Here is a 57,671-nt window from a genome sequence, read left to right as displayed (position 1 = left end):
GTCAACCCCACTGGTCCCTCCGGGACCGCCCCGCCACGGTCGGGTGAAAATCGTCAACGGCGGTCCCCGGGGCGGGCTTCGTCAAGTGACTCCCTGTGACGGTGATCGTTGGCTCGGGCGGAGCCGGACCGCCCGGCCCCGCCACCGGTCCGCCCGCGGCCCGGGGTGTCAGGTGTGCCGGCCGCCCTGTCCGGGGCCGGGGGCCGAGGAGGCCGTCATGTCCGAAGAGTCCGTGCCGCAGCAGGGCGGGGCCGGGGGCGCCCAGGGCGCTTCCGGCCCGCCGAAGGGCCTGCTCCAGCAGATGGAGGAGCTGATGGCGGCGCTGAACGCGGATCTGTCAGCGCTGGACGCCGATCTCCAGCCGGGGCGCCGGGGTGTCGGGGCGGGGTCGGCGGACGGCGACTGAGGCGCCGGGGGCCAGCGCCGGGGCCGGGGGCCAGCGCCGGGGCCGGGGCCGGGGCCGGGGGCTGACGTCGGGGCGCCGGAGCCGGCGTCGGCGTCGCAGTCCGGAGCCGGCGGCAGTCCGGGGCCGACGCCGGGGGCCGGGGCCGACGCCGGGGGCCGGGGCCGACGCCAAGGGCCGGGGTCGGTGTCGGGGGTCAGCCTGCTTCTCGTCTCTCCTCGCGCAGCGGCTGATCCCGGTCCCGGTCGGCGAGTCTGCGGAGCATCTCCAGGACCCGGTCGCGGGACTCGTCGGCGGCGTCGATGGCCTCCATGCACTGCCAGTAGGTACCCTCGTCGTCCGCCGCGCTGGCCAGGCCGACGAGGGCGATGCCGACCTCGCCGAGCAGTCCCCCCAGGTACAGCAGGGTCTGCCGGGCGTCGCCCAGGTCGCCGAGCTGGGCCGCGCGCAGGTCCTTGGTGTCCAGCGCGGGCGTGTCCAGTACTCCGCAGCCGCGGCCCGCGAGTTCGGTCAGCCCGAGAGCCTCGCCGCGCAGTTCGGGCGGGCCGAAGACCGCGAGCCGGCTGCCTATCGCCTGGGCCAGGGCCTGTGCCTGCCAGACCTCCGTCATGATCTCCGGCGCGCGGTCGCTGCCCGCCAGGGCGCGTCTGCTCGTCACGATGAGCCGCACCGCTTCCATGCGCTGCCCCCGTCTTGTCCGACGCGCCCTCGGCACGTCCGCCCGAACTCCGTTGTTCACTACCCAGAGTGAGCTTGTGTGAGGCGAAAAGCCAGAGGAAGGCGGAAATCTGTGGACAACAAATCGGTTTCGGGCGGCTGAACGAACACGGAACGTGAAAGTGGATCGACCCGCTCCCCCGGTGTGCGTGGTTACGGCGCCGGGAACCGCCGTTCGTTGCGGTCGATCTTCGCGTCCAGCGCCGCCAGCGCGTCGATGTCCAGGACCTCGCACAGTTGGAGCAGGTAGGCCAGCACGTCGGCGACCTCGTCGGTGACGCGGTGCGCGGTGTCCGGGTCGGACATCACCCGCTTCGACTCCTCCGGCGTCAGCCACTGGAAGATCTCGACCAGTTCGGAGGCCTCCACGCTGAGCGCGGAGGCGAGGTTCTTGGGCGTGTGGAACGGCTGCCAGTCGCGCGCCGCCGCGAACTCGGCGAGTCTGCGCTGGAGATGAGCCACGTCAAGGGGTTCGGTCACGGGTTCAGGTGTACCACCGTGACGCCGGGCGCCCCCTCGGCCCAGGACGCGTCGCCGACCGTGCCGACGATCCGGATGTGGCCGCGTTCGCACATCCGCGCCCCGAGGCCGAGCAGTTCCGCGCGCTGACGCGGGTCCAGGGCGCGTTCCAGGCCGTCGGTCAGGACGGTGAGGGTGCGCATCGCGGGCGGTACCTCGCCGGGCTCGTCGAGCGCCAGCACACCGGGGCCGGTGAGCAGGACCAGGGCGAGCGCGAGGTAGCGCAGTTCGCCGTCGCCGAGGCGGCCGAACTCCGTGCGGGTGCCGTCGCCGCGGTCCAGGACGCCCCGGACGGTGCCGTCGCCGAGCGGGGCGGCGAGGACGTCGGTGACGGTCCCCCGGCATCCGGCGCCCACCGCGGCGACGAGCAACTGGTGGCGGCGGGCGCATTCGACCCGGGTGCGCCGGACGACGTCGGCCAGGTTGTCGCAGCCGCCGAGGAGACGGCCGGAGCCGGTGGGGACGGGGTACCGCATCCGGTCGGGGCGGGGATCGCAGGCGAAGACCGAGCGCAGGGCGACGACCGTCTGCTCCGCGGCGGCGAGGACACGCCGCTGCCCGGGTGTCTTCCCGGCCACCCGCAGCGGCAGCAGGGCCGTTCCGAGGCGGTCGTCCGGGAGCGGGGCGCGGGTCACGGGCGCCGCTCCGGCGGTGTGCCAGGCGGCCTGCACGGTCCGTCGGCCGGGGTCCCTGAGGGCGGTCTCCAGGAGGGTCACCCCGCCGGCGGTGAGCCGTTCCCCGACGATCCGCAGGTCCGGTTCGGCCTGTACGGCGACGTCGAGCCGGACCGGGCCCTCGGGGCCGTCGGCGGTGCAGCCGATGCGGAAGCCGCGGCGGCGCTGGGCGTCGGGCCGGGCGCCCTCGGGGACGCAGCCGACCGGATCCGGGAACACCTCCGCGAGTTCGGCGCCCCCGCCGAGCCGGGCCAGTGCCTCGTACGCCCGCAGCGCGCTGGTCTTGCCGCTGCCGCTGTCCCCGGCGAGCAGGGTGAACGGCCCGAAGGGCAGCGCGACCCGGCGGTGCCCGGCGAAGGCGGACAGCCGCAGCTCGGTGACGTGGGGACGGTCGGACGAACCGGCGGCGGGCGCGGCCGGTGCGGGGACCGAGGATAAGGGCGAGGAAGGCGCGGCCATATCCGGACGGTAGGACTCCGGCGACGGACGAACCGTTCCGTCGCCGTGACCTTCCTACGAACGGGGTACGGGCGCGGGCTCAGGTGCCGGGGACGCCCGCGCCCTCCATGATTCCGCTGACCTCGGTGCCGTGCGGGGTCAGCAGGAACACGTTGCGGTCGACGCGGTGCATCCCGCTGGACAGCCCGAAGACCACACCGGTGCTGAAGTCGAGGACGCGTTTGGCGACCTCGGTCTCCGCGCCCGTCAGGTCGAGCAGCACCGGAATCCCGGCCATCAGCGTCTCGGCGACCTCACGGGCGTCGCCGAAGACGTTGACCCGCAGGACGACGAAGCGCCGGCGCGGTTCCGTCGCCGCCTCGGGCATCGAGCGGTGGTCCACGGCGGACGGCCAGGCGTCCCGGCCGCGCAACGGTACGACCTGGGCGAGCCCCTCCCACTGTTCATCGGTGACGTCGTAGCGGTTCACCGGGTTCCCCCCGAACTGACTGGTACTGAATGCCTGCACCAGCCAATTCTTACTCCAAGTCACCCGTTCGGCCCAACAGCGACACGGACCGCGACCCCGGAACCGCTCCGGTCAGGCGTGGCAGGCCGGCAGGACACCGCCGTTGTACGTGATCATCTCGCCGAACGCCTCGGCCACGTCCAGCGTGCGGCCGGAGGCGATGGCCTCGCGTTCGTCGAGTTCGGCGTAGGCGCGGTGCAGATTGCCCACCACGCGTTCGAACTCCCGCAGATGGGTGAAGGAACCCCGGCCCGCCTCCCTGGCGGCCGCCAGCGGGGTGAGCCGCTGCGCCCTGCCCTCGGCGGCCACCCGCTGGATCCAGCGCAGGTACTCCACGTTCTCGTCCAGCACCTCCGGGCCGCGCACCGGACCGTGGCCGCAGACCACGGTGCGCGGGCGGAGGGCGCGCAGCCGGGCGAGGACCGCCAGCGAGCCGGAGACCGAGCCCATCAGGACGAAGGGCGAGGTGCCCGCCATCGCGATGTCCCCGGTGAACAGGACCCGTTCGGCGGGCAGCCACACCACCACGTCGTGCTCGGTGTGTGCCGGGCCCGGGTGGAACAGCCGGATCTCCCGGTCGCCCTGATGGAGTGTCAGCTCGTCGAGGAAGGTGAGGTCCGGCAGCCGGACCGACAGCTCTCCCCAGGCCACCTCCGGCCAGATCCCGGTCAGGGCGAGGCCGTTGTCGGCCATCTCGGCCCGGGCCCCGGCGTGCGCCACCAGGACGGCCTCGCCGAACGCGGCGTTGCCGTGGGTGTGGTCGCCGTGGAAGTGCGTGTTGACGACCACCCGGGCCGGTCCGCGGCCCAGCCCCCGCACGGCGTCCCGCAGCGCCGCCGCCCGCGCGGCCGTGGGCGCCGTGTCGACGAGGACCGGGCCGCCCTCGCCGCCGGTGATCACTCCGGCGTTGTTGAGGCACCAGCCCCCGTCGGGCTGGAGCCAGGCGTACACGCCGTCGGCGACCTCGGCCAGCTCCGGCCGCAGTGCCGTGCCGGGCGGGGCCGTCATGACTGCGCCGCCCAGTACGGGTACCCCGGTGCGGCCCAGCTCGTCCCTCCCCCGCCGGACCGGGTCCAGGCCACGGCCGGCGGCTGGAAGGGCAGGGGTTCCACCTCTCCCTCCTCGCCCCGGCCGGCGGACATCGCCAGCAACACGGTGAGCAGGGCGGAGAGTTCCTCCGGTGTCGGTTCGCCTCGTAGCACTCGTATCACCCGGTCCTCAGGCTCGGCCACGCTCACTGGGGCTGGTTCCCGTGCTTGCGGGAGGGTCGGTCGGCGTGCTTGCGGCGCAGGGTGCGCAGGGCGTCGATCAGCCGGGCCCGGGTGCGGGCGGGGTCGATCACATCGTCCACCAGGCCGCGTTCGGCGGCGTAGTAGGGATGCATCAGCTCCGAGCGGTACTCCTTCACCAGCTGCTCGCGGGTGGCCTCCGGGTCGTCCGAGGCGGCGATCTCGCGCCGGAAGACCACGTTGGCGGCGCCCTCGGCGCCCATCACCGCGATCTCGTTGGACGGCCAGGCGAAGGACACGTCGCAGCCGATGGACCGGGAGTCCATGACGATGTAGGCGCCGCCGTACGCCTTGCGCATGATCAGCTGGACCCGGGGCACGGTCGCGTCGCAGTACGCGTACAGCAGCTTGGCGCCGTGCCGGATGATGCCGCCGTGCTCCTGGCCCACGCCCGGCAGGAACCCGGGGACGTCCACCAGGGTGAGCAGCGGGATGTTGAAGGAGTCGCAGAACCGCACGAACCGCGCCGCCTTCTCGGAGGCCGCGATGTCGAGGGCGCCGGCCTGCACCATGGGCTGGTTGGCGACGACGCCGGTGACGTCGCCGCCCATCCGGACCAGCGCGCACACCACGTTGCGCGCCCAGTGCTCGTGCACCTCGAACAGGAAGCCGTCGTCGACGATCTCCTCGATGACGTCGCGGACGTCGTAGGAGGCGCGCGGGTCGGCCGGGACCATGTCGAGCAGCGCCTCGGTGGAGCGGTCGGCGGGGTCGGACTCGGCGACGGCCGGGGCGGGTTCACGGTTGTTGGCGGGCAGCAGGGAGAGCAGGAAGCGGACGTTCTCCAGGCACTCCTCCTCGTCGTCGAAGACCGCGTGGGCGACGCCGGAGGAGGTGGAGTGCGGGTCGGCGCCGCCGAGCCCGTCCATGGTGATCTCCTCGCCGGTCACCGCCTGGACGACGTCGGGGCCGGTGATGAACATCTGCGAGGTGCCGCGCACCATGAACACGAAGTCGGTGAGCGCCGGGGAGTAGGCGGCGCCGCCCGCGCAGGGGCCCATGATGACGCTGATCTGCGGGATGACCCCGGAGTTGCGCACATTGCGGGAGAAGATGCCGCCGTAGCCGGCGAGCGCGGTGACGCCCTCCTGGATACGGGCGCCGGCGCCGTCGCACAGGCCGATCACCGGTGCTCCGGCGGCGGTCGCGAGGTCCATCAGCTTGTGGATCTTCTGCGCGTGCGCCTCGCCGAGGGCACCGCCGAAGATGCGGAAGTCGTGGGCGTAGACGAAGGCGGTGCGGCCGTTGACCTTGCCCCAGCCGGTGATCACGCCGTCGGTGTGCGGGCGGCGGGCCTCCAGGCCGAAGCCGGTGGCGCGGTGCCGGCGCAGTCCCTCGGTCTCGGTGAAGGTGCCCCGGTCGAAGAGCAGGTCGATCCGTTCGCGTGCGGTCAGCTTCCCCTTGGCGTGCTGTGCCTGGGTCGCCCGCTCGGAGGGACCGCGGCGCACCGACTCGCGCAGTTCGTGGAGTTCGGCCGTCCGTTCCCGGAGTGGAGGTGTAAGGCGGTCCATTGACGCTCCTCACAGGTCGTCAAGAGGCTTGTTCAGCCCGTTCTCGGAACGCGTGGGCGACAGAGTGCGTCGCTGGGCTGGAGCGCGGGTGGAGCCGGGCTGAAGGCCCGCGCTCCCCCGCCGCGGAGCCCGCCGCGCGGGGTGCGGCCCGGATCGTGGCAGGCCCCGCTCACTCAGCCGTCGAACCGCACTCGACCCGCACAGCAGCCATGAGGGACACGCCCCCATAGGGGCGCGGGCACCGACGCGACCGACCCCATAGGGGCGCGAGGAACTGCGCGACCAGCCACAACAGACCCGCACCCGACCAACAACGCGCACTCCCCAAAGGGGCGCGGGGAACTGCGCGACCGCCCACGACGGCGCCGCGGACGACACACACCCCCGCCCCCACCGCCCCCACCCCCGAAAAACTCACCGCACCCGCGTCTCCGCGAACTCCTTCGCCCGCCGCAGCGTCGCCCGACTGTTCGCCCCCAACGCGTCCCGCACCGTCTCCCGCGCCCTGGGATCCGCGAGGATCACACTGTGCCGCGACGTGGCGAGCGTCGTACCGTCCGGCAGTGCCCGAAGCCGCCACTCCCCGGTGTGCGCGACCAGCACGGTGGCCGTACGGACCTGCTTGTACGCGATGCTCCCGGCCTCGGGCCGGCACACCCGCACCGACTCGCTCCGGTGCAGCGCCCCGTCGGGACCGCGGGTCTCCATGACCATCCGCTGAACGCCGGGCCCGGCCTCCGTGAGGTCCAGTGACGCCACGTGCGGCAGCCGCTCGGGCCAGCGGTCGGCGGCGTACAGGAAGCCGAACACGGCCTCGGGCGGCGCCTCGATGCGCAGCCTGTCCTCGAAGGTGTAGGGCGCCCTGGGATTCTCCGCGGCGATCCGCACCCCGGCCAGCTCCACCGGACTGTTCTGGTGCAGGGCGTGCAGCACGAAGTGCTCGTCCTCGAACGCCTCGAACTCGTGGTGGAGTTCGAGCAGCGTCTCATCGCCGCCGATGTCCTTCGCCAGCCAGCGTCCGCTCATCGACGCGAGCGGCGCGGCCGGTTCGTCCTGGCGGAAGTCGACGGTCAGCGCGTGCGGGTCGAGGACCCGCTCGGAGGTCCAGCTGCGGATCTCGGAGCCCGCGAACGCCCAGATGCGGATCCGTTCCCGCCCCTCGGCGCGGCTGCCCTCGACGTACTCGGTGTGGATGTTCGGCTCGAACATCAGCGGCCAGACGGTCACATCGGCGATCAGCGCGTGAACGGCTCGCGCGGGTGCGGCGATCCGCGTGGTGTGAACGGTGTTCGGCATGCCGGTCCCCTCCCTGTCCGGGTCGGTCGGTGGCTTCCCGGGCCGCCACGGACTTGGACGGCCCGGGGCGTGCGGGTGTGCCCGTCGCCCCGTCGTGCCGGGCGGAGCGTCAAGCCACCACCACGGCGGCCGAGTTGAATCCGCCGTGTCCGCGGGCCAGCACCAGCACGGCACGCAGGTCGACCGAGCGGGGCGCGCCGGTGACCAGGTCGAGGTGCCAGCCGTCCTTGGGCCGGTCCACGTGCGCGGCGGGCGGCAGCACTCCGTCGCGCAGCGCCAGCAGGGCCGCCACCAGGTCGAGCGTGGAGCCGCCGGCGCCGATCCGTCCGGTCATCGTCTTGGGGACGGCGACCGGCACTCCGTACGGTCCGAAGAGGTCGCCGATCACCTGGGCCTCGGCCTCGTCCAGGGCGGGCACCCCGGAGGCGTCGGCGAAGACCGCGTCGATGTCGCCGACGGCGAGGCCCGCGTCGTCCAGGGCGAGGCGGGCGGCCCGGCCGAGGTTGCCGGGTCCGGTCGGCGGGTCGAAGGCGGCCGCGTACCCGGCGACCTCGCCGAGGACCTCCGCGCCCCGTGCCTCGGCGGCCGCGCGTTCCTCCAGGACGACGTAGGCGGCGCCCTCGCCGGGGACGTAGCCGGAGGCGTCGGCGTGGAAGGGCAGGTAGGCGCGGGCCGGGTGGCCGACGGGGCTGACCCGGCCGGTGGCGAGGTGCCCGGCCCAGCCCAGCGGGCACAGTGCCGCGTCGGAGCCGCCGGCCAGCAGCACCCGGGTGTCGTCGCCGAGGAGGCGCCGGGCCTGCCCGACCGCGTCCAGGCCGCCGCACTGCTCGGTGACGAGGGTGCCGCTGGCGCCGCGCAGTCCGTGCCGGATGGAGACCTGGCCGGTGCAGGCCGCGTAGAACCAGGCGAAGGACTGGTACGCGCTGACGCTGTCGCTGCCGGTGCGCCACAGGGCGCCCATCTCGTGCTGCCCGAACTCGTAGCCGCCGGCCGAGCTGGCGGTGAACACTCCGGTGCCGAACTCCTCCAGGGCGGCCGGGTCGACGGCCGCGTCGTCCAGGGCCTCGGCGGCGGCGGCCAGCGCCAGCCGGGTGAAGCGGGCGGTCTGCGGCAGCAGCCGGCTGGGCACGTGGTGTTCGGGAACGAAGGAGGTGACCTCTCCGGCGACCGGGGTGCGGTCGACGGGGGCGTCCCGGGCCGGGCGCAGGGCGCTGACCCCGCGCAGGGTGGCCTGCCACCAGGCGCGGGTGCCGACGCCGTTGGGTGCGACGACGCCGAGTCCGGTGACGGCCGCGCGGATCCGGGCGGGCGGTGCGGCGGCGGCCTCGGCGCTCATGCGGGCTTCCTCAGGACGAGGGCGCTCTGGAGGCCACCGAAGCCACTGCCCACGCTGAGGACCGTGTCGAGGGGCTGAGCCCGCGCGGTCAAGGGCACGTAGTCGAGATCGCATTCCGGGTCCGGGGTGTGGAGGTTCGCGGTGGGCGGGACGGCTCCGTGCTCCAGGGCCAGGGCGCAGGCGGCCGCCTCCAGGGAGCCGATGGCGCCCAGCGAGTGGCCGATCATCGACTTGATGGAGCTGACCGGCACGTCGTGGGCGTGGGTGCCGAGGGCCTTCTTCAGCGCGGCGGTCTCGTGGACGTCGTTCTGCCGGGTCCCGGAGCCGTGCGCGTTGACGTAGTCGACGGCGTCGACGGGCAGCCGGGCCTCGTCGAGGGCGGCGGCGACCGCGGCGGCCAGCTCGGTGCCGTCGGAGCGCAGCCCCGTCATGTGGTAGGCGTTGCCGCGGGTGGCGAACCCGGCGATCTCGGCGTAGACGTGCGCGCCGCGGCGGCGGGCGTGCTCCTTCTCCTCCAGGACCAGGACGGCGCCGCCCTCGCCGAGCACGAATCCGTCCCGATGGAGGTCGAAGGGGCGGCACGCCTCGGACGGGTCGTCGCCCTCGTAGGGGGTGGTGGCCTTGATGGCGTCGAAGGAGGCGGCGGTGATGGCGCACACGGGTGCCTCGGCGGCCCCGGCCAGCATGATGTCGGCGGACCCCTCCGCGATGATGCCGGCGGCGTGGCCGATGGCGTCGAGTCCCGAGGTGCAGCCGGTGGAGACCAGGGCGACGGGTCCCTGGGCGGCGACGGTCCAGGCGACTTCGCGGGCGAGCGCGCTGGGCACCATGTAGTCGTACAACTGCGGTACGGCGTAGGTGGTGTCGGTGCGCCATTCGCGGCCCTCGTCGCTGAGCAGCGGGTAGGCGGCGTCCAGGCTGGTGGCCGCGCCGACCGCGCTGCCGATGCTGACGCCGGTGCGCAGCGGGTCGAGCCCGCCGAGGGCGAGACCGCTGTCGGCGACCGCCTCCCAGGCGCTCACCACGGCGAACTGGGCCGAGCGGTCCATCCGGTGGATCTCCCGGAGGCCGAGCCCGGCGGCCGCGGGGTCGAAGTCGACCTCGGCGGCGACCCGGGAGCGGTAGCCGGAGGCGTCGAAGAAGGTGATGTGGCGGGTCGCGGCCCGGCCGCCGGTCAGCAGCGCCCAGTAGTCCTTGGTGCCGATGCCTCCGGGGGCGACCACACCCAGCCCTGTGATCACTGCGCGTCGGGTCATGCGGCCGATGGTCGGTGCGCACGCTCAAGCGGCAGTGGAGCTGTGCCGGGGCGGGCGCGGGGGTCGGTCCGGCGATGGCCGAGGTGCGCCGGTCGGCACCGCCTTCCCCGGTGCACCGCTTCTTGACCACCCCTCTAGGCGGCGTACCCAGACTGCAACCGCCGTGGGCACCCCCCGAGAGAGAGGCAGAGGCTCGGTGACTGCAGTTCCTCACCCCAGCATCCATCCACCGGCGGCCTCGGACGCCTCCTCGCGGACCGAGCGGCTGTCCCGTGTGGTCATCCGGTTCGCGGGTGACTCCGGAGACGGTATGCAGCTGACGGGTGACCGGTTCACGTCGGAGACGGCGTCGTTCGGCAACGACCTTTCGACGCTGCCGAACTTCCCCGCCGAGATCCGCGCCCCCGCCGGCACCCTGGGCGGCGTCTCCTCGTTCCAGCTGCACTTCGCGGACCACGACATCCTCACGCCCGGCGACGCCGTGGACGTGCTGGTGGCGATGAACCCCGCGGCGCTGCGGACCAACCTGGCGGATCTGCGCGCGGGCGGTGAACTCCTCGTCAACAGCGACGAGTTCGACTCCCGCGCGCTGGCCAAGGCCGGTTACGAGCGCTCGCCGCTGGAGGACGACTCCCTGCAGGGGTACCGGCTGCACCCGGTGCCGCTGACCAGCCTCACCGTCGAGGCGCTGAAGGAGTTCGGGCTGACCCGCAAGGAGGCCCAGCGCGCGAAGAACATGTTCGCGCTCGGTCTGCTGTCCTGGATGTACCACCGGCCCACCGAGGGCACGGAGCGGTTCCTGCGGTCGAAGTTCGCGAAGAAGCCGCAGATCGCCGAGGCGAACATCGCCGCGTTCAAGGCGGGCTGGAACTTCGGTGAGACGACGGAGGACTTCGCGGTCTCCTACGAGATCGCCCCGGCCGCCGACGCCTTCCCGTCCGGCACCTACCGCAACATCTCCGGCAACCTGGCGCTGTCCTACGGGCTGCTGGCCGCCTCACGGCAGGCGGATCTGCCGCTGTTCCTGGGCTCGTACCCCATCACCCCGGCCTCCGACATCCTGCACGAGCTGAGCCGGCACAAGAACTTCGGGGTGCGCACCTTCCAGGCCGAGGACGAGATCGCGGCGGCGGGTGCGGCGCTGGGCGCGGCGTTCGGCGGCTCGCTCGCGGTGACCTCCAACTCCGGTCCCGGTATGGCGCTCAAGGGCGAGACGATCGGGCTGGCCGTGGCGCTGGAACTGCCGATGGTCATCGTGGACATCCAGCGCGGCGGGCCTTCGACGGGTCTGCCGACCAAGACCGAGCAGGCCGACCTGCTCCAGACGATGTACGGCCGCAACGGCGAGGCCCCGGTGCCGATCGTGGCGCCGCGGACCCCGGCGGACTGCTTCGACGCGGCCCTGGAGGCGGTCCGGATCGCGCTGACCTACCGCACCCCGGTGTATCTGCTCTCCGACGGCTACCTGGCCAACGGGGCCGAGCCGTGGCGGATCCCGGAGCAGCACGAACTGCCCGATCTGCGGGTGGACTTCGCGGACGGGCCCAACCACGTGCTGGAGGACGGCACCGAGGTCTTCTGGCCGTACAAGCGCGACCCGCTGACCCTGGCGCGGCCCTGGGCGATCCCGGGGACGCCGGGGCTTGAGCACCGCGTCGGCGGCATCGAGAAGCAGGACGGCACGGGGAACATCTCCTACGACCCCGCCAACCACGACTTCATGGTGCGCACCCGGCAGCGGAAGATCGACGGGATCTGGGTGCCGGACGTCGAGGTGGACGACCCGCACGGGGCGAACACGCTGGTGCTGGGGTGGGGTTCGACCTTCGGCCCGGTCACCGCGGCCGTGCGCCGGCTGCGGGCCGACGGGGAGCCGATCGCGCAGGCGCACCTGCGCCACCTCAGCCCCTTCCCGCGCAACCTCGGCGAGGTCCTCGCCCGTTACGAGCGGGTCGTGGTGCCGGAGATGAACCTCGGCCAGCTCGCCTCGCTGCTGCGGGCCCGCTATCTCGTCGACGTCCGCAGCCACACGCAGGTGAGCGGCATGCCCTTCAAGGCCGAGCAACTCGCCGCGGTTCTCAAGGAGGAGATCCATGCCGCTTGAACTGACGGCGCGTGACTTCAAGTCCGACCAGGAGGTCCGCTGGTGCCCGGGGTGCGGTGACTACGCGATCCTCTCGGCCGTGCAGGGCTTCATGCCCGAGGTCGGGGTGGCCCGCGAGAACATCGTCTTCATCTCCGGGATCGGCTGTTCCTCGCGCTTCCCGTACTACATGAACACCTACGGCATGCACTCCATCCACGGCCGCGCTCCCGCCATCGCCACCGGGCTGGCCGTGACCCGGCCCGATCTGTCGGTGTGGGTGGTGACCGGGGACGGCGACGCGCTGTCCATCGGCGGCAACCACCTCATCCACGCCCTGCGCCGGAACGTCAACCTCAAGATCCTGCTGTTCAACAACCGGATCTACGGCCTGACCAAGGGCCAGTACTCCCCCACCAGCGAGGTCGGGAAGGTCACCAAGTCGACGCCGATGGGCTCGCTGGACGCGCCGTTCAACCCGGTGTCGCTGGCCGTCGGCGCGGAGGCGTCCTTCGTCGCCCGCACCGTGGACTCCGACCGCAAGCACCTCACCGAGGTGCTGCGGGCGGCGCACCGCCATCCGGGCACCGCGCTGGTGGAGATCTACCAGAACTGCAACATCTTCAACGACGGCGCCTTCGAGGTCCTCAAGGACAAGGAGCGGGCGCAGGAGTCGGTGATCCGGCTGGAGCACGGCCGGCCGATCCGGTTCGGGACGGACGGCGCCAAGGGCGTCGTGCGCGACCCGGCCACCGGGGATCTGGCGGTGGTCGAGGTGACGCCGGACAACGAGGACCGGATCCTCGTCCACGACGCCCACGCCGCCTCCCCCACCACGGCCTTCGCCCTGTCCCGGCTGGCCGACCCGGACACGCTGCACCACACCCCGATCGGTGTCTTCCGGGACGTCGAACGGGCGGTCTACGACACGACGATGGCCGACCAACTGGACGCGGCCGTCGAGCAGAACGGCAAGGGCGACCTCGCGGCCGTCCTCGCCGGAAGCGACACCTGGAGCCGCTGACCCGGCTCCCGTCCCGCCCTCTGCCCTTGCGTAAGGAGAACCAGTGAGCACACTCGCTGCCGCCGACTCCGAGTGGTTGACCACCACAGTGATCGGCGGCGTGGCCCTGACCCTCCTGGTGGGCGTCGCGTTCGCCGCGGCCGCGCGCCGGATCCATCAGCCGGCCGTGGTGGGTGAGATCGCCGCGGGCATCTGCCTCGGCCCGAGTCTGCTCGGTCTGCTGCCGGGTGACCTGCCGGAGAAGTTCTTCCCGGCCGAGGCGCGGGCCCATCTGGGGACGGCGGCCCAGATCGGTCTGATCCTGTTCATGTTCGTCATCGGCTGGGAGTTCGACGCGACCAGCTTCAGCGGGCGCCGCAGGTCGACCGGCATCATCTGGCTGAGTTCGATCGCCTGCCCGCTGGCCCTGGGCATGGGACTGGCCGCGCTGCTGTACGGCACCTACGGCACGGTGAACGGCCAGTCGGTGGGGATGTTCGAGTTCACCCTGTATCTCGGGGTGGCCATGTCGATCACCGCCTTCCCGGTGCTGGCCCGGATCGTCGCCGACCAGGGGCTTCAGTTCAGCCGGGCGGGGGCGCTGTCGCTGGCGCTCGCCGCGGCCGACGACGTCCTGGCCTGGTGCATGCTCGCCCTGGTCGTGGCGCTGGTGACGGCCACCGGCACGGGCGCCTTCGTGACGATGCTGCTGTGGTCGCTGGTGTACGTCGCGGGGATGCTGTGGATCGTCAGGCCCCTGCTGCGCAGGCTCACCGGCAGGATGGCCGACTCGGCGCTCCAGTACGTGATGGTGCTCGCCGCGTGCGGGGCCTTCGGTTCGGCCTGGCTGACCTCCGAGATCGGCATCCACGCCATCTTCGGCGCGTTCTTCTTCGGCCTGGTGATGCCGCGCGACCGCCGGCTGATGCAGTCGGCCTTCGGGCCGATGGAGAAGACCAGCAAGCTGCTGCTGCCGCTGTTCTTCGTCGTGACCGGCCTGTCGGTCGACCTCACCACGATCACCGGGCAGGGTCTGCTGGCGATGGTGGCGGTGATCGCGGTGGCCTGCCTCGGCAAGCTCGGCGGGGTGGCGATCCCGGCGAAGCTGACCGGGATGAACTGGCGTGACGCCACCACGCTCGGGCTGTTGATGAACACCCGCGGTCTGACCGAGCTGGTGATCCTCAACGTCGGCCTCCAACTGGGCCTGCTGACGGTGGAGTTGTTCAGCGCGATGGTGATCATGGCGCTGGTCACGACGGCGATGGCGGCGCCGCTGCTGTCGATGCTGCTGGCCAAGCAGAACGAGCGCGCCCGCGAGGAACTTCTGAAGTCCCGGCCCGTGGTCCGTATCACCACGTCGTCGTCCCCAAAGTGACGGAAGGACAGGAACCCACCATGGACTTCGCCTGGACCGAGGAACAGCGTCAGGCGTACGACCGCACGCTGGCCGCCGTGCGTGAGGCGTTCCCCGCGGGGGACGGCACGGCCGGGTACTACGACCGGAGCGACTTCAAGCAGCTCGGGAAGCTCGGCCTGCTGGGCCTGTCCGTGCCGCTCGACTACGGCGGCGGCGGGCTCGGCGCCGTCGACACCGCCCTTCAGGTGGAGGCCCTCGGCCGCGGCTGCGACCGCACCGGACTGGTCTTCGGCGCCTCCGCGCACCTGTTCGCCTGTGCCATGCCGATCGTCGACTTCGGCAGCGAGACGCTGAAGTCCCGGGTGCTGCCCGGGATGTGCTCCGGTGAGCTGATCGCGGGCAACGCGATGACGGAGGACGAGGCCGGCTCCGACGTGTCCCGTCTGGCCACGGTCGCCGAGCGCACCGACGGCGGCTGGATCCTCAACGGCGAGAAGAGCTTCGTCACCAACGGGCCGGCCTCGGACGTGTTCACGACGTACGCGACCACCGACCCCAAGGCGGGCTATCTGGGCGTCACCGGGTTCGTGGTCGAGCGGGGCGCGCCCGGTCTGACGATCGGTGAGCCCTTCGAGAAGATGGGCATGGCCCATGTCCCGGCCGGGCGGCTGACGTTCGAGAACTGCTTCGTGCCGGACGACCAGGTCCTCGGCGCCGAGGGGCAGGGCGGTTTCATCTTCCAGCACTCGATGGGCTGGGAGCGGTGCTGCCTGTTCGCCGGGTTCCTCGGGCTCGCCGACCACCTGCTGGACCGGGCCGTCGAACACGCCCGCACCCGCAGGCAGTCGGGGCAGCGGATCTCCCGCTTCCAGGCGGTGTCGCACCGGATCGCGGACATGAAGCTGCGCACCGAGAGCGCCCGGCTGCTGCTGTACCGCGCCGCCTGGGAGATGGACCGGGGCGGCCCGGCCACGCTGTGGATCGCCCTGTCGAAGCTCGCCGTCTCCGAGGGCGTGCTGGCCACCGCGCTGGACACCGTCCGGCTCTTCGGCGGCCGCGGCTACCAGCGCGCCGAGGGCATCGAGGCCGCCCTGCGGGACGCGGTCCCCTCCGTCATCTTCTCCGGCACATCGGACATCCAGCGCGACATCATCTCCAGGGAGCTGGGACTATGAGCAGCAACGTCAGCCTGCACCGTCTGCTGTACGACTCCGCGCGGATCAGTCCGTACGCGGTGGCCGTGCACGGCGCGGACGGCCCCGTCGACTACCGCACGCTGGACCGGCGCGCGAACCGGTACGCCGCGGCCCTGCTGGAGAGCGGGGTCGGGGTCGGCGACCGGGTCGTCGTCTGGAGTCACAAGAGCGTCGACGCCATCGCCGTGATGCAGGCGGCGCTGCGCATCGGCGCCCTGTACGTGCCGGTGACCGGCTCCAACCCGCCGGCCCGGGTGGCCCGGATCGCGGCCGGCTGCGAACCGAAGCTGGTCGTGGCCGACGCGGGCGGGGTGGAGCGGGCCCGGGCGGTGGAGTTCGACGCGGCGCCGCTGGCCGGTTTCGAGGAGCTGTTCGAGCGGGCCGAGGACGGTGCCCGTCCGACGCTGTACCGCAACGAGCCCGACGACCCGGCGTACATCCTCTACACCTCGGGGTCCACGGGTGAGCCCAAGGGCGTGATGATCAGCCACCGCAACGCGCTGGCCTTCGTGGACTGGGCGGTCGCGGAGCTGGAGCTGAAGGTCTCCGACCGGCTGTCGAACCACGCGCCGTTCAACTTCGACCTGTCCGTCTTCGACCTGTACGCGGCCTTCGCCTCGGGCGCCTCGGTGCACCTGGTGCCCGAGGAACTGGCCTACGCCCCGCTCCAGCTGGCCGAGTTCATGCGCCAGCGGCTGATCACGGTCTGGTACTCGGTGCCGTCGGCGATCAGCCTGATGATGCGGGAGGGCGGGCTGCTGGAGGGTCCCCCGCCGCCGTCGCTGCGGGTCTGTCTCTTCGCCGGCGAGCCCTTCGCCATCCACCACGTCCAGGAGCTGCGCAAGAGCTGGCCCGGTGTGCGGCTGCTGAACTGGTACGGCCCGACCGAGACCAACGTCTGCACCTCCTACGAGGTCACCGAGGCCGACCTGGAGCGGGAGACCCCGCTGCCGATCGGCACGGCCTGCTCCGGGGACACCGTCACCCTCGACGGACCGGAGGGCGGTGAGGGCGAGGTCGTGGTCACCGGCCCGACGGTGATGCTGGGCTACTGGGGGCGCGGCCCCCACGAGGGCCCGTACCGCACCGGCGACATCGCCCGCCTGGACGCGGACGGAAACCTGGAGTACGTCGGTCGCCGCGACCACATGGTGAAGGTCCGCGGGAACCGGATCGAGCTGGGCGAGATCGAGGCGGCCATCGGCACGCTCGAATCCGTCGCCGAGGTCACGGTGCTGGTCATCGGCACCGGCCTCACGTCCCAACTGCACGCGGTCGTCGTCCCCTCGCCGGGTCAGCGGCCGTCCCTGCTCGCCATCAAACGCCGTTGTGCGGAAAGGTTGCCCACCTATATGAACATCGACCGTTTGCACATCGCCGAGGATCTTCCCCGGACACCCAACGGCAAGCTGCACCGGGCCGCGCTCGTCACGGCCGTCGAGGCGGGTGAGCTGTGATGCAGACCGCCATGCCCACGATGGCCTCGTCCGTCGACATCCAGCTGTTCCGTACCGTCATGGGTTCGCTGGCCAGCGGGGTCTCCATCGTGACCACGCTGGACAAGGAGGACGAGCCCCGCGGTCTGACCTGCTCCGCGGTGTGCAGTGTCTCCGTGGACCCGCCGCTGCTGCTGGCGAGCGTCAGCAACCGCAGCGGGACGCTCCGCGCGGTGCTGGACCGGGCCCAGTTCTCGGTCAACATCCTGGGCTCGCAGGGCCAGATGGCCTCGCAGCTGTTCGCCTCGGGCGCGACCGACAAGTTCGAGCGGGTCCGCTGGACGCCGGGCCCGGCGACGGGCACGCCCCTGCTGGCCGTCACCGTCGGCCACGCGGAGTGCGAGCTGCACGACGCGGTGGAGGCCGGCGACCACACCCTGCTGATCGGGCGGGTGGTCGGCGGCGGCACGGCGGAGGACCGCTTCCCGCTCACCTACTGGCGCGGCTCCTACGCCCGTCTCCTGCCCAACGGTTCCTGACACCCCGCCCTCCCGGCACCCCTCCCGGCCCGTCACCGATCCCGGTGGCGGGCCGCGGGCGTTCCTCCTCCCCCGCGCCTGCCGTGACAGGGCCCCGTACACACCGGTACGCCGCCCCCCTTGTGGGGAGGCGGCGTACCGGGTGGTGCCGGAGCCGGTCAGCGCGATGACGCCGAGGTGACCGACGTGACGTTGTCGCGGGTGAGCAGGCGGCGGAAGTCGGCGGGCGCCGAGGTCTTGACCCACCAGAGCATCTTCAGGCGCTTGGGGAGCGTGAAGTGGTAGACCTTCGCCGCCGGGTCGCCGAACGCGTACAGCGGCGGGATGAACTTCTCGCGGCGCAGCTCGGCGAAGATGCCGTCGGCCGCCGGCACCGCGGACAGCTCGCCCGCGCCGACCCGCTCGATGGTGCGCAGCGAGCGGTCGATGACGCCCCGCAGTCCCTCGGGGACGTCGAACCAGATGCCGCCCAGTTCGAAGCGCTCCACCGGCGTCCAGTCCCGCCCGGCGGAGGACTCGCAGTCCAGCCGGGCCCGCTTCAGCGAGAGGTCGGCGAGGATCTGCCAGAGCAGCCAGACCCGGGAGAAGGCGTTCCAGAGCTCGAACTCCCCGGCCGCGACGCGCGCGCAGCGCAGCCAGCGGTCGTTGAAGGCGTTCAGGTCGTCCTGGAAGGCGGCCACCCGGGCGAACGGCGCCGTCGCGAAGTCGTCGCGGCGCACCGCGGTGACGAGGACGCCGGCCAGCGCGTGCACGACCTCGGTGGCCATCGTGACGTCACGGGAGAGGAACAGGTCGTTGCGGGCCGCGGTGCGTTCCAGCGCGAACCAGCGGTCCCCGTACGTGCGGGAGGCGGTGCGCTGCCACAGCGGCTCGTTGACCCAGGGCCGGACGGCCGTCGCCGAGGCGAACTGCTGCTCCAGGTCGGGGAACTGCTCGACGACCGCGCGGAACGATTTCTCCGGGTCGTCCGGGAGGTGGTCCCAGCGGTCCGGGTCGAGGCTGAGGGTGACTCCGGTGGCGGGGTTGGAGCCCCCGGCGTGGTTGTCGAAGCGGACGAGCTGGATCCAGCCGCCGTCGAAGAGGTGGTGGACGGTGCCCTCGGACCAGGCGGTGGCGCGCGGGTAGTCCGCGGTGGGCCGCACCTCCTCGAAGGGCTTCACGCCGGTCATGTGGGTGGCGATGACCCGGGAGCGCAGGCCGAGCCGCGGCTCGGGGTCGTCGCCGCCGTTGCGCGCCACCAGGAAGGAGCCGGGGCCGCTGACGTCGACCAGGTAGCGGGCCTTCCAGACGTGCCCGTCGGTGGTCTCGACGCGCGCCCCGTCCTCCTCGGTCCAGGCGTCGGTGGCGTGCACCCCGTGGGAGAGCACGGCGGCGCCGTAGCGGTGCGCGATGCGCCGGGTGTACGCGTCGACGGTGCGCCGCTCCAGATGCCACTCGGCGTGCTCGCCGGGCACGTTGAACTGGACGCTCTCCTCGGGGTTCTGCGGCCGTCCGGGCCGGTGGTGGAGGAAGCCGAGGCTCTTCTTGACGCCGCTGTCCCGCCGGACGTCCGCCGGGAGGTCCGGGAACAGGCCGAAGGCGGCGATCTCCGGGATGTCGAAGCGTTTGGCCAGCAGCAGGAAGACCTCGGCCGTGTACGGCACGGTGGTCTCGCCGGACGGTTCGCTGCGGTCGTCGGCGCCGGGTACCACGAGCACCCGTACGCCCTGCCGGGCCAGGACGGCGGCGAGCAGGCCGCCGGCCATGGTTCCGCCGAGGACGGCGACGTCGTACCTCTCCCGGGGATCCGCGGGAGGAGCCGCGCGGTCGCCGGCAGGGGCGGTTCGGTTGATCTTCATGGGTTCAACTCCCCTCGGTTCACGGTTCACTCCCTGAAACGCGCGGGGGCGCCGGCCCCGCGGGGACCGGCGCCGGGGCGCGTGGTCAGAAGATGCGCTTGCCCCTCAGCTTCGCCTTGACGGCCTCACGTCCGTTGCCCTGCATCATCCGCTTGACGACCGGGTCGGCCTCGGTGGCCAGCCAGCGGGCGGTCTTCAGCAGGGTCTTGGGGCCCGGGATCATGAAGCGCAGGTCGCGCTCGGCGAACCCGAAGTTCTTCGGCACGAAGTTCACGGTCTCCAGCTGCTCGTAGATCGTGTCGGCCGCCTCGCGCGCGGTCCTCGTGCCGGCCTCGTAGTCGAGGACCTGGCCGATCATGAGGTCGTACAGCTCCTTGAAGCCGTCGTGGTCGGGCCAGTAGAGGCCGAGGTGCGGGGCCTTCTCCAGGTCCTTGAAGTGCTGCTCGTTGCCGTCCTTGAAGTACCTGAACAGGCCCTCGGAGAGCCGGTAGGTGCCGGCGTTGGCGCCCCAGGCCCACATCCGGTAGACGGCCGTCCACAGGTCGTAGTCGTTCCAGGAGATGAAGGAGGCGTTGACCAGCGAGTCGTTGTAGTCGAACAGGCCCTGCTGCATCCTGTCGACGTAGTCGAAGCGCTCGCGGGAGAAGTTGTCGTCCTTGACGGCCTCCAGCAGCCGCCAGGTGAGGCTGTTGATGGCCTCGGCGGTGTTGGACAGGCCGCGGGAGTACAGCGGGTCGATGAACCCGGCCGCGTGCGAGAGCAGGAACCAGCGGTCTCCGGCGCACTGCCGGGAGGAGTACTGGAGGCGGTCGGTGGAGGTCCAGTTGCGGACCGCGCGGGCGCCCTCGTACTGGCGGGCGATGTCCGGGAAGCGGGCCGCGTAGGAGTAGAACTCCTCCTCCGGCGTCATGTCCGCGGACTTGGGGTACTTGCGCGGGTCGAGGGTGAGGCCGACGCTGCACAGCGGGTTGCGGGACCACTCGTGGTTGTCGAAGCCGATGACCCAGAACCAGCCGCGCTCGAACATGTGGTGCACGGTGCCCTGGTACCAGGGCGAGGGCGGGGTGTCCTCCGGCGGGCGGTGGGTGAACAGCTCGTCGGTGGGCCGGACGTTGGTCATGTGGTTCCACATGGACCGGGAGTGGTGCAGGAAGCGGCAGGGGTCTTCGCGGAGGTTGAACTTGTCCGCGAGCGGCGAGCGGTAGCCACTGGCGTCCACGACGTAGCGGGCCCGGTACTGCTCGCCCTCGGCGGTGCTCAGGGTGACCCCGCTGTCGTCGAAGTCGACGTCCGCGACCCGGAAGTTCTGCCGGGAGTGCGCGCCGTACTTCAGGGCCACGTGGAACATGTACGAGTCGGTGTCCTGGCGGTACAGGTGGCTCGCCTCGTGCAGCAGGCCCGGGGTCCCGAACTGGTTGACCTCCTTGGCGTCCTGGTCCTCGCCCTCGTGGTGCAGCAGGAAGCTGAAGTGCTTCTTCACACCGAACTTGGGGCCGAGCACCTTGGTGCTGTTGGTGAAGGTGGCGAGCGTCTTGATCTCCGGCACGTCGTAGCGCTCGGCGATCGTCCGCAGGCAGACCAGGGTGTAGGGAATCGTGGACTCGCCGATGGCGAAGCGCGGGTGCGCGGAGGCGTCCAGGAGCAGGACCTTCACGCCGTTGCGGGCCAGGACCGCGGCGAGCATGGAGCCGGCGATGCCGGATCCCAGGATCGCCACGTCGTACACCGGCGGCGGGCCGGTGACCAGGGCGGGGCTTTCGGACACGGGAACTCCTCTGGCTTGTCGGGCTGCTGGTCTTCTTCGGTCCGGTTCGGGTGCGGTCACTCGGGCTCGGGCACCCGGAAGGCCCGTCCGATCACCGGCCAGCCCGCGGCCATGTGCTTGAGTTCCTCGGCGAGTTGGAACTCGCTGCGGTCGAAGCGCTTCTTCATGAAGAGCGTGAGCCCTTCCCAGGTCAGGTCGCCGATCTCCTTGGGCGCCCTGGTCCGCGACCAGCGCAGCGTCTTCGCCAGCTTGATCGGGTTCACCTCGGTCCAGTGGACGTCGGGGTCGTCCAGGCCGAACACCGGCGGGATGAAGTCGGCCTTGCCGAGCAGCCCCATGATGTGCTCGGAGGCCTCCCGGTGGTCGCGGCGGTTGTTCTGGACGTCCTGGATCGCCTCGCTCATCCCCTTGAGCAGCTCACGGGCGGGCGCGTAGTCGGGGATGGCCCCGTTGGGCGCCTGGCGCTCCAGCCGGTCCAGGACCTTCGGGTCGTGCTTCTCCAGGTACTTGGCGTAGGCCCGGTTGATCTCGAAGGTGGCGAGCGCCTGGCTGAGCACCCAGGAGCGGTAGTAGGCGTTCCAGAGGAACCAGCTCTTGGTGCCGGTGTAGGCGTTGGCGACCAGGTCGTCGTTGAAGTCGAGCAGGCCCTGCTCCAGTTCCTGGACGTACTCGAACCGCTCGACGGCGAAGTCGTCGTCCTTGATGGCGTCCAGCAGGCGCCAGGTCAGGGCGTGGATGATCTCCATGGTGTTGGAGAGCCCGCGGGAGAAGAGGGCGTCGACGAAGCCGGCCGCGTGCGAGGTCAGGCACCAGCGGTAGCCGACCGTCTGCTTGGAGGAGTACTGGAGCCGGTCGGTGCGGACCCAGTCGCGGACCGTGATGGAGTCCTCGAACTGCGGGGCGATGTCGGGGTACTTGGCGATGAAGCGGCGGAACTCCTCCTCGGGGGAGCAGTCCGGCACGGGGTGGATGCGCGGGTCGAGGTTGAGGCCGACGCTGCACAGCGGGTTGGTGGCGCGCGGGTGGTTGTCGAAGGGGATGACCCACATCCAGCCGCCCTCGAACATGTGGTGCAGGGTGCCCTCGCTCCACGGGCTGGGGTTCTTGTGGCTGCCCTTGGGGACGGTGTCCTCGTAGGGCTTCACATTGATCATGTGGGTGAACAGCGAGCGCGACTGGTGGCGGAGCCGGCTGGGCTCCTCGCGCAGGCCGAACTTCTCGGCCAGCGGGGAGCGGTGGCCGCTCGCGTCCACCACGAACTTCACCCGCACCGGGTCGCCGTGGGTCGGTATGACGGTGACGCCGTCGTCGTCGAACTCCGCGTCGACGATCTTCGTCTGCTGGCGGACGTCGGCCCCGTACTTGATGGCCACGGCCAGCATCCAGGCGTCGACGTCCTGGCGGAAGAAGTGGTTCTCGGTGTGGGTGATCTTCGGGATCGGGAACATGTTCGTTTCGAGCGGGTTCTGACGGGCGCCCTCGCGGTGGTAGAGGAACCCGAAGTTCCGCTTGACCCCGCAGTTGGTGGAGATCTTCGACTGCACGGACTCGAACGTGGTCAGCCACTTGATCTCGGGAACGTCGTACCGCTCGCTGACCAGCCGCATCAGCATCGAGGTGTACGGGATGGTGGACTCGCCGATGGCGAAACGGGGGTGGTTGCCCGCGTCGAGGACGAGCACCTTCGCGCCGTTGCGGGCAAGGCAGGCGGCCAGCGTGGTCCCCGCCAGACCCGACCCCAGGATGGCCACGTCGTACTGCGGCGACGTAGGGTGCTTCGAGCGAGTCGGCATGAGCCTCTCCTTGGTCGATCCGGGCATCCGTTGCGGGCAAGTTAGAGCCACCGACTCAAGCCCCACTCAGCCACCGCTCAGGGCGGCCGCCCACCGGGCACGACCGTGTCCACGGTGTGCCGCCGCCGTCGTGGGGCGGCGGCACGGTCCGTGCGGGATGCCGGATCAGCCCTGGATCCAGCGGAGATAGGTGTGGGACAGCTGGGCCCTGGCGTGCTCGCGCGAGCCCGCCCAGGCGCAGTAGCCGTCGGGGCGGATCAGCACCACCTCGGGCTTGCGCCAGGGTCCGGATTCGGCCACGATCCGCCCGCCGATCCTCAGCAGGCCGCCGTCCGTCCCGGACTCCGACGGCAGCAGCGGGGCGCCGTCGGTGCGGTCGAGGAGCACGAAGCCGCCCTTGCGCATCTCCTGGTGCAGCTTCCGGGGGCGGCCTGACCCGGCGATCGTGAGATCGGGGACCCGGGTGCCCACGAGCGGCGGGGCCCCGACGGCCGCGGCCATCGTCGGGTAGGAGGTGGCGATGCCCGACAGGTGCCCGACCGCGAGCCGGTGGGTCACCGGTACCCGGCTGGCCACGGACATCACGGTCTTGCGGGCGATCCGCGCGGGCAGCCGGTCGGAGGTCATCATGCGGGTGGCGATGTCCGTCACCTTGATGACGCCCTGGGAGACCCGGCGCCGTTCCAGCGCGAAGGTGTCGAGCAGGTCGTCGGCGGCCCGGCCGTTGACCACGGCGGCCAGCTTCCAGCCGAGGTTCATGGCGTCCTGGATGCCGAGGTTGAGGCCCTGCCCGCCGAGCGGGGAGTGCACGTGCGCGGCGTCGCCGGCGATGATCATGCGCCCCTTGCGGTAGAACGACGCCTGCCGCTCCTGGATGTGGAAGCGGGAGGTCCACAGCGGTTCGCTCGGCCGCATGTTCCGGCCGAACAGCTTGGCCAGGGTCTGGTCGACCTCGGCGAGCGTGACGGGATCGTCCGACCAGGGCTTGTCCCGGTCGATCACGCCCATGCGGTACCAGCCGTTGCCGAAGTCGGTCGCCACGACCAGCCCGGCGCGGCCGACGCGGATCAGCAGCTGGTCGTCGAGCGGAACGCCCAGCTTCACATCGGCCACGATGATCGTGTACGGGTAGGTGGCGCCGGTGAACTCGGCGCCCATCGCCTCCCGCACCCGGCTGCGCGAGCCGTCGCAGCCGACCAGGTAGGAGGCGCTCTCCTCCCAGGTCCGGCCGTCCTGTTCCAGGGTCACCGTCACCGACCGGCCGGACTGCCGGCAGTCGGTGACGCTGACCCCGCGGTCCACGACGACCCCGAGTTCGGTGGCGCGCTTCTCCAGGATCTCCTCGGTCTCTCCCTGCGGAATGATGGTCAGTTGTCCGTAGTCGGTGGCGAGTTCGCCCATGTCGAAGAGGGAGGAGCCGAGCGACACCCGTACCTGCGGGATGGGGTTGGCGCGGGCCAGCACCTCCTCGGCCATCCCGCGCATGTTGAGGACCTCCATGGTCCTTCCGTGCAGCCCGAGGGCCCGGGACTCCCTGGTGCGGTCCTGACGGCGTTCGACGACGCGGCAGCGCACACCTGCCATGGCGAGTTCGCCCGCCAGCATCAGCCCCGTGGGGCCGGCGCCGGCGACTATGACGTCGAAAGCGGGGGTCTTCTCGTCCAAAACAATGACCTCTCAATCCGGTTGCCGGGAGGGACGGCCGACGCGACGGCGTCGGTGCCGACGGCCGGGTGGGCGCGAGGCGGCGACTCCCCCGCGGAACGCGCCCGTCCTTCGACCTGGGCGCGACCGCGGCGCGAGCGCCACCTCGCATGATCCGTTCCGCCATGTGGATGGCCCGGGTCGGCCGACCCGGAGTTGCGGCCGGCGGGACTGGGCATCCCGCCGACCGCGGGCGGCCTCCCGCGGACCTCAGAAGATCCGTTTTCCTCGCACGAAGTGCTTGATCGCCTCGACCGCCGTGCCGACCATGTAGGGCCGCATGTCGGCGGGCGCCTTGGTACGGGACCAGAGCAGCATGTTGCGCAGCCTCGACGGGCTGGGGTCGATGAACCTCACGTCGCGCTGCGCGATCTGCAGGGACGGAGGGATCCAGTCGGCCTTGCGCATCGTGGCGAACAGCCGGTCGGCGGCGTCCTGGGAGCTCATCTCGCCGGCCTCGACCGCCTCGCAGTAGTCGGCGGCCTCGTCGAAGATCTCCCGGTACTCCCGCTTGTCCGGCCACCACAGTCCGGGGTTCGGTACGTCCTCCATGCCCCGCCAGATCTCGTGGTCGTCGTGGTTCCGGCGTGCCTTGAGGTCCTCGTGGATGACGCGGAAGGCCCCGGGCAGCGAGCCGTAGCTCCAGATCCGGAACACGGCGTTCCAGAGGTCGTAGTCGGAGAAGCTGATGAACGCGGAGTTGACCAGGCGGTCGTTGAAGTACAGGAGGTTCTGTTCGAGCTGCTCGACGTACTCGAACTGGGCCGGGTCGAAGTCGTCCCGCTTCAGCGCCCGGATCAGGCGCCAGGCGAGCACGTTGAGGATCTCGGCGGTGTTGGACAGTCCGCGCGAGAACAGCGGGTCCACGAAGCCGGCCGCGTGCGGCAGCAGCACCCAGCGCTCACCGACGACCTGCCGGGAGGAGTACTGGAGCCGCCCGGTGCCCACCCAGGGGCGGACGGCGCGCGCCCCGGCCAGCTGCCGCTTCACCAGCGGGAACCGGTCGACGTGGTGCCAGAACTCCTCCTCGGGTGTCACGTCGGAGGGCTGGGGGTAGCGCCGGGGGTCGAGCTGGAGGCCCACGCTGCACAGGGCGTTGGTGCTCTTGGGGTGGTTGTCGAACGGGATGATCCAGAACCAGCCGCGCTCGAACATGTGGTGCATCGTGCCCTCGTGCCAGGGCCGCGGGGGGACGTCGTCGGGGCCCATACGGACGTGGTCGTCGACCCGGTCCACGTTGATCATGTGGGTGAAGATCGAGCGGGCGTGGTGCTTGAGCTTGGTCGGCTCGTCGCGCAGGCCCAGCTGGTCCGCGAGCGGGGAGCGGAACCCGCTGCCGTCGACGACGAAGCGGGCCCGGTGCGTGGTGCCGTCCACGCCGATGACGGTGACGCCCTCGTCGTCGAAGTCGACCTTCTCCACGCGGTAGTTCTGCTGCGCGGCGCAGCCGTACTTGAGCGCCACGTGGAAGAGGTACTGGTCGATGTCCTGGCGGAAGTAGTGGCTGGCCAGGTGGAGGACCTTGGGCAGCCGGAACTGGTTGATCTCCCGCGGGTCGGGCTCCTGGCCGTCGCGGTGGATCATGAAGCCGAAGTGCCGCTTCAGCCCGGACGAGGTACTGATGTACTCGTTGCACTCCTCAAGGCTGCCGAGATGCCCGATCTCCGGCACACCGTAGCGGTGCGCCAGCATCCTGAGATGGACGAGGGTGTAGCCCACGGTGGACTCGCCGATGGCGAACCGCGGGTGCGACCCTGCGTCCAGGAGCAGAACCTTGTTTCCGGCCTTGGCCAGGATGGCGCCGAGGACGGAACCGGCTAAGCCCGTCCCTAAGACGACCACGTCGTAGGTGGTGCCGGACTGCTGCTTCATCTCACTCCTCCGTTGGGTGATCCTCAGCTCGCACTGGCGGAACGCCGCTTGATGACCTGTCCGACGACGGGCCAGTACGCGGCGATGTGCTTCAGCTCCTCGGTGACCTTGAACTCCTCCTTGTCGAACCGCTTGCGCAGGAACAGCGTGAGCCCGTCGTGGACCAGGTCCCCGATCTCGTCCGGCGCGCCCGTCTTCGCCCACCGCAGCGTCTGGAGGACCTTGAGCGTCGAGGCGTCCGTCCAGTGGTTGTCGGGGTCGGCGAGACCGAAGGCGGGCGGTACGAAGTCCGCCGCGCGCAGTTGCGCCAGGATCTCCTCCGAGGCGTCCCTGGGGTCGAGGGAGCCCTTCTGGACCTCCTGCACGAGGGTGCTGACGTTCTTCAGCAGCCGGCGGACCGGCGCGTAGTCGGGGATGGCGCCGTCGGGGGCCTGGCGCTCCAGCCGGGCGAGTCCGGCCGGGTCCCGGTCGTCCAGGTAGGTGGCGTAGGCGCGGTTGATCTCGAACGTGGCGAGGATCTGACCGAGCGACCACACCCTGAACCAGGCGTTCCACAGGAACCAGTTGCCGAACGAGGTGTACGCGTTGGCGACCAGGTCGTCGTTGAAGTCGAGCAGGCCCTGTTCCAGCTCCTGGACGTACTCGAACCGCTCGACGGCGAAGTCGTCCTCCTTGATGGCGTCCAGCAGCCGCCAGCCCAGCGCGTGGATGATCTCCATGGTGTTGGAGAGCCCGCGGGAGAAGAGGGCGTCGACGAAGCCGGCCGCGTGCGAGGTCAGGCACCAGCGGTAGCCGACCGTCTGCTTGGAGGAGTACTGGAGCCGCCCGGTGCGCACCCAGTCGCGGGTGGCGACCGCGCCCTCGAACTGCGGGGCGATGTCCGGGTACTTGGCGATGAAGCGGCGGAACTCCTCCTCCGGGGTGCAGTCCGGGGTCGGGTGGATCCGCGGGTCGAGGTTGAGGCCGACGCTGCACAGCTGGCTGGTGGCCAGCGGGTGGTTGTCGAAGGGGATGACCCACATCCAGCCGCCCTCGAACATGTGGTGCAGGGTGCCCTCGCTCCACGGGCTGGGGTTCTTGTGCGTGCCCTTGGGGAGCGTGTCCTCGTACCGCTTCACGCCGATCATGTGCGTGAAGAGCGAGCGCGACTGGTGGCGGAGCCGGCTGGGCTCCTCGCGCAGGCCGAACTTCTCGGCCAGCGGCGAGCGGTGGCCGCTGGCGTCCACGATGAACTTCACCCGCACCGGGTCGCCGTGGTCGGGGATGACGGTGACGCCGTCGTCGTCGATGTCGACGTCGACGATCCGCGTCTGCTGGCGCACCTCGGCGCCGTACTTGATGGCGACGTTCAGCATCCAGGCGTCGGTGTCCTGGCGGTAGAAGTGGTTCTCGGTGTGGGTGATCTTCGGGATCGGGAACATGTTCGTCTCCAGCGGGTTCTGCCGCGCCCCTTCGCGGTGGTAGAGGAACCCGAAGTTGCGCTTGACCCCGCTGTTGGTGGAGATCTTCGACTGCACCGCCTCGAAGGTGGTCAGCCACTTGACCTCCGGCACGTTGTACCGCTCGCTGACCAGCCGCATCATCATCGAGGTGTACGGGATGGTCGACTCGCCGATGGCGAAGCGGGGGTGGGTGCCCGCGTCCACGACGAGCACCTTGGCCCCGCCCTGGGCGAGACAGGCCGCCAGCGTGGTGCCGGCCAGGCCGGACCCCAGGATGGCCACGTCGTACTGGGGTGAAGGCATAAGGCTCTCCTTGGTCGGATTCAGCCGATGGGGCGTCTGATCCGGCCAAGCTAGAAGCAGTGCCTCAAAGGGCACTCAGATCCCGGTCAGGTTGAACGTAAATCCGTGTACGGGCATGTACAGGCCTGGACGCAGAGAAAACGGGCCGGCCTCCCCCGAGGGGAGACCGGCCCGCTGACCAGCGCCTTCACACACCGACGGCCGGCCTCCCCGGAAGGGGGAGACCGGCCGCCAGGGCCTTGCCGGGAAACGTCAGCCCATGTGGGCCAGCGCGGAGCCCGACGCCGCCTCACCGGGCTGCGGCTTGGGCGTGTTCATCAGCGCCGCGATGGCCACCGCGCCACAGGCCATGATCACACCGGCCCAGGTGAAGGCCGTGGTGAAGCCCTCGGTCATCGCCTGGTGGACGACGGCCGGGTCCTTCCCCTGCGCGGCGTGCTCCTTGAGGTACTCCGCCGCCGCGTCCGCGGCGAGGGTGCTGAGCAGCGCCGTACCGATCGATCCGCCGATCTGCTGCGCGGTGTTGACGGTGCCGGAGGCCACGCCCGCGTGCTCGTCGGCGATCCGGTAGGTCGCGTAGTTCATCGCCGTCGCGATCACCAGGCCCATGCCCGCGCCCTGCACGTACAGGGCGGGCGCGACCATCGTCCAGTAGGAGGAGCCCGGGTCCAGCGCGGCCAGCCAGAACAGCGCGCAGGTCGCGATGACCATGCCGGGCACCACCAGGGCGCGCGGCGGCACCTTGGGGATGAGCTTGGTGGAGACACCGCCGGCGAACATGCCGACGCCCAGCGGCAGCGGCAGGAAGGCCAGACCGGTCTCGACCGGCGAGTAGCCCTTGACGAGCTGGAGGTAGAAGGTCAGGAAGAACAGCGCGCCGAGCATGGCGATCATCGCGACGCCCACCGCGAGGTAGGAGCTGCCCCGGGTGCGGTCGCTGATGACGCTCAGCGGCAGCAGCGGATGCGTGGAACGCGCCTCCACCGCGACGAACGCCGCCAGCAGCACCGCGCCGGTGGCGAAGAGCCCCAGCACCAGACCGGAGCCCCAGCCCTCGGACTCGGCCTCGCTGCACGCGTACACGATCGCGACGAGACCGGTGGTGACCAGCAGGACGCCGGGGATGTCGAACTTGGCCCGCACCGCGGCACGCTGCTCCGGGCCGAGGTACAGCACACCGAACGCGGCGATCACGGCGATCGGGGCGTTCACGTACATGCACCAGGTCCAGTCCAGGTACTCCGTCAGCAGACCGCCGAGCAGCAGGCCGATGACGGCGCCGCTGGCGACGATGCCGCCGAAGATGCTGAACGCCTTCGCCCGTTCACGCTGGTCGGTGAAGTTGACCGTGATGAGCGACAGCGCGGTGGGCGCCAGGAGCGCGCCGAACACACCCTGGAGCGCACGCGCGGTGAGCAGCATCTCGATGTTCCCGGCCGCGCCGCCCAGGCAGGAGGCGATCGCGAAGCCGGCCAGGGCGATCAGGAAGGCCCGCTTGCGGCCCGTGTAGTCGGCGATCCGGCCGCCGAGCAGCAGGAGGCTGCCGAAGGCCAGGGTGTAGGAGGTGACGACCCATTGCCGGTTCTCGTTGGAGAAGCTCAGGTCTGCCTGCATCTCCGGCAGCGCGATGTTCACGATGGTGATGTCGAGAACCACCATGAGCTGCGCCAGGCAGATGAAGACGAGGGCCGTCCAGCGCTTGGGATTCGCTAACGGGGCTGATCCGGCGGCGCCGCCGCCGGGGACCCGGTCTTCGGATGTGGTCATGGGGGGAGATGCCTTTCTCCGTCGTGTTTCCACGGCCCCCTCGACGGGGGCCGCGGACCTTGGCTCGGCCGTGCGGGTCGGCCGCCGCAAGGGGCGGGGGCGTCACCGCGACATGAATTCACCCGTTGATGGATTCATCCTGCCATGAATTATTCTCCCTGCGCGACGGTGCAGGCAAGTACCCCGTTCGGACCATCCACTCGAAGTACAGCGAGAGCAGCGAGCCGTCGAGCGGAGGACAAGCGATCCCCGAGCCGGCCAGCCCCTGCACGGTGTTCGAGGCGTCGTAGTCGATGGCCTCCTCACCACCGACGACGAACTCCTCGACCACCCCCATGACCGGGTGCAGCTCGTTGTCGTTGACGGCGAAGGACTCCTGGAGCGCCCGCCACCACTGGTCCACCTGCACGGTCCGGAAGTCCCACCCGTACCGCTCCATCGCGTTCAGCAGCTCCCCGAAGGCCGCCTTGCGCCGGTTGACCAGGTGGTACGTCAGCCCCCAGGCGTGCTCCCGGCGGGAGATCCGCACCAGGGCCGAGGTGACGTAGTCGACCGGGGTCATCTCGATCTCCAGATCGAGGTCGGGCGCCATTCCCAGCTGCACACAGCCCTTGATCACCCGGGTGGTGAAGTGGGTGGTCAGACAGGCTCCGGTGCGCGAGTCGCCGAGCACCCGGCCGGGCCGGTGCACATCGACCGGGATGCCGCGCTCCTGCGCCTGGCGGACCAGCAGCTCGGCCGCCCACTTGGTCTGGACGTACCCGGTGACCAGCTTGCCGGCGCCGAGGATGTCGTCCTGCTCGCCGATCACGCTCCGGCCGTCCGCCGGGATGCCCCAGATGCCGTACGTCGACACGTACGAGACCGGGATCTGCGCCGGACCGGAGCAGGCGAGGCGCAGGATCTCCTCGGTGCCCGTCAGGTTCGCCGGGCGCAACTGCTCGTAGGTGTAGGAGAAGTTGACCCAGGCGCCGTTGTGGTAGATCGCGTCCAGGGTGCCCGCGAGCCGGGCGAAGTCCGCGTCCGACAGACCCAGCCGCGGCTTGCCCAGGTCACCGGGGACCACCGTGATCCGGGCCTCGGCGCCCTCGCGCCAGGGCAGGTACTGCTCCAGGTTCCGCCGGAGCCGGTCCAGACCGGCTTCCGGGGTGTCGCAGCGGACCAGGCAGTGCACGGTGGCCTCGGTGGTCCCCAGCAGCTCGTCGAGGAGGTACGCCCCGAGGAAGCCGGTGGCACCGGTGAGCAGCACGTGGCGCGGGTCGGTGTACCGGGTGCCGACCGGTCCGGCCGGGACGATCGCCGGGTCGAGGGCGACGTCGGCGGCGATCAGCTCCGGCTCCGTCCAGTCGGCGGCCGGCGCCGGCGCGGCCTCGCCCTCACCGCCGAGCACGGTGTCCAGCAGCCGCACCCAGTCCTCCAGCGCGGTCCGCTCGAAGAACTGCCCCGGCTTCAGGCTGATGCCCAGGTCGCCCTTGCAGCGCTTGACGACCTCCATCACCATCAGCGAGTCCAGGCCGTGCGACATCACGTCCGCCTCGGGCCTCAGCGACTCGGGCTCCACCGCGAGCACCTCACCGAGCACCTGCTGGAGGTAACCGGTGAGCACGCCCGTCCGGCCCGCCGGGTCCGCGCCCTCCAGGGCCTGGAGCACCGCGGTGGAGGTGCCGCCGCCGACGCCCTCGTCGATCTCGACGGTACGCAGCACCGGGCGGTCGGCGCGGGCCTCCATCACCGGCTTGTACACGGACCAGTCGGCGGCGCAGACCACGGCCTGCGGGGCGTCCCCGGCGAGCAGCGCGTCCAGCAGCCGCAGACACTGCGGCGCGGAGAGCGTGCGCAGACCGGTGGAGGTCAGGAACTCCAGGACGTCGGCGCCGAACAGGTTGGACGCCAGCTCCCACGGACCCCAGCTCACGGTGAGCGCGGTGAGCCCCTGCGCGCGCCGGTACTCGGCGAGCGCGTCCAGGAACGAGTTGGAGGAGGCGTAGCTGGTCAGGTGCTGCGAGCCCCAGGTGGCGGCGATCGAGGAGAAGCCCAGGAAGAAGTCGAGCTCCAGCCCCTCGGTCAGCTGGTGCAGCAGCCAGCCGCCGACCACCTTGGGCCGCCACACCGCGTCGTACTCGTGCGGGTCCGCCACCGGGATGTCCCGCAGGAACTGCGGGACGGAGGTGCCCGCCGCGTGCACCACGCCGCGCAGCGGCATCAGGCCGGTCGCCAGGCCCTGGATCACCGGCAGCATGTCCTCGATGTCGTTGACGTCGGCGGCGACCACGTCGACGAGCACGCCGGTCTCCTCCAGCGAGGACACGAAGTCGACGCGCTCCCGGACCGAGCCGGTCAGCGCCGGGTCGTTCCACTCCTTGCGCGGCGGCAGCGGCGTCCGGCCGAGCAGGACGATCCGGCCCGCGCCGCTGTCGGCGAGGTTGCGGGCCAGGGTCTGCCCGATACCGCCGAAGGCGCCGGTGATCAGATAGGTGCCCTGCCGGTCGATCCTCGGGCGCCGCTGGAGTTCCTCGGCGCTCAGCGTGAACTTCACCAGCCGGGCCACCCGGCGCCCCGCGCCGCGCAGCGCCTGCTGGTCCTCGTCGGCGGTGTCGGCGAGCGCGGCGGCCAGCGCGGCGCCCTCGTCGCCCTCCCCCGGCTCCGGGTCCAGGTCGACCGCTCCGGCCCAGTGCTCGGGGTGCTCCAGCGCGACCACCCGGCCCAGGCCCCACAGGGTGCCGGCGAAGGGCGAGGTGACGCCCTGCTCCGGCAGGGCGGGCACGGCACCCCGGGTGACCAGGCTGAGCCCGGTCGCGGTGCACGCCGAGCGGGCCGTCATGGCCTGCACCAGGGCCACGGCGGCGAGTTCCGCGCGGTCCCGGAACGCGGTCAGCGACTCGGCGTCGGCGGCGTCCGGGCGCGGCGCGTCCAGACCGGTGAGCAGCACCACCCGGTGCGGGGCGACCCCGTCGGGCAGGTCGTCCAGCCAGTCGTCCAGGTCGGGGGCGCCGGACTCCTCGATCCTGCAGTGCGCGCCCCGGGCCCGCAGCGCCGTCGCCAGGCGGCGGGCGGTGCCGGTGCGGTCGGGCACCAGCAGCCAGCCCTGCCCGGACAGGTCCGGGTCCGCGGCGGCCGGTTCGGTCTCCTGCCATTCGAGCCGGGTGAGCAGCTCCTCCGGGTGGCGCCAGGGCGCCGGGGCGGTGGCCCCGCCGGAGGCCGGCTCGCTGACCACGGTCAGTTCGCGGATGCCGCCCAGGTAGGCGCCGTCCTCGGCGAACAGGTCGACACTGCCGCTGACCGTCCCGGGCTCGCTGCCGGGCTGGGCGATGGCCCGGACGTAGCGGGCGCCGCTCAGCGAGTCGAGCGTGGCCTCGGTGATCCTCCCGGCGAAGCCCGCCTGACCCAGACCCGCGTCCCAGGAGACGGCGGCGACGGCCGCGTCGAAGACCTGCACGGCGTGGTCGGCGATCTCCTCGCTGTCCAGGCCGAGCGCCACCAGCACGCCCTCGTCGCCGCGCCGCGCGGAGACCACCGCGCCGATCAGGGCGTCCGACAACGAGGCGGTCTCGTAGTGGAGTTCGTCGCGGTACTCGTGTCCGGCGAGCGTCGGCGCGCCGGCCCCGGAGTGCCGCGAGCGGGCGCTGGCCCGGCGCCGCAGGACCGCGCGGGCATGCCGCGTCCAGGGCCCTCCGGCGGCCGCCTCGGCGGGGGTCTGGCTGAGCAGTTCGACGATCGCGCAGCCGTCGTCGTCACCGTTGACGATGATCTGGAGCACCCGGCCGGCCCGGTCCATCGGCGGCGGCTGGAACACGTCGAGGGTCTCGACGCAGGTCCACGCCCCGCCGAGCGCGTCCGCGGCCGCCGCCCGCGCCGCCCGCCCCAGCGAGCCCACCGGCAGGAAGCGGAGGCCGTCGGCGCCGGTGCGCGCGAAGCGGTCCCAGTCCGGTGCGTCGAGCTGGAGCTCGTAGGTCGGCACGGCGCTGCGCAGCCGGATCCCGGCCTGCGGCACGGGAGTTCCGGCCAAGGCGCGGGGGGCCGCCTCGTCGCGGCGCTCCTCGTACCAGTAGCGCTCGCCGTTCCAGGGGGTGACCGGCAGGGGCACCCGGGTCGGGGTGCGGCCCGAACCCGAGTGCACCGCCGTCCAGTCCACGGTCTCGCCGCGCAGGTGCAGCAATCCCAGCGCCCGCTGGACGGCGGTGCGGTCCTCGGGTGCGCCGGCCCTCGGCTTGTACAGGGACGGCACGTACAGGCAGTCGCCGTCCAGGCCGGTGCGGTCCCCGATGCCGCTGAGCACCGGGGCGGGGCCGATCTCCAGGAAGGTGCGGGCCCCTTCCGCGTGCAGCGCGGTGAGGCCGTCGTGGAAGCGGACCGTGCCGGCCGCGTGCCGCACCCAGTACTCGGGGCCGCCGTCCTCGGCGGTCCAGGGGCGGCCGGTGTGGTCGGAGACCAGCGGCAGGGTCGGCGTCCGGTAGGTCAGCGACTCGGCGACCTCGCGGAAGGCGGCCAGCATCGGCGCCAGCAGCGGCGAGTGGAAGGCGTGGCTGACGGTGAGCCGGGTGGTGCGCGTGCCGCGCCGCTGGAGTTCGGCGGTCACCGCCTCCACATCGGCCTCGGCGCCCGAGATCACCACGCTGGAGGGGCCGTTGACCCCGGCCAGCGACACCGTGTCGCGGTGGCCGGCGATGGCCGCGCGGGCGGTGGCCTCGTCGCAGTCCAGGGCGGCCATCGCGCCGCCTGCGGGCAGTTCGGCCATCAGGGCGGCACGCGCCGCGACCAGCCGGACGGCGTCCGGCAGATCGAAGACGCCTGCGACGCAGGCGGCGACGATGCCCCCGATGCTGTGGCCGAGCAGGCCGCTGGGCCTGAGCCCCCAGGACTGCCACATCCGGGCGAGCGCGTACTCGACGGCGAACAGCGCGGGCTGGGTGTAGCGGGTGTCGTCGACCGGGGAGTCCTGGCCGGGCTCCGGCCACACCACGGTCGCCAGCGGGCGGTCCAGATGTACGTCGAAGAGTTCCGCCGCCTCGTCGAAGGGGCCGCGGAAGGCGGGCTCGTCGGCCAGGCCGCTCGCCATTCCGGCGTACTGCGATCCCTGGCCGGTGAACAGCCAGGCCGTCTTGCGGTGCTTGTGGACGGGGAGTTCGGCGGTGACGACGCCGGAGGCCCGCTCGCCGCGCGCGAACGCGGCGAGCGCGTCGGCGAGTTCGCCCGCGGTGGAGCCGGTGACGGCGACCCCGTTGCGCTGCCGGGAACGGCCGACCTGGCTGGTCCAGCTGATGTCGGCGAGCGGCTCGGCGGGGTGGGCACGCAGGTGGTCGGCGTAGCGTCCGGCCAGTGCGGCGAGTCCCTCGGCGGAGTGCGCCGACAGGGTCAGCACCTCGGGTCCCGCGGACGCGGCGGGCCCGGTGCGCAGTGGTGCCGCGCTGATCACGGCGTGCGCGTTGGTGCCGCTCGCGCCGAAGCTGCTGATGCCGCCGATGCGGGGCCGGTCACCGGTGTCGCCCCAGGCGCCGCCGTCCTTGGTGACCTCCACGTTGAGCTTGCCCCAGTCGACGTTGGGGTTGGGCTCGTTGAAGTGCAGGTGCGGCGGGAGCTGGCCGTGCTGGAGGGCGAGGACCAGCTTGAGCACACCGGCGATGCCCGCCGCCGACTCCAGGTGACCGATGTTGGTCTTGATCGAGCCGACCTTCAGCGGGCTGTCCGCGGGGCGGTTGCGCCCGATCACCGCCTGGAGCGCCCTGAGTTCGATCGGGTCGCCGAGGGCGGTGCCGGTGCCGTGCGCCTCGACGTAGTCCACCTCGCCGGGGGCGATGCCGGCCTGCTCCAGCGCACCCCGGATGACGCCCTGCTGGGCGGCCGGGTTGGGCACCGTCAGACCGCTGCTGCGCCCGTCGTGGTTGACGGCCGAGCCGCGCACCAGCGCCAGCACCGGGTCGCCGTCGCGCAGCGCGTCGGAGTAGCGCTTGAGGACGACGACTCCGGCGCCCTCGCCGCGCACATAGCCGTTGGCGCCCGCGTCGAAGGTCTTGCAGCGGCCGTCCGGGGAGAGCCCGCCGAACTTGCTCATCATGACGAAGCCGTACGGCGAGAGCATCAGGTTCACGCCGCCCGCGAGGGCCGTGTCGCACTCGCCGGTGCGCAGGTCCTGGCAGGCCTCGTGCAGCGCGACCAGGGAGGAGGAGCAGGTGGTGTCGACGACCTTGCTCGGGCCCATCAGGCCGAGGGTGTAGGAGATCCGGCCGGCGACGAAGCTGGGCTCGCCGACGAGCTGGTAGGCGTCGACGTCCCGGATGTCGCCCTCGCTCTGGCGCAGCCGGGCGTAGTCGGTGGTGGAGACGCCGAAGTAGACGCCGGTGGCGCTGCCGGTCAGCCGGTCCGGCGCGTAGCCGGCCCGCTCCAGCGCCTCCCAGGCCACCTCCAGCACGATCCGCTGCTGCGGGTCCATGCCGACCGCCTCGCGCGGCGAGATGCCGAACACGCCGGGCTCGAAGAGGTCCACGCGCTCGTCGAGGAAGCCGCCCTGCGTGACGTACGCCTTGCCGGGCCGGTCGGGGTCGTCGTCGAAGACGGCCTGCGCGTCGCCGCGTTCGGCCGGGAACTCGCGGATGGTGTCGGTGCCGTCGACCAGCATCCGCCACAGCGAGTCGGGGCTGTCGGCGCCGCCGGGGAGCCGGCAGCCGAGTCCGATCACGGCGATCGGCTCGTCCAGCGGGCGGCTGCGGTTCTTCGCCAGCTCGCCCTGGAGCCTCTCGATCGTGCGGACGGCTTCGACGAGTTTGGCCCGGTAGTCCGGGGTCGTCATGGTCAGTCTCCCTCGGTCAACAGGGCTTCGGACGACGCCAGCGCGTCGTCGAGACGGCTCAGCAGGGAGTCGTCGTCGAGGTCTGCGAGATCTTCCAGGACCTCGGCCGGCTCCTCGGGCGCGTGCTCCGCGCCCGCGGTTCCGGCCGGGTCCTGCGGTTCGGTGAGCACCTCGTCGAGGACGAAGCGGGCGAACGACGTGACGTTCGGGCACTCGAACATGACGGTGCCGGGGAGTTCCAGGCCCAGCTCGCGCTCGGCGCGCTGCTTGAGGTCCTGCGACAGCACCGAGTCCATACCGAGGTCGAAGAAGCCCTGGTCGGGCGAGACATCGGCCTCCTCGCCGAGCACCTGCGCGACGAGCACCAGCAGCAGGTCGACCAGTCGCTCCTCCCGCCGGTCGGGCGGCAGCGCGAGCAGCTCGGTGGCGAGATCGCCGGCGGGCTCCGGCGCGGCCGCGGGCAGCGGCTCGGACTGCGGCTCGGACCGCGGACGGGGTTCCGCCGCGTACGGAGTCTCCACCCAATAGGGCTTGCGCTGCCAGGGGTAGGCGGGCAGCGGTACGGTCCGGTGCGGTCCCGGCACCAACCGGTCCCAGTCGACGGCGACGCCGTGGGAGTGCAGCGCGGCGGCCAGTTCCAGCAGTTCGACCGGGCCGAGGTAGGCCTTCTCGACGCCGCTGGGCTGGCGCCGGCGGGGCGCGGTCAGCTGGACCGGGACGACCTCCCCGGGCTCCACCGAGGCGTCCAGGGCGGCGCCCAGCATGCGGATCGCGCGGCTGCCGGTGCCGATGTCCAGCAGGACGTCGAGGCCGCCCAGCATGACCTCGTTGGCCAGCGGGGTCCAGCCGTCGGCCGCGGTGTGCCGGGTCACCCGGGCTCCGTCGGGCTGCGCGGGGACGGGCACGCCGGCCGCGAGCAGCCGTACCGCGTTGACGAGGGTGAGGTCGCCGGCGACCACGGCGGCGGCGTACTCGCCGATGTCCCAGCCGACGACCGCGTCGGGCCGCACGCCGAACACCTCCCACAGGGCGGTGGTGGCGAGCTGGCCGGCGAAGACCTCGCCGGCGTGCTCCACGCTGCCGGGGTGCGGCGGGCCGTCGGGCTCGCCGAGTTCGGCGCGCAGTGCCTCACGGGCCTCGGCGAGCGTCGCGCGGTAGGTCTCGGCGGCCTCCGGGTCCCCGGCCAGCACCTCCTCGTAGGCCGACAGGTCGGCGGGGGTGCGGCCGTAGACGAAGAGCACCGTGGCCTCGTCGCGGGCCTGTGCCGGGCGGGCCCGGTCCAGGGCGGCGAGCAGCTCCTCGCGGGTGCGTCCGACGGCGGTGATCCGGTGCGCGAGGTGGGCGCGGCGGGCGCCGGCCGTCCAGCACAGGTCGGCGAGTTCGCTGTCGGCGGCGGATGCGACGCGCTCCCGCATCAGGGCCACGGCCTCGGTCAGGGCGTCCGGGGTGGCGGCCGAGACGGTCAGCACGCAGGGCCGTACGGGCCTGGGCGCGGCCGGGGGCACGGACTGCCGCGGGGCCTCCTGGACCAGGACGTGGGCGTTGGTGCCGGTGAAGCCGAACGCGCTGATGCCCGCGATCCGGGGCCGTTCGCCGCGGGGCCACGGGACCGGTTCGCCGGCCACGCTCAACGGCAGCTTGGCCCAGTCGAGTTGGCCGGTCGGCTCGGTCAGGTGCAGTTGGGCGGGGATGCGCTCGTGGCCGAGGGCCAGCACCGTCTTGATCAGCCCGGTGACTCCCGCGGCGGCCTCCAGATGGCCGACGTTGGTCTTCACCGAGCCGACGACGAGCGGGCGTCCCGCGGGGCGTCCGGTGCCCAGGGCCCCGGCCAGCGCGCGCAGTTCGACCGCGTCGCCGAGCCGGGTGCCGGTGCCGTGCGCCTCGACGTAGCTCACCTCGTGCGGTTCGACTCCGGCCTGGTCGAGCGCGGTGAGGATGACCTCCTCCTGGGCGGTGCCGCTGGGCACGGTGAACCCGCCACTGGCCCCGTCCTGGTTGACCGCGCTGCCGCGGATGATCGCGTACACCCGGTCACCGTCGCGCAGCGCGGTCGAGAGCTTCTTGAGCACGACCACACCGGCGCCCTCGCCCCGGCCGTAGCCGTCGGCGGAGTCGTCGAAGGTCTTGCAGCGTCCGTCGGGGGCGAGCGCGCCGGCCGCGCCCATGGAGAGGAACACCGTCGGGGTGGCCATCACGTTGACCCCGCCGGCCAGCGCCAGCCGGCTCTCCCCCGCGCGCAGGCTCTGGCAGGCCAGGTGCACGGCGGTGAGGGAGGAGGAGCAGGCGGTGTCGACGGCGAGGCTCGGGCCGCGCAGGCCCAGGAAGTACGAGATACGGCCGGCGGTGGCGCTGAAGGAGTTGCCGGTGCCGTAGTACAGGTCGACGTCGGACTCCCGGCGGGTCACCAGCTGCTGGTAGTCGGTGGTGTTGAGGCCGACGAAGACACCGGTGCGGGAGCCGCTCATCCGGTCGGCCCGGACCCCGGCGTCCTCCAGCGCCTCCCAGGCCACCTCCAGGAACAGCCGCTGCTGCGGGTCCATGGTGCGGGCCTCGCGGGGCGAGATCCGGAAGAAGGAGTTGTCGAAGCCGTCGACCTCACCGAGGAAGGAACCGCGGGCCGGTACGCCGTCGAGGGCGGAGGTGTCCCAGCGCTCGGCGGGCACGTCCCCGCTGGCGTCGACCCGCTGGTCGAGCAGCCGCCAGAAGTCCTCGGGCCCACCGACCCCACCGGGCAACCGGCACCCGATCCCGATCACGGCAACAGCCTCGACCCCGTCCTCCCCGGGGGTCGGTTCCCCGACGCCGTCCGTCTCGGGGACCCGGGCCGGCACCAACGGTTCCTGACCGTCGGACGGCCCGGCAGCACCCTCCAGGGGCGCGGGGAACTGCGCGACCGGCCCGGACGCCACCGCACCCGACCCCGAACCGCCACCACCCCCCACCAGGGGCGCGGGGCACTGCGCGACCGGCCCGGACGGCGCCGCACCCGCCCCACTGCCCACCTCGGCAGCCTCCTGAGGCGTCAACGTCACGATGTAGTCCGCGAACCCGTCGATCGTGCCGTGCGCCAACGCGTCCGCCCCGTCGACCTCGACCCGCAGCTCCTCGGCCACCCGGCGCGCGAACTCCGCCACGGAGATCGAGTCGATCCCCAGCTCGAAGAACCCCCGCGAGCGCGGCAGCCGCTTGCGGGGCCCGTGCCCGAGCACCTTCAGCAGCACGGCATGCACCGTGGACGCGACATGCTCCCGTTCGAGCACGACGGGCACGTCAGGCTCACCTCCGGCCTCGGCGGACTCCTCCGAGGCCACCGGCACCGCAGCAGGCACCGAAGCAACAGCAACAGGCGCCGGAGCAGGGGCAACAGTCGCCGCAGCCGGAGCCGGCGCCGCAGCCGACACCCCCTCCGCCCCCAGCTCCACGACAACCCGCCCACCCGCGTCCACGAGCCGCACCTCGGCCCGCAACCCGTCCAGCCGGCCGGGCCCTTCGCCCTGGTCACCGCGCTCCACGCCGTCCAGCCAGAACCGCTCGTCCGCCCACTGGTGGGGCGGCAGCGACACGGGCCGGACCGGCCCGCCGAGCGCACCGGCCCAGTCGATCTCGACGCCCGCCGCGTGCAGCGCGGCCCGGGACCGGGCCAGCATCGTCGGGCCGTTCTGGGCCCGCACCAGCGAGGAGACGACGGGCCCGCGCCGCTCGCGGTGGGCGAGGGCGGACTGGAGCGGCCGGGACAGCACCGGGTGGGCGCCGATCTCGACGAACGCCGTCTCGCGGTCGGCGAGCAGTGCGTCGACGACCGGCCACAGCCGCACCGGCTCACGGAGGTTGGCGCTCCAGTAGGCCGCGTCCAGCGGCACGTCCTGGCCGGGCAGCGCGGTGGACAGGAACGGCACCGTGGGCACACTGGGCTTCAACCCGGCCAGCAGCGAGGCGAGTTCGTCCGCGTAGGGCTGCATCAGCGGGGAGTGGAAGGCGTAGTCGACCGGGAGCGCCACCACGTTCACGCCGTCCGCGGCGAGTTCACGGACCGCGGCCTCGACCGCCGCCGCGGGTCCGGCGACGACCACGGAGGCGGGCCCGTTCTCGGTGGCGACGCACACCTCGGGGTGCCCGGCGGCGAGCCGTTCGCGGACCTGGTCGGCGCCGAGTTCCACGTTGGCCATCCGGCCGGTGCCGGCGGCGCGGTGCATCAGCCGTCCGCGGTGCGTCACCAGCCGTACGGCGTCCTCCAGTTCGAGGGCGCCGGCGAGGTGCGCGGCGGCGACCTCGCCCATGCTGTGGCCGATCACCGCGTCGGGGCGCACGCCCCAGGAGTGCCAGAGGCGGGCCAGCGCGACCTGGACGGCGAACACCGCGGGCTGGGCGACGTCGGTGGCCTTCACCCGGGCCGGGTCGGCGTCGCGCAGGACGTCGTAGAGGGACCAGCCGGCTTCGGCGCGCAGCAGTTCGTCGATGTCGTCGAGGGTGTCGCGGACGACGGGTTCGGACTGCGCGAGGTCGAGTCCCATCCGCGGCCACTGCGAGCCCTGGCCGGAGAAGACGTGGACGACCTTGGGCCGGGTCTCGGCCGCGCGGGTGCCGTCGGCGCCGGCGAGGGCCGCGGTGAGTTCGGCGGCGTCCTTGCCGACGACGGCGATGCGGTGCTTGTGGTGGGTGCGGCGCACCGCGGAGGCGGCGGCGAGCGGTCCGACCGGGTCGGCGAGGGTTCCCGCGTAGTCGGCGGCCAGGCGGCGCAGGCCCTCGGCGGTGGTCGCGGAGACCAGCAGGGTGTGCGGCCCGGCGGACTCCGCGCCGGCCTCGTCGGCGGGGGCGGGCTGCGGCGCGCTGCCGAGGACGACGTGGGCGTTGGTGCCGGAGAGCCCGAAAGCGCTCACCCCGGCGGTCAGCGAACGCTCCTCGCCGGGCAGCCGGACGTGCTCCACCGGGACGAGCGTCCCGGACGACTCCCAGTCGATCATCGGCGCCGGGTAGACGTGGTGGATCTGGCCCGGGACCGTCCGGTGCCGCAGCACCAGCAGGGTCTTGAGCAGTCCGGCGATGCCCGCGGCGGAGTCCATGTGCCCGAAGTGCGCCTTGTGGGAGCCGACCAGGAGGGGCTCCTCGACGGACCGGGTGCGGCCGATGACCTCGGTGAGCGCGGAGATCTCCAGCGGGTCGCCGAGCGGGGTGCCGGTGCCGTGGGCCTCGACGAAGGCGGGTTCCTCGGGCGTGACGGAGGCCGACGCGAGCGCCGAGCGCAGCAGTTCCTGCTGGGCGAGTGCGTTGGGGGCGGTCAGTCCGGCGCTGCGGCCGTCCTGGTTGACGGCCGAGCCGCGGATCAGTCCGTGGATGCGGTCGTGGTCGCGCACGGCGTCGGCGTAGCGCTTGAGGACGACGACGCCGCAGCCCTCGCCGCGGACGATGCCGTCGGCGCGGGCGTCGAAGGGGCGGCACCGTCCGGTCGGGGACAGCGCTTGCACCTTGCCCATGAAAACGGAGAGTTCGGGCGCCACGATCACGTTGACGCCGCCCGCGAGCGCGGCGTCGGCCTCGCCGTTGCGCAGCGCCTGGCAGGCGAGGTGGACGGCGACCAGGGAGGAGGAGCAGGCGGTGTTGACGGTCATCGCGGGACCGTGCAGCCCGAAGGTGTAGGCGACGCGTCCGGCGGCGAAGCTGAACTCCTTGCCGGAGGCGAAGTAGGGGTCGATGGCGCGGATCCCGGAGGTCCGCGCGTGCAGCAGGAGGTAGTCGGAGCCCAGGATGCCCAGGTGGACGCTGGTGCGGGTGCCCTCCCAGCCGGCCCGGGGCAGTCCGGCGTCCTCCATCGCCTCCGAGCACACCTCCAGCAGCAGCCGCTGCTGGGGGTCCATGCCCCGGGCCTCTCGCGGCGAGACGCCGAAGTAGTCGGCGTCGAAGCGGTCGATCCCGTCGAGGAATCCGCCCTCGCGGCAGTAGGTGGTGCCGGGGTTGTGCCGGTCGGGGTGGTGGAAGTCCTCGCTCCAGCGGTCGCCGGGCACCGGCGTGACGACGTCCACGCCGTCCATGAAGACCCGCCACAGCCCGTCGAGGTCGCGTACACCGCCGGGGAAGCGGCAGCCGGCCCCGACGACGGCGATGTCGTCGGGGCGCGGCTCGTACCGTCGGTTCTCAGCCATGGACCGGAGTACCTCCCGTTGTGACCTGGTGGCGTCCGCCGGCCAGGTATCCGGCGAGCGACCGGATCGTCGGATGGCGTACGAGGGCACGCGGGTCCACCTCGTAGCCGAGCCAGTCCGCCAGGGCCGTGGTGATCACCAGGCTGTCCGCGGAGTCGATGTCGAACTCGTCGAAGCACAGGTGGACCGAGACCATCGCCGGGGGCAGCAAGGTCCTCTGGGCTATCTGCTCCACCAGCCAGTTCTCCACCGCTTCGGGGGTGATCTCCCTCGCAGGTCCGCTCACCGTGGCACCTCTCTCCCTCAAGTGCGGCCGAAAGCGACGGTAGGGAGACGGACTCAAGACGCCCTTGAGAGTGCCCGGGGATGGCCGGTCCTCGCCCCTTCCCGGGCCGTGCGGCGGCCGCGGAGGGACGGGTGGGCGGCGGGCGCCGCCCGGATCGGGGCCCAAGGGGCCCGGCGCGCGGCCCGTCCGCGAAAGGCCGTATCGGGGCGGCTGGTTCAGGCCAGCGGGGGGCGGAGCGAACCCCTCCCCTCTCGAAGCCCTGTCGACGGCGGCTTGAGCGCTGCCTGGTGCGATCGCCGGGGACGATCGCCGGGACCGAGTCCGCCGGCGTCCCGCCGACCCGGAAGGAAGCCCGTTGACCACCGACCCACGGCTGACGCTGTTCTGCCTCGCCCACGCGGGCGGCAGCGCGCACCCCTACATCAGGCTCGCGGCCGATCTGCCCGGCCATGTCACGGTCGTACCGCTGGAACTGCCCGGGCACGGAACCCGGGTACGAGAACCCTTGCTGCACGGTCTGGCCTCGCTGGCCGAGGAGGCCGTGCGGCTGATCGGCGAACGCCGGCACGAGCCGTACGCCCTGTTCGGGCACAGCTTCGGCTCCCTGCTCGGCTACGAGGCGGCGCGGGCGCTGACCGCCCTGGGCACCCCGCCCGAGCTGCTGCTGGTCTCGGGCCGCAACGGGCCGACCGAGCCGCTGTCGCACCGCCCGTTCCACCATCTGCCCGACGACGGCTTCGTCCAGGGCCTCCAGCGGATCGGCGGTCTGCCCGAGGCACTGCTGGCCGAGCCGGAGCTGCTGCGCTTCTATCTGCCCGCGATCCGGGCCGACCTCCGGGTCGTCGAGACCTACACCCACGCGCCGGGCCCGCGGCTGGCCGTTCCGGTGGCCGCGTTCGCCGGCCGCGAGGACGTCCTGACCGACGCCTCGTCGATGGCGGCCTGGTCGCGGATCACCACCGGGGTCTTCGATCTCACGCTGGTCTCCGGCGGCCATTTCTTCCTCCAGGAGCCGGAGTTCAGGGCCGCGCTGGGCGCCCGCCTGACCAGGTGCGCGGCGGCCGCGGCCCCGGTGCCCGCCGCTCGTGGGGCGGTCACCCGAGCGGTTGCCGAGTGAACCTCCACCGACAGCACCCAGCATCACGGGCTGTACGGCTCTCCCCCCACGCCAAAGTCCGAGACCAACAGGAGGCCCCAGTGGCGGCGCTGTCCCACGAAGAGATCCGTCGCAGGATCGGCGAGTACATCGAGCAGCAGTTCCTCGGCGAGAGCGAGGTGTCGGAGCTGACGGACGACACCCCGCTGCTGGAGTGGAGCGTCCTCACCTCCATGAACACCTCCCTGCTGCTCTCGTTCATCCGCACCGAGCTGGGGGTCGTCGTGCCCCCGACCCACATCACCGGCCGGCACTTCGCCAACCTGGCTGCCATCACGGACATGGTCTACTCCCTGGCCCCGCAGCCCGCTGCCTGAACCGACCGAAGGAAGAGAGAGCATCGTGGACGCACAATTCGACGTCGCAGTCATCGGCGGCGGCCCCGCGGGATCGACCGTGGCCTCTTACCTGGCCAAGGCCGGTCTGTCCGTGGCCGTGTTCGAGGCGGAGAACTTTCCTCGTGAGCACGTCGGCGAGTCCCTGGTCCCGGCCACCACCCCGGTGCTCCTGGAGATCGGGGCCATGGACAAGATCGAGGCCGCCGGCTTCCCGAAGAAGTTCGGCGCCGCCTGGACCTCCGCCGAGGACCGCGACATCAACCACAACGGCTTCCGCGGCCTGAACCACGACTTCCGTGCCGCCGAGGTCCTGTTCAGCGAGCGGGACCAGGAGGGCGTGGACCGGGACCACACGTTCCACGTCGACCGCAGCAAGTTCGACCACATCCTCCTCAAGCACGCGGAGGAGCTGGGCGCCAAGGTCTTCCAGGGCGTCCGGGTCGGCAAGGTCGACTTCGACGGCGAACTGCCCGTCGTGGAGGTGAAGGTCGGCTCCTCCTCCACGCAGATCCCGGTGAAGATGGTCGTCGACGCCAGTGGCCGGCAGACCCGTCTGGGCAACCAGCTCAAGACGAAGATCCCGGACCCGGTCTTCAACCAGTACGCCGTGCACACCTGGTTCGACGGTCTGGACCGCAAGGCCCTCGCCGTCAACAAGGACCAGGCCGACTACATCTTCATCCACTTCCTGCCGCTGCTCGACACCTGGGTGTGGCAGATCCCGATCACCGACACCATCACCTCGATCGGTGTCGTCAGCCAGAAGAAGCGGTTCCAGGAGTACGGCGGCGACCGCGAGAAGTACTTCTGGGAGACCGTGGCGTCCCGCCCGGAGCTGCTCGACGTGCTCAAGAACTGCGAGCAGGTCAAGCCGATGAAGACCGAGGGCGACTACAGCTACGGCATGAAGCAGATCGCCGGTGACAACTACGTCCTCATCGGTGACGCCGCCCGCTTCGTGGACCCGATCTTCTCCTCCGGTGTCTCCGTCGCGCTCAACAGCGCCCGGCTCGCGGCCAAGGACATCATCGCCGCCGCCGAGGCCGGCGACTTCAAGCACGAGCGCTTCTCGGCCTACGAGAACAAGCTCCGCAAGGCGGTGGGCTACTGGCACCGCTTCATCGAGGCCTACTACCGCCTCAACATCCTGTTCACGGCCTTCGTGCAGGACGACCGCTACCGGCTGGACATCCTCAAGATGCTCCAGGGCGACGTCTACGACGACCAGGAGCCGAAGGCCCTCTCCGCGATGTGGGAGATCATCGAGGCCGTGGAGAACGACCCGACCCACCTGTGGCACCCGTACCTGGGTCAGCTGAGGTCGCCCACCGCCGCGCCCAGCTTCTGATCGGTCCCGGCCCTCCCCCAGCCGGGAGAGCGGCAGGGCTGGAGCGCAGACGCCGGCCGCGCACCCTCTCCGGAGAAATCCGGGAAGGTGCGCGGCCGGCACTGTTTTCGGCGCCCGCCGCGCGGGGTGTCAGGCGGCACGCGCGTGCGCGATGACGGTGAGCAGGGCGCGCGGGGTCGGGGCGTCGGCGACGATGGTGTCGGGCAGCATCAGCCCGTACTCGCGCTTGAGCCGTCCGGTGACCTGGAGCAGCGCGAGCGAGTCGTAGCCGAGCCGGTAGAACGGTGTGTCGACGACGTCGTCGGCCTCCAGGTCGATGCCTTCGGGAACGCCGGCGCTCTCGCTCAGCAGCCGGAGCAGGTCGGCGAGGGTGAAGCCGTCGCGGGATTCGGACCGGGCCATGGTGGGTGCCTCCAGAGGGATGGGTGACGGTGCCTTCGCGGTACGGAACGGAACAGGACGGAACGGGGAGGGGAGGGCCCCGGCGCGGGCCGGGGCGGGCGGGGCGGCGGCGGGCGGCTCAGAGGCGGCCGAGCAGCACGCCCAGCAGGCTCTGGTCCAGCACGGTGTCGGCGGCCGTGTCGGCCGCGGCGCCGAAGCCCTCGTCGCGCAGGGCGGCGCTCACCACGTAGTCGGACTCCAGGGCGTACGTGCCGAAGCTCCACTCCGGGCCGGTGCCCGGGGAGCCGTCCGGCCGCTGGAGCCGGATGCGCGCGTCGTCCAGGGTGAAGCCGAACTCGGTGAAGCGGAAGCGCAGTCCCTGGCCGATGGCCTTGCTGTACGCCTCCTTGAGCGTCCAGAGCCGGACCAGGGCGCTGTTGCGGGTGGTCTCGGGCAGCGACTCCAGCAGTTCCCGTTCGTGCGGCGTGCAGGCCTGGAACTCCACACCGGTGCCCACCATGGGGCGCTCGGCGCGTTCCACGTCGACGCCGAGCAGGCCGTGCCGGGTGACGCCGACGACCATGACCTCCTCGGTGTGGCTGAGGCTGATGTCGATCTGGTCGCAGCCACGCAGGTAGGGCCGGCCGCCCGGCTTGTACGCCAGGTCCACCGCCTCGGGGCGGCTGGCCAGCACCCGGGCCGCGGTGTGCTTGAGCAGCAGCCGGGAGGCGAGGAAGCCCTCCCGGACCCGGCGGTGGCTGAGCCGCTGGAAGCGGCCCCAGTCACGGGGGCCGAGCAGGGGGCGCAGAACCCTTTCTCCTGTGTCCTCCGGAAGCCAGTCGGTGACTCTCCCGTAGGTCACGACCGTGCCGCGCTCGGCGAGCGGCCGCAGCACCTCGTCCCACTGTCCCTCGGGACCGGTCACCAGCACGGGGGCTCCGGCGGCGGGAGCGGCCATCAGACGGCCGCCTTCACCAGGCGGTCGCGGAGGTAGGCGACGAGGGAACCCACGGACTCCATGTGGTCGACCATGTCGGGCAGGGAGAGTTCCCCCAGCTCCGGCACGGCCTGCTCGACGCGGTACTTCAGCTGCATGATGAGGACGGAGTCGAACCCCAGGTCCTCGCGGAGCAGCGAGTCCGTGCCCACCTCGGCCACCGGGTCGTCGATGACCCGTCGCACCGCCTGGACCACCGCGGAGATCAGATCGCCGGACCCGTCGTCGGCGTGTGTCTCGTCGGCGCGCGCACCGTGGCTCATGGGCCGTTCCTTCCGGTCAGGAGTCGAGAGAGGTCTCGTACAGGTCGTAGGAAAGCCGTCGCTCGTAGCGGTCCATGACCGTGTCGAACAGCAGCCGCTCGACGGACTCCTGCGGAGCCTTCGGTACGTCGAGCCCCAGCAGGACGCCCAGCCGGTGCAGCGCGCCGGTGATCCACGCGGGGTCGGCGAGGAAGGTGCCGGGCCGGGCGTCCCGGTGCTCGCGCCAGACGCCGAGGCTCGCCGCCGCGGCGCAGACCAGGGCGTAGCGGTCGGTGAGGGCGAGGGTGTCCGGGGTGGACAGGCCCGCGCCCGGGGTGATCCGGGCGAACCGGTCGCGCAGTTCGCGGAGTTCGCCGAGGAAGGCGTCGACGAGGGCGCCCAGCTCGCCGTCGGCGCCCGTGCAGGCCGTCAGCACCGGGACGACGGGGTCGGCGGCGCCGGCCGGGGTCAGCGCGGACAGGTCGGCCGGGGGCAGGTCCTCCCAGGGGCGCAGCAGCGCGGCCGGCGGTTCCTCCTCGGTCAGCCAGGAGGTGCGGGCCAGGTGCGGGAGCTGGGCGACCAGCATGGCCTGGCGGGCGGCGGTGCCGGCGTGGCCCTGGCCGAGCAGGGGCAGGTCGCGCACCATCCGGCCGAAGGCGCCGTAGCGGCCCTTGGAGTCGAAGTACGCCTCGCCCAGCACGGTCGACAGGTCGTGCGCGGAGTCCTGGAGCAGCTTGGGCACGGTGTAGGCGGCGGCCGCGGCGCAGGCGCTGACCCGGTCGGGCAGCAGATGGATGCCGCGGGCCGCGGCCAGCGCGATGCTGTCGCCGATCAGCAGGTCCAGCAGGGCGCCGGTGAGCACCTCCCGTCCGTACGGCGACCTGAGCGGGCCGTAGGGGTCCTCGGCGCGGTGGTCCACGGCGAACCGCACGGCGGTGCGCAGGACGGTGTCGCCGGCGGCGATCATCACGGAGGGCAGCAGGGCGCGGGTGACGACGGAGCAGCGCACGACCAGGTTCATGCCCTGGCCCGGGGTGCCCACGACGGCCTCGTCCGGGACGGGGCAGTCGGTGAACTCCAGGCCGCCGAACTCGCAGCCGTCCAGTCCGACCGTGCGGTACCGGTGCAGGGTGCGCAGGCTGCCCTCGGGCAGGATCTGGCGGTCGATCAGCAGGATCTCGTGCGTGCCGTCCTCGGTGCCCGCGACGACGGTGAGTCCGCGCGCGCGTGCGTAGTTGCAGACGGCGGTCTTGGAGCCGTCGAGGCGTCGGCGGCCCGCGGACCGGCGCAGCGCGAACTCGTCCCGCAGGAAGTCGTTGGCGTGCGAGACGGCGGGCCGGGCGACGGCCATGCGGCCGCCGCCCATGAGCAGGGCGGCGGTCCACTCGCGCTGGGCGGCGTCCCCGGCGGTCCACACCGGGGTGGCGGCGAAGTAGCAGTTGAGTCCGTACCCGAAGCCGAGCGAGAGGTCCCGTCGGCAGGCGGGCCGCACCACCCGGCCGAGACCGTCGATCCGTTCCAGCCGGCCGCCGAGTTCGGCGGGCACGAAGTCGGACCCGAACTGGCAGTCCTCCAGAGCCCGTTCGGCGCGCGCTCGGTCCTCGGCGCCGAGCGCCCCGTCGCCGAAGGGGGCCAGGGCACGCTCCAGTTCGTCGGCACGGCTCCGGATCCGCCCCTCGGCCGTGGTCGCACGCACAGCTCGCTCCACCGGGTGTCACTCCTCGCGGTCCGTAGGTCCGATCCGCCCTCGTACGCCGGGTTTCACCCCACCCGTCCGTACGAGAACGAACCAAGACTCCGCCGCTCCGCTCAAGCCCTGGTGGACCGCAACCCGAGCCGATCGGGGGGCATATGCCCAGCTCAGCTTCCGGGTTCCGGTTCCGGGCCGGACGGGACGGCGTGACCGCGACGCCGGACGGGGTACTCCCCCGCCCGCGGCGCCGCACACCCGTGCTCCAGGTCCTAGGCAGACCCCCCGCCCGGGGGCCGTAACCACGCCACCGTCGCGCCGGGCGCGTCGTCCGGCCGCTGCTGCGCGGTATCACCCAGCACCAGACAGTCCAGGGCCTGCCGCAGCCGGTCGCGTTCCTCGTGCGGCGCCCCGACACAGCCGTCGAGCAGCGACACCGCCCGGTGCCCGTGGCGCCGGGCCTGTACCGCCAGTCCGTGTCCCGGCCCCACCTCGGCGCACAACAGCGGCCCGACCGTGGCCAGTTGACCCACCGCCGCGTCCAGCAGCACCGGCCGGGACGGCTGAAGGGCCCAGAACTCGGGATCCACGGCGCGTTCCGGCTCGGGCCGCCCGCCCGCGCAGCCGGAGAGCAGCGGGGTGTGGGGCAGGGTGTACCCGGCCTCCCGGAAGGCGGGCAGGGTGTCCCGGCACGCCTCGGCCATGAGCGGGCCGTGCAGTCCGGCGGGCACCTGGACCCTCATCCAGGTCAGCCCGGCACCCTCCAGCGCCCGCCGGGTGGCGGCGAGTCCGAACTCCGATCCGGAGACGACGGTCTGTCCCAGACCGTTGGCCGCCGCGACCGCGGCGCCGCCCCGCAGGAGCGGAGTCACCGCGGGCGGTGCGGCGGCGACCGCGAGCGCCCCGCCGGCGGGCGCCCCGGCCAGGGCGTCCGCCTGTACGGAGACCAGCCGGACCGCGTCCGCGAGGGAGAGCACCCCCGCCTGGACCGCGGCGACCAGTTCGCCGACGCTCTGGCCGAGGACCGCGCCGGGGCGCAGTCCCCGGTCCCGTACCGTCTCGCTGAGCGCGTGGCAGACCGCGAACAGCAGGGGGTGCACCTCGGCCACGGTGCGCAGCCGCGCACCGGAGGACCACAGTCGGTACAGCCGTTCCCCGGTCCGGCCCAGCAGTCCGAGGACCGCGTCCATGGCCGTGGTGAAGGCGGGCTCGTACCGGTACAGGCCATAGGCCATGGCGGGGTACTGGGCTCCCGCGCCGGGCAGGAGCAGCGCTACCGGAGGCACCGGCGTCAGTAGCGGCCCGGCGCCCGCACCCTGAAGAGCGAGAGCGGCTGGTCCAGCCGGAGTTCGGAGGAGGAGTCGAGCAACGCCCCCTGGAGCGACTGCAGTTCGTAGCTGGGGTCGAGCCCCAGCTCACCGGCGAGCACGTCCCGCAGCCGCTGGTAGACCTCCAGGGCCGTGGTGCGCCGGCCGGCCCGGTACAGCGCGAGCATCAACTGCAGGTGGATGCCCTCGTGCAGCGGGTGCCGGGCGGCGAGCCCGAACAGCTCCCCGATGATCTCGTGGTGGCGTCCGAGGAGCAGGTCCGCCTCGATCCGGCGGCACAGTATGCCCATCCGGGACTCCTCCAGGCGGGTCACCTCGACGTCCAGCACCCGCCCGCACTCCACGTCGGCGAGCGCGGGTCCGCGCCACAGCGACAGCGCCTTGCGGAACAGGTCGGCCGCCGCCTCGTAGTCCCCCTTCTCCAGGGCCCGGTGGCCGCCGCCGGAGAGCCGCTCGTACTCCCGGACGTCGACGGAACCGCCCTGGGTGTCCAGCAGATAGCCGCCGGGCTGGGTCACGAGCACACTTTTCGCGCCCAGCGGCATATCGGGCGATGGGCCTCCGATGGCGGAGGTGATAAGGTTCCTAAGTTGAAGGATGTACGTCTGTAGGGTAGTTGCGACGCTGGGCGGTGGGGTCTCGCCCCAGACCTCCTCCACCAGCATCCCGACGGAGACGGGCCGGTCTGGGTTGAGGGCCAGTACCGCGAGCACCTTGCGTGGCTTGACCGCGGAAGGCACCACAGACTTGCCGGTCTGCATCACTCTGCATGCGCCGAGCACTTCGATGTCCATCGGCATCCTCTCTGTTGCCTGCACTCCGCTGCTGAACGTCCGCAGCACTGAATTCCGCTCGGTGATGTGATGGTCACGTGATGGTCCGGTGAGCTGCTGGAGAGCGGCTCAACTCGGACTCAGGTCGGCCTGGAAGACCGGTACTTGGGGATACAACGGCCGGATGCCGCCGCTCCTGAGCAGTCCGCGCATGGCCGAACGCTGGAGCTTGCCACTGGTGGTGCGCCGCACCACGCCCTGCCGGACGAGCAGGATCACGGCGTCGGGGATACCGAACTCCCCGTCCAGATGGCTCTGTACGGACTCGACGAGCGACGGCAGTTCACCGTCAAGGAGGCCGGTCTCGCGCACTTCCTGAATCACGATGAGCCGGTCGCGTTCCGGCCCCGTGGTGATGGCCGCGGTCACCCCGAACTTGGGGTTCAGGCCCTGGACCGAGGTCTCGATGTCCTCCGGCGCGACATCCACCCCGTTGACGACGACACCCTCCTTGAGCCGCCCGATCACGAACAGTTCGCCCTGTTCGTCGACGGCACCCAGGTCGCCGCTACGCAAAAACGATCCGTCATGGGCGGACGTGACCGCTCCGAAACACTCCTCGGTCTCGGCGCGGCGCCGCCAGTACCCGGTGGCGACACTCTCGCCCCGGATCCATATCTCGCCCACCCGCCCCGGCTCCAGCACCTGCCGGGTCTCCGGGTCGACGATCCGCATCTCCACCCCGCGGGGCCGTCCGACCCCGACCAGGGTCCGGCTGCGGGAGCCGTTCCTCGGTCCGGTCAGCCGGCCGGCGGCCAGCGCGGTGCAGTCCGCCTCCCGCTCCACCGGCGTCCGGTCCGGCGAACCACCCGTCACCAGCAGGGTCGCCTCCGCGAGCCCGTAGGCCGGGTAGAACGCCTCGGGCCGGAAACCGGCCGGGGCGAACCGTTTGGCGAAGGCGGCCATGGTGGCCTCCCGCACCGGTTCGGCACCGTTGACGGCGACCCGCCAGGAGGACAGGTCGAGCCGGTCCACCTCCTCGTCCGTCGCCGCCCGCACGCACATGTCGTACGCGTAGTCCGGGCCGCCGGACAGGGTGACGCCGTACGCCTCGATCATCCGCAGCCAGCTCAGCGGCCGGGCGGCGAAGGTGGCCGCGGGCATCAGTACCCCGCGGGCCCCGAGGTGCAGCGGGTGCAGCAACTGCCCCACCAGGCCCATGTCGTGGTACGGCGGGAGCCAGCCTCCGATCACGGCGTGCTCGTCGCTGCCCAGCGCCCGGGTGATGGCCTCCTGCCCGGCCAGCAGATTGCGCTGGCTGATCAGGACCCCCTTCACCTGGGTGACCGAGCCGGACGTGTACTGGATGAGGGCGAGATCGTCGTCGGCCGCCACCGTGGGCCGCCAGTCCTCCGGATCGGGCAGGGCGGCCCGGTCCGCCGCGAGGCAGACCAGGTCGCTGCCCGCGAAGAGCCGGGACAGTTCGGCCGCCACCGCGGAGTCGGCGAGGGCGAGGCCCACGTCGGCGTCCTTGGCGATGGCGGCCAGTCTGCGCACATTGCGCCCGCCGTCCAGCGGCGACGGACAGGGCACGGCGGTGGCACCGGCGTACAGACAGCCGAGCAGAGCGGTGACCTGGAGCGGGCCTTCGCAAGCCGGCAGCAGCACGCGCTGCGCCGCCCCGCCCCGCGACTGGACCCAAGCAGCCAACTGACGTGCCTGCCGGTCGAGTTCACCGTAGGTCAGGGTGCGGACCGAGGAGCCGGGGCCGCCGTCCCGGCGCGCGGCGGTCTCGGCGCCGACGAAGCTGAAGGCCTCACGGCTCGGGTCCGCCGCCTCCATGCGACGCCGTAATGCGCCAAGAAAACCACCCATTTCGAACCGCCCCCGTTCGACTCAATGGCGTGAAGCTAACGGCCGATGCTCAAAGAACGCATGACCTCTCCTCGACTCCCGGACGGGTGTCGGGCGCGTGAGACGCATCATAACGAGGGACGATGGCGTCGCGGTACGGGTAATTCATGACGTGTTGAGGAATCGATCCGGTCGGTTCCTGTCCGCGATGGCGCACCGCACCCGCGCTGAACTTGGCAAGTATCGCTCGGAGTCGGGGAGTCCGGATCGGCACGGATTTTCGAAACTCGCGACCGGGACGCGATCGAACCCCTCTTCGACCTCCACCGGAGGGCCGGACGGCGCTGAGAGGGGGCCGAGTCCGCCTGCACCGCGTCCGGGCGTGCCGGACCGACCGGCCCGTTTCCACGGGCCGGCCGTCGGGTCGTCCGCGGTCCCGGCCGCCGCATCGGCCGGGACCCGCCCGGGGCTACCGCGGGGTGTCGGCCGCCGCGCGCGTGGTGAACGGAAGCACCAGGCGTGAGGGGTGGGCGGCGTCGCGGTAGATCTTGTGGGTGACCGGGCGGCCCACCGGAAGGTGGAAGGCGTCCGGCGGCAGCAGGGAGTTGTGCGCGTCCGCCAGGGGCTCGTCGTTGGACAGCTCCGCGACCAGCCGGTGGCCGGGCCGGAACGTCGCCGCGAACGGGTAGACCCGCAGCACGTACTCCTCGATCCGGCCCGACTCGACCGGCACCGCCCGGGTGTGCGGGTGGTAGGGGTCGCCCTCGGTGGTGCGCTCCTCGTCCAGCTCGCGGTGCGAGGCCTTGAGGTACGCCGTGGTGATCAACTGCCGCCCGCCGCCCGGCGCCTCGTCCCACAGGCGCAGGATGAAGTTGGTGTCCGGCTGGTCGATCTCGGCGAAGAGGTGCGCAGCGCCCTGGCCGATCATCTCGGTCGGCTCCTCGAAGGGCTCGGTGCTCCAACCGATGATCTCCACCTGGTCGGTGACCGTCAGCGGGGCCTGGTAGAAGCCGTCCGGCGCGGCGTACTCGGCGCCCATCGGCTCCGGTTCGAAGGAGAGCCTGCGGCGCGGGCGCAGGTACAGCGACCGGTGCTCCACCTCCTTCGGCGGCCAGGTGTCACCGGTCGCGTACGTACGGGAGCCCTCGACGTGGACGGTGACCGCCGGCTCGTCCATGATCCCGTTGTCGACACCCTTGATCCAGTACTCGTACCAGCGGAACATCTTGTCGTGCTCCTCGACGAAGGGGCGCGACTGCATCGGCGGGTAGGGGCCGATGTCGAGCTTCCTGGGACCCTTCAGCGCGTGGAACAGTTCGATGGTGCCGTCCATCGTCCAGCCGCGGCCCTGGTCGATCTGAAGCCAGACGGGGATGTCGATCCGCGGCGCCAGCGTGATGGGGTTGCGCTCCTCGTACCAGTCGCCGTCGACCTCGTTCATCACGATGTCGAACCAGGCCTCGTGGTTCTTGGGGTAGTTGAGCACATGGACCAGGTTGGGCCAGGCCGCGACGTCGGGGTCGGCGAGCCGCCGGGCGACCTTCTCCCTGATCTCCTCGGGCGAGAAGGTCTCCAGCATGCGGGACTTGACGCCGTCGGTGAACGCCCAGCCGGAGTCGCCGCCGCGGCCCTCGCGGGCGGCGCGCGGCATGAACCACATGACACCGCCGTGGTAGGTGGTCTCGTAGAAGTCGTAGTGGCCGCCGCTGACGAAGATCGCCTTCAGGGACGGCGGGCGCTCGGCGGCGGCCAGCACCTGCATCGAACCGAAGTAGGAGATGCCGATCATGCCCACGTTGCCGTCGCACCAGGGCTGGGCCGCGACCCACTCGATGAAGTCGTACGCGTCCTGGCCCAGGGAGACACCGCCGGCGTTGTAGTTGCCGATGTGCTCGCCCCCGGAGGCACCGGAGCCGCGCAGGTCGCCGATGACGTGGACGTAGCCCTCCTGGACGACCCGGGCTATGTCACCCGCCTCGATGCAGCCGTCCCACATGGGGCTCGGCCTGCGCTGCGGCGGGGTGGTGAGGGCGAGGGCCTGGAGTTCCTTGCCGTACGGGCTCAGCGCGACCAGCGCGGGGCGCGGGGTGGGGTCGGGCTCGCCGTAGACGTCGGCGGCGAGGGTGACACCGTCCCGCATCGGCACCCGGAGGTCCTTGCGGACGGCGATGTCGCGCCCGCCCGCCCGGACGGTGTGGAAGTCGGTCATGAGGGGGGCTCCTGTGTCACGAGTGCGGTGCGTACTGGCGGCGGTAGCCGTGCATCGAGGTGAAGAACGGCGACGGTTCGAGGGTCGGGTCGCCGGTGTAGCCGAGCGCCTCGGCCGCTTCGGCGAACGGGGAGTACGGCGAGTCCGTCTCCCGTGGTCCGGCCGCCAGGCAGGCGCGGGCGGCCTCGCTCACCCGGCTCTCGACGGCGAGGCTCTCGGCGAGGGCCTCCTGGGCCGCGGCCGCGTCGAGTTCCACGCCGTAGGGCGTACCGTCCGGCCGCCGGTAGGGGTGGCCGAGGTACAGCCGGCGCGGCCGGAGCACCTGGAGGTACTCCAGGCAGACGCGGTAGGCGACCGGGTCGGTGTAGCCGGGGAAGCCGTTGGCGGCGCCGTGGGCCTGGACCGCGTCACCGGTGAACACCGCCCGCTGCCCGTCGAGGACGTAGGCGACGGAGCCGGGGGTGTGCCCGGGGATCGCGTGCACGGAGACGGTGACCCCGCCGCCGAGGGAGAGGGTCTCGCCGCCGCGGACCAGCAGGGTGGGCTCCATCTCCCCGGAGATGACCTGCCGTGCGGCGGCCGCCACCTTCGCCTCGCCCTCGGGATCGCCGAGGTAGCGGCCGCGGCCCGCGGTGTACTCGTCGACATGGGCCTGCCGGGAGCGCAGCATCGGCGCGTCGGCCTCGTGGATCACCACCTGGGCCCGCCGGCCGGTGAGTTCCCATAGGGCGTGCGCCCCGCCGACGTGGTCGATGTGACCGTGGGTCAGCAGGATCCAGCGCACGTCCTCGATCCGGCGGCCGATCGCCCGCAGCGCGGGGGCCATTCCCTCGGCGGGCGAGCCGGCGATGCCGGTGTCCACGATCGCCGGCTGGGGCGCGTCGATGTAGAAGCTGTAGAGGCCGAACCGGCCCCAGGGCGAGACCAGCGGGTGGACGGGGACTTCGGGCGTCATGACTCTCTCCTGCGAACTCGTACGCGCGGCGGGGTGGTTCAGCGCCGGTTGAGGAAGGCGCTCGTCTCGGCGAAGACCTCGCGGTACTCCGGGAGCCAGGAGAAGTGCTGGACGAACCCGTGGCCCGCGCCCGCGTACCGGCTCACCTTCGCCTCGACTCCGGCCTCCCGCAGCCGCCGCCCGTACAGTTCGCCCTCGTCGCGCAGCGGGTCGTACTCGCCGGTGACGACCAGGGCCGGCGGCAGGCCGGTGAGGTCGGCGCGCCTGATCGGGGAGACCAGCGGGTCGGCGGGGTCGGCTCCGCTGTCGAGGTAGAAGGAGTTGAACGGCTTCAGGCCGGCCGTCTCCAGGCCGTAGCCGACCGCGTTCTCCCGCAGCGAGGCGTAGCGGTCGACGTCGAAGTCCAGGTCGAGGGAGGGGTAGTAGAGGATCTGGTGGGTGATCCGGTCGAAGCCGTCGTCGTACGCGCGGGCCGCGACCGCGGCGACGAAGGTCCCGCCGGAGCTGTCACCGGCGAGGGCGAGGGTGGTGCCGTCCCAGGCGAGGCGTCCGCCCTCCGCGGCGGCCCAGCGGACGACGGCGTAGCAGTCGTCGAGCCCGGCGGGGAAGGCGGCCTCGGGCGCCAGCCGGTAGCCGACGGAGACGACCTTCAGGCCGGTGGCGGCGGCGAGGGAGCGCGCCACGTGGTCGTGGGTCTCCAGGCTGCCGAGGAAGAAGGCGCCGCCGTGGAAGTAGACCAGCAGACCGTGGGTGTCCCCGTCGTCGGGGGTGTAGACCCGTACCGGGACGTCTCCGGCCGCGGTGTGCGCGGTCAGGTCCTCCACGGAGTGCAGCGGCAGGCGTTCCTCGGGGGGAGCGACCTGCGCCTCGTCCGCGGCGCGGAGCGCCTCCGGGTCGAGGGGGCCCTCGGGCGGGGCGGGCAGGGTGGCGAGGATCCTGGCGATCTCGGGGTGCAGCGGCATGACGTCACTCCTGTCCGGCGGTGGCGGGCTTCGGCCCCTGGGTCGTGGGCTGCCGAGCGGAGGCATCGGGGCGTTGGCCGGTGGTGGTGGGGGGCTGGCCTGTGGTGGTGGGGGGCTGGCCTGTGGTGGTGGGGGGCTGGGCCCGGGTGACACGGAGCACGC

General features: G+C 72.1%; 41 protein-coding genes. 11 read left to right on the top strand and 30 right to left on the bottom strand.

Annotated elements, in window-relative coordinates:
* Nucleotides 1–217: 217 nt before the first annotated feature.
* The gene (locus AB0E07_RS33330) at nucleotides 218–406 is read left to right on the top strand and encodes a hypothetical protein (RefSeq protein ID WP_362260489.1); all 189 of its coding nucleotides are present in this window, start codon (nucleotides 218–220) and stop codon (nucleotides 404–406) included.
* A gap of 193 nt (nucleotides 407–599) precedes the next feature.
* Here AB0E07_RS33330 and AB0E07_RS33325 read toward each other — a convergent pair whose 3' ends face one another.
* From AB0E07_RS33325 to AB0E07_RS33280, 10 genes are all read right to left on the bottom strand, one after another.
* Nucleotides 600–1,082 carry a DUF6099 family protein gene (locus AB0E07_RS33325; protein ID WP_362260487.1) on the bottom strand — a complete coding sequence of 161 codons (483 nt, stop codon included), beginning with the start codon at nucleotides 1,080–1,082 and terminating at the stop codon, nucleotides 600–602.
* Nucleotides 1,083–1,273: 191 nt separating this feature from the next.
* A complete protein-coding gene (locus AB0E07_RS33320; RefSeq protein ID WP_362260485.1) occupies nucleotides 1,274–1,600 on the bottom strand; it encodes a nucleotide pyrophosphohydrolase in 327 nt (108 codons plus the stop codon).
* A complete protein-coding gene (locus AB0E07_RS33315; protein ID WP_362260483.1) occupies nucleotides 1,597–2,772 on the bottom strand; it encodes an ATP-binding protein in 1,176 nt (391 codons plus the stop codon). The genes AB0E07_RS33320 and AB0E07_RS33315 overlap by 4 nt, the downstream gene beginning before the upstream one ends.
* A gap of 79 nt (nucleotides 2,773–2,851) precedes the next feature.
* A complete protein-coding gene (locus AB0E07_RS33310) occupies nucleotides 2,852–3,241 on the bottom strand; it encodes a cell division protein SepF (protein ID WP_362260513.1) in 390 nt (129 codons plus the stop codon).
* A 111-nt stretch (nucleotides 3,242–3,352) separates the two neighbouring features.
* On the bottom strand, nucleotides 3,353–4,288 hold the full coding sequence (locus AB0E07_RS33305) for an MBL fold metallo-hydrolase (protein ID WP_362260481.1): 936 nt from the start codon (nucleotides 4,286–4,288) through the stop codon (nucleotides 3,353–3,355).
* Nucleotides 4,285–4,512, bottom strand: a complete 228-nt coding sequence (locus AB0E07_RS33300; RefSeq protein ID WP_362260479.1) for an acyl-CoA carboxylase subunit epsilon — start codon at nucleotides 4,510–4,512, stop codon at nucleotides 4,285–4,287. Before AB0E07_RS33300 ends, AB0E07_RS33305 begins: the two co-directional genes overlap by 4 nt.
* Nucleotides 4,513–4,514: 2 nt before the next feature.
* Nucleotides 4,515–6,080, bottom strand: a complete 1,566-nt coding sequence (locus AB0E07_RS33295) for an acyl-CoA carboxylase subunit beta (protein ID WP_362260477.1) — start codon at nucleotides 6,078–6,080, stop codon at nucleotides 4,515–4,517.
* 414 nt (nucleotides 6,081–6,494) lie between these two features.
* Nucleotides 6,495–7,376, bottom strand: coding sequence for an aromatase/cyclase (locus AB0E07_RS33290; protein ID WP_362260475.1), 882 nt, complete (start codon nucleotides 7,374–7,376; stop codon nucleotides 6,495–6,497).
* 109 nt (nucleotides 7,377–7,485) lie between these two features.
* A complete protein-coding gene (locus tag AB0E07_RS33285) occupies nucleotides 7,486–8,712 on the bottom strand; it encodes a beta-ketoacyl synthase N-terminal-like domain-containing protein (protein WP_362260473.1) in 1,227 nt (408 codons plus the stop codon).
* Nucleotides 8,709–9,968 (bottom strand): beta-ketoacyl-[acyl-carrier-protein] synthase family protein, encoded by a 1,260-nt coding sequence (locus tag AB0E07_RS33280; RefSeq protein WP_362260471.1) that lies wholly within the window; start codon nucleotides 9,966–9,968, stop codon nucleotides 8,709–8,711. Before AB0E07_RS33280 ends, AB0E07_RS33285 begins: the two co-directional genes overlap by 4 nt.
* A gap of 220 nt (nucleotides 9,969–10,188) precedes the next feature.
* Here AB0E07_RS33280 and AB0E07_RS33275 point away from each other — a divergent pair, with 220 nt between their 5' ends.
* Genes AB0E07_RS33275 through AB0E07_RS33250 form a run of 6 tightly spaced genes read left to right on the top strand, consistent with a single transcriptional unit; the run spans nucleotide 10,189 to nucleotide 17,585 of the window.
* Entirely contained in the window at nucleotides 10,189–12,072 is a 1,884-nt protein-coding gene (locus AB0E07_RS33275) for a 2-oxoacid:acceptor oxidoreductase subunit alpha (protein WP_362260511.1), read from the top strand.
* Nucleotides 12,062–13,075 carry a 2-oxoacid:ferredoxin oxidoreductase subunit beta gene (locus AB0E07_RS33270; protein WP_362260469.1) on the top strand — a complete coding sequence of 338 codons (1,014 nt, stop codon included), beginning with the start codon at nucleotides 12,062–12,064 and terminating at the stop codon, nucleotides 13,073–13,075. Before AB0E07_RS33275 ends, AB0E07_RS33270 begins: the two co-directional genes overlap by 11 nt.
* A 43-nt stretch (nucleotides 13,076–13,118) precedes the next feature.
* A complete protein-coding gene (locus AB0E07_RS33265; protein ID WP_362260467.1) occupies nucleotides 13,119–14,432 on the top strand; it encodes a cation:proton antiporter in 1,314 nt (437 codons plus the stop codon).
* A gap of 20 nt (nucleotides 14,433–14,452) precedes the next feature.
* Nucleotides 14,453–15,589: an acyl-CoA dehydrogenase family protein gene (locus AB0E07_RS33260; protein WP_362260465.1), complete on the top strand. Its 1,137-nt coding sequence runs from the start codon at nucleotides 14,453–14,455 to the stop codon at nucleotides 15,587–15,589.
* Nucleotides 15,586–17,067 carry an amino acid adenylation domain-containing protein gene (locus tag AB0E07_RS33255; RefSeq protein ID WP_362260463.1) on the top strand — a complete coding sequence of 494 codons (1,482 nt, stop codon included), beginning with the start codon at nucleotides 15,586–15,588 and terminating at the stop codon, nucleotides 17,065–17,067. The genes AB0E07_RS33260 and AB0E07_RS33255 overlap by 4 nt, the downstream gene beginning before the upstream one ends.
* Nucleotides 17,067–17,585: a flavin reductase family protein gene (locus AB0E07_RS33250; protein WP_362260461.1), complete on the top strand. Its 519-nt coding sequence runs from the start codon at nucleotides 17,067–17,069 to the stop codon at nucleotides 17,583–17,585. Before AB0E07_RS33255 ends, AB0E07_RS33250 begins: the two co-directional genes overlap by 1 nt.
* Before the next feature lie 158 nt (nucleotides 17,586–17,743).
* On the opposite strand, the gene AB0E07_RS33245 is transcribed toward AB0E07_RS33250, so the two are convergent.
* The 10 genes from AB0E07_RS33245 to AB0E07_RS33200 form a co-directional block, all read right to left on the bottom strand.
* Nucleotides 17,744–19,423 (bottom strand): tryptophan 7-halogenase, encoded by a 1,680-nt coding sequence (locus tag AB0E07_RS33245; RefSeq protein ID WP_362260459.1) that lies wholly within the window; start codon nucleotides 19,421–19,423, stop codon nucleotides 17,744–17,746.
* An 85-nt stretch (nucleotides 19,424–19,508) separates the two neighbouring features.
* A complete protein-coding gene (locus AB0E07_RS33240) occupies nucleotides 19,509–21,188 on the bottom strand; it encodes a tryptophan 7-halogenase (RefSeq protein ID WP_362260457.1) in 1,680 nt (559 codons plus the stop codon).
* Nucleotides 21,189–21,244: 56 nt separating this feature from the next.
* Nucleotides 21,245–22,981, bottom strand: coding sequence for an NAD(P)/FAD-dependent oxidoreductase (locus AB0E07_RS33235; protein ID WP_362260455.1), 1,737 nt, complete (start codon nucleotides 22,979–22,981; stop codon nucleotides 21,245–21,247).
* Nucleotides 22,982–23,146: 165 nt separating this feature from the next.
* The gene (locus AB0E07_RS33230) at nucleotides 23,147–24,646 is read right to left on the bottom strand and encodes an FAD-dependent monooxygenase (RefSeq protein ID WP_362260453.1); all 1,500 of its coding nucleotides are present in this window, start codon (nucleotides 24,644–24,646) and stop codon (nucleotides 23,147–23,149) included.
* 249 nt (nucleotides 24,647–24,895) lie between these two features.
* Nucleotides 24,896–26,557, bottom strand: coding sequence for a tryptophan 7-halogenase (locus AB0E07_RS33225; protein ID WP_362260451.1), 1,662 nt, complete (start codon nucleotides 26,555–26,557; stop codon nucleotides 24,896–24,898).
* 23 nt (nucleotides 26,558–26,580) lie between these two features.
* Nucleotides 26,581–28,302 (bottom strand): tryptophan 7-halogenase, encoded by a 1,722-nt coding sequence (locus AB0E07_RS33220; RefSeq protein WP_362260449.1) that lies wholly within the window; start codon nucleotides 28,300–28,302, stop codon nucleotides 26,581–26,583.
* Nucleotides 28,303–28,554: 252 nt separating this feature from the next.
* The gene (locus AB0E07_RS33215; RefSeq protein WP_362260447.1) at nucleotides 28,555–30,069 is read right to left on the bottom strand and encodes an MFS transporter; all 1,515 of its coding nucleotides are present in this window, start codon (nucleotides 30,067–30,069) and stop codon (nucleotides 28,555–28,557) included.
* Between the two features lie 118 nt (nucleotides 30,070–30,187).
* Entirely contained in the window at nucleotides 30,188–36,853 is a 6,666-nt protein-coding gene (locus AB0E07_RS33210; protein ID WP_362260442.1) for a thioester reductase domain-containing protein, read from the bottom strand.
* A gap of 2 nt (nucleotides 36,854–36,855) precedes the next feature.
* Nucleotides 36,856–42,990 carry a beta-ketoacyl synthase N-terminal-like domain-containing protein gene (locus tag AB0E07_RS33205; RefSeq protein ID WP_362260440.1) on the bottom strand — a complete coding sequence of 2,045 codons (6,135 nt, stop codon included), beginning with the start codon at nucleotides 42,988–42,990 and terminating at the stop codon, nucleotides 36,856–36,858.
* Nucleotides 42,983–43,276 (bottom strand): acyl carrier protein, encoded by a 294-nt coding sequence (locus AB0E07_RS33200; protein WP_362260438.1) that lies wholly within the window; start codon nucleotides 43,274–43,276, stop codon nucleotides 42,983–42,985. Before AB0E07_RS33200 ends, AB0E07_RS33205 begins: the two co-directional genes overlap by 8 nt.
* Nucleotides 43,277–43,631: 355 nt before the next feature.
* Between AB0E07_RS33200 and AB0E07_RS33195 the strand changes: the two genes are divergently transcribed.
* From AB0E07_RS33195 to AB0E07_RS33185, 3 genes are all read left to right on the top strand, one after another.
* Nucleotides 43,632–44,393, top strand: coding sequence for an alpha/beta fold hydrolase (locus AB0E07_RS33195; RefSeq protein ID WP_362260436.1), 762 nt, complete (start codon nucleotides 43,632–43,634; stop codon nucleotides 44,391–44,393).
* A gap of 80 nt (nucleotides 44,394–44,473) precedes the next feature.
* Nucleotides 44,474–44,749, top strand: coding sequence for an acyl carrier protein (locus tag AB0E07_RS33190; RefSeq protein WP_351931678.1), 276 nt, complete (start codon nucleotides 44,474–44,476; stop codon nucleotides 44,747–44,749).
* Between the two features lie 25 nt (nucleotides 44,750–44,774).
* Nucleotides 44,775–46,118 carry an NAD(P)/FAD-dependent oxidoreductase gene (locus tag AB0E07_RS33185; RefSeq protein WP_362260433.1) on the top strand — a complete coding sequence of 448 codons (1,344 nt, stop codon included), beginning with the start codon at nucleotides 44,775–44,777 and terminating at the stop codon, nucleotides 46,116–46,118.
* A gap of 129 nt (nucleotides 46,119–46,247) precedes the next feature.
* Here the strand turns inward: AB0E07_RS33185 and AB0E07_RS33180 are convergent, their stop codons facing one another.
* The 6 genes from AB0E07_RS33180 to AB0E07_RS33155 all read right to left on the bottom strand — a co-directional run bounded on the left by AB0E07_RS33180 (nucleotide 46,248) and on the right by AB0E07_RS33155 (nucleotide 51,274).
* Nucleotides 46,248–46,520: an acyl carrier protein gene (locus AB0E07_RS33180; RefSeq protein WP_362260431.1), complete on the bottom strand. Its 273-nt coding sequence runs from the start codon at nucleotides 46,518–46,520 to the stop codon at nucleotides 46,248–46,250.
* A 118-nt stretch (nucleotides 46,521–46,638) separates the two neighbouring features.
* On the bottom strand, nucleotides 46,639–47,457 hold the full coding sequence (locus AB0E07_RS33175) for a 4'-phosphopantetheinyl transferase superfamily protein (protein ID WP_362260429.1): 819 nt from the start codon (nucleotides 47,455–47,457) through the stop codon (nucleotides 46,639–46,641).
* Nucleotides 47,457–47,759, bottom strand: coding sequence for a phosphopantetheine-binding protein (locus tag AB0E07_RS33170; RefSeq protein WP_362260427.1), 303 nt, complete (start codon nucleotides 47,757–47,759; stop codon nucleotides 47,457–47,459). Before AB0E07_RS33170 ends, AB0E07_RS33175 begins: the two co-directional genes overlap by 1 nt.
* A gap of 16 nt (nucleotides 47,760–47,775) precedes the next feature.
* Nucleotides 47,776–49,434, bottom strand: coding sequence for an acyl-CoA dehydrogenase (locus AB0E07_RS33165; protein ID WP_362260425.1), 1,659 nt, complete (start codon nucleotides 49,432–49,434; stop codon nucleotides 47,776–47,778).
* A 266-nt stretch (nucleotides 49,435–49,700) separates the two neighbouring features.
* Nucleotides 49,701–50,714: an acyltransferase domain-containing protein gene (locus tag AB0E07_RS33160; RefSeq protein ID WP_362260423.1), complete on the bottom strand. Its 1,014-nt coding sequence runs from the start codon at nucleotides 50,712–50,714 to the stop codon at nucleotides 49,701–49,703.
* A gap of 5 nt (nucleotides 50,715–50,719) precedes the next feature.
* Nucleotides 50,720–51,274 carry an AfsR/SARP family transcriptional regulator gene (locus tag AB0E07_RS33155; RefSeq protein ID WP_231905718.1) on the bottom strand — a complete coding sequence of 185 codons (555 nt, stop codon included), beginning with the start codon at nucleotides 51,272–51,274 and terminating at the stop codon, nucleotides 50,720–50,722.
* Between the two features lie 205 nt (nucleotides 51,275–51,479).
* Between AB0E07_RS33155 and AB0E07_RS33150 the strand changes: the two genes are divergently transcribed.
* On the top strand, nucleotides 51,480–51,620 hold the full coding sequence (locus AB0E07_RS33150; protein WP_362260517.1) for a hypothetical protein: 141 nt from the start codon (nucleotides 51,480–51,482) through the stop codon (nucleotides 51,618–51,620).
* A 38-nt stretch (nucleotides 51,621–51,658) separates the two neighbouring features.
* Here the strand turns inward: AB0E07_RS33150 and AB0E07_RS33145 are convergent, their stop codons facing one another.
* The 4 genes from AB0E07_RS33145 to AB0E07_RS33130 all read right to left on the bottom strand — a co-directional run bounded on the left by AB0E07_RS33145 (nucleotide 51,659) and on the right by AB0E07_RS33130 (nucleotide 57,509).
* Complete coding sequence (locus AB0E07_RS33145; protein WP_362260420.1) at nucleotides 51,659–53,371, bottom strand: fatty acyl-AMP ligase; 1,713 nt, start codon at nucleotides 53,369–53,371, stop codon at nucleotides 51,659–51,661.
* Nucleotides 53,372–53,852: 481 nt separating this feature from the next.
* A complete protein-coding gene (locus AB0E07_RS33140) occupies nucleotides 53,853–55,592 on the bottom strand; it encodes a CocE/NonD family hydrolase (protein WP_362260418.1) in 1,740 nt (579 codons plus the stop codon).
* A 16-nt stretch (nucleotides 55,593–55,608) separates the two neighbouring features.
* Nucleotides 55,609–56,547, bottom strand: coding sequence for an MBL fold metallo-hydrolase (locus AB0E07_RS33135; RefSeq protein ID WP_362260416.1), 939 nt, complete (start codon nucleotides 56,545–56,547; stop codon nucleotides 55,609–55,611).
* 38 nt (nucleotides 56,548–56,585) lie between these two features.
* Nucleotides 56,586–57,509 carry an alpha/beta hydrolase gene (locus tag AB0E07_RS33130; protein WP_362260414.1) on the bottom strand — a complete coding sequence of 308 codons (924 nt, stop codon included), beginning with the start codon at nucleotides 57,507–57,509 and terminating at the stop codon, nucleotides 56,586–56,588.
* Between the last annotated feature and the right edge of the window lie 162 nt (nucleotides 57,510–57,671).

This window comes from Streptomyces sp. NPDC048002 (assembly GCF_040653275.1).
GTDB lineage: Bacteria > Actinomycetota > Actinomycetes > Streptomycetales > Streptomycetaceae > Streptomyces.
The sequence above is the reverse complement of the archived record's forward strand: the minus strand, read 5'-3'. Positions and strand labels throughout refer to the sequence as shown.

Coding starts and splice junctions, on each gene's coding strand:
- AB0E07_RS33330 (WP_362260489.1), top strand. CDS start 218: ATGTCCGAAGAGTCCGTGCCGCAGCAGGGCGGGGCCGGGGGCGCCCAG.
- AB0E07_RS33325 (WP_362260487.1), bottom strand. CDS start 1,082: ATGGAAGCGGTGCGGCTCATCGTGACGAGCAGACGCGCCCTGGCGGGC.
- AB0E07_RS33315 (WP_362260483.1), bottom strand. CDS start 2,772: ATGGCCGCGCCTTCCTCGCCCTTATCCTCGGTCCCCGCACCGGCCGCG.
- AB0E07_RS33305 (WP_362260481.1), bottom strand. CDS start 4,288: ATGACGGCCCCGCCCGGCACGGCACTGCGGCCGGAGCTGGCCGAGGTC.
- AB0E07_RS33295 (WP_362260477.1), bottom strand. CDS start 6,080: ATGGACCGCCTTACACCTCCACTCCGGGAACGGACGGCCGAACTCCAC.
- AB0E07_RS33290 (WP_362260475.1), bottom strand. CDS start 7,376: ATGCCGAACACCGTTCACACCACGCGGATCGCCGCACCCGCGCGAGCC.
- AB0E07_RS33285 (WP_362260473.1), bottom strand. CDS start 8,712: ATGAGCGCCGAGGCCGCCGCCGCACCGCCCGCCCGGATCCGCGCGGCC.
- AB0E07_RS33280 (WP_362260471.1), bottom strand. CDS start 9,968: ATGACCCGACGCGCAGTGATCACAGGGCTGGGTGTGGTCGCCCCCGGA.
- AB0E07_RS33270 (WP_362260469.1), top strand. CDS start 12,062: ATGCCGCTTGAACTGACGGCGCGTGACTTCAAGTCCGACCAGGAGGTC.
- AB0E07_RS33260 (WP_362260465.1), top strand. CDS start 14,453: ATGGACTTCGCCTGGACCGAGGAACAGCGTCAGGCGTACGACCGCACG.
- AB0E07_RS33255 (WP_362260463.1), top strand. CDS start 15,586: ATGAGCAGCAACGTCAGCCTGCACCGTCTGCTGTACGACTCCGCGCGG.
- AB0E07_RS33250 (WP_362260461.1), top strand. CDS start 17,067: ATGCAGACCGCCATGCCCACGATGGCCTCGTCCGTCGACATCCAGCTG.
- AB0E07_RS33245 (WP_362260459.1), bottom strand. CDS start 19,423: ATGAAGATCAACCGAACCGCCCCTGCCGGCGACCGCGCGGCTCCTCCC.
- AB0E07_RS33235 (WP_362260455.1), bottom strand. CDS start 22,981: ATGCCGACTCGCTCGAAGCACCCTACGTCGCCGCAGTACGACGTGGCC.
- AB0E07_RS33225 (WP_362260451.1), bottom strand. CDS start 26,557: ATGAAGCAGCAGTCCGGCACCACCTACGACGTGGTCGTCTTAGGGACG.
- AB0E07_RS33220 (WP_362260449.1), bottom strand. CDS start 28,302: ATGCCTTCACCCCAGTACGACGTGGCCATCCTGGGGTCCGGCCTGGCC.
- AB0E07_RS33215 (WP_362260447.1), bottom strand. CDS start 30,069: ATGACCACATCCGAAGACCGGGTCCCCGGCGGCGGCGCCGCCGGATCA.
- AB0E07_RS33210 (WP_362260442.1), bottom strand. CDS start 36,853: ATGACGACCCCGGACTACCGGGCCAAACTCGTCGAAGCCGTCCGCACG.
- AB0E07_RS33205 (WP_362260440.1), bottom strand. CDS start 42,990: ATGGCTGAGAACCGACGGTACGAGCCGCGCCCCGACGACATCGCCGTC.
- AB0E07_RS33180 (WP_362260431.1), bottom strand. CDS start 46,520: ATGGCCCGGTCCGAATCCCGCGACGGCTTCACCCTCGCCGACCTGCTC.
- AB0E07_RS33175 (WP_362260429.1), bottom strand. CDS start 47,457: ATGGCCGCTCCCGCCGCCGGAGCCCCCGTGCTGGTGACCGGTCCCGAG.
- AB0E07_RS33170 (WP_362260427.1), bottom strand. CDS start 47,759: ATGAGCCACGGTGCGCGCGCCGACGAGACACACGCCGACGACGGGTCC.
- AB0E07_RS33145 (WP_362260420.1), bottom strand. CDS start 53,371: ATGGAGGCGGCGGACCCGAGCCGTGAGGCCTTCAGCTTCGTCGGCGCC.
- AB0E07_RS33140 (WP_362260418.1), bottom strand. CDS start 55,592: ATGACCGACTTCCACACCGTCCGGGCGGGCGGGCGCGACATCGCCGTC.
- AB0E07_RS33135 (WP_362260416.1), bottom strand. CDS start 56,547: ATGACGCCCGAAGTCCCCGTCCACCCGCTGGTCTCGCCCTGGGGCCGG.
- AB0E07_RS33130 (WP_362260414.1), bottom strand. CDS start 57,509: ATGCCGCTGCACCCCGAGATCGCCAGGATCCTCGCCACCCTGCCCGCC.